This is a genomic window from Eubacterium callanderi (assembly GCF_900142645.1).
Taxonomy (GTDB): Bacteria; Bacillota; Clostridia; order Eubacteriales; family Eubacteriaceae; genus Eubacterium; species Eubacterium callanderi.
Genome location: NZ_FRBP01000003.1, coordinates 57,672 through 115,342, shown reverse-complemented (window position 1 = coordinate 115,342; position 57,671 = coordinate 57,672). Strand labels below are relative to the sequence as shown.

The following is a 57,671-nucleotide window of genomic DNA, read 5'->3' as shown; positions in this document are numbered from 1 at the left end:
TCAAAACACTCGACAAGGGACACATCAAGGGTACCGCCGCCAAAATCAAAAACAAGGAGATTTGCGTCCTCCTCGGCATTCATTAGCTGGCAGGCAAGAGCGGCAGCCGAGGGCTCATTGACCAGCCGTTCCACCTTCAGGCCAGCCAGCTCTCCAGCCCGCTTTGTGGCAGAGCGCTGAGCGTCGTTAAAGTAAGCGGGGACACTGACGACGGCTTCCGCCACCGGCTCCTTTAAAAAAGCTTCTGCGTCTTCCTTCAGCTTTTTAAGAATAAAGGCCGAGAGCTCTTCTGGTCTGAAACGCCGCTTTCCCAGGGTATAGATTTTGTCTGAGCCCATAAAACGTTTAAAAATACCGGCCGTTTCCTTTGGATGGGTGATCAGGCGTTCCTTTGCAATCTCGCCCACATAAATGGTTTCATGGTCAATGCTGACTACGCTTGGTGTCAGAAAATGGCCGAAAGTGTTTGGAATCAATATACTTTGTCCATTTTTCCACACGGTGACAAGACTGTTTGTCGTCCCTAAATCAATACCTATAATCGCCAAGATGCGCCTCCTTTTTGTCGAATAGACAGATTGAGATAATATGATTATAACATAAACAGACCGTTTTGAAGTCACATAATGCCATTTAACTCTTTCTTTTACAGATGAAAAAGGATAAAATAGTGGAGTAAAAGTTATTATGGATTAGGGAGGAAAGTATGCCCATTGTTATGACTGCGCTGTTGTCCTTTGCGGGGACAAATATTGATGATATTTTAATCCTGACCCTGCTTTTTTCAAGGGCAGAGACAGCGGCGGATAAGTGGAGAATTATCCTTGGCCAGTACCTGGCAGTTTTGACACTGACCTTTTTCAGCCTTTTCTTTGGCTACAGCATTTCCTTTGTGCCCCACGCGTATATCGGCCTGTTCGGCTTGGTTCCGATTTTGCTTGGGCTGGGCGCAGTGCGGCAGCTCAGAAATAAAGGGCGTGATCAAAGCCAGCAGACAGACAAAGCGCAAAGGGAACCCGGAAGGCTAAGACAGTTTCTCGAGAAAATATTTCCGGCAGATATTTTGTACGTTTACTTTTTAACTCTGGCAAACGGTGCAGACAATGTGAGTGTTTATATCCCCTTGTTCACGAATCTGGGGGCTGGAGAAATCATAACAATTATCGTGATTTTTGTGGTTTTGATTGGCGTATGGTGTTTTCTGGGAATGAAAATAGGCCAGTATCCCCTGATTAAGGTGTTTCTTGAAAAATATAAGGATATGCTGATCCCCCTTGTCTTTATCGGGCTGGGGCTTTATATTTTGTTGAAGAGCGGCACTTTTGGACTGCTGCTGGCGGGGTGAAAATGCGGTTAAAAGAACTGCCCCCAACCTCAGACTTGAAATTTTGAGGTTGGGGGCAGATTTTTATATCAAAAGAATATCTTAGAGAGCCGCAAGTCCTGCCTGGGCAACGCTCTCGTCTTCAGCGACACTGCCGCCGCTGACACCAATGGCGCCAATGATGCGATCTCCGTCTATAATCGGGAATCCACCACCAAATGTCACAATTCTGCCTTCACAGCAATTACCAAGACCAAAGAGTTCTCCGGCTTCCTTTGCAGCATCCCCTGCAACAGAGCTCGGCATTTTTAATGAAGCGGCTGTGTAGGCCTTGTTTTGAGCAATACTGATACTTGCCAGTAAAGAATCCTCCATGCGGTGGACTAAAACGGTGTTTCCGCCCATATCGCATACTGCAATTACCATGGGTACATCAATTTCAACAGCCTTTTTTTCGGCTGCTTCGGCCATTTTTTTGGCCATTTCCAATAGTTTACCTGTCTGAGTCATTTTAATCTCCTTTTCTAATATAATCTACCAATTTGCCAAACAGATACTAACAATTATATTATACATGGTTTGCCATACGATTACAATTAATTTCATCACAATTTTGTTCCTTCTAAAGTAAAACATCTTGCTCTTAAGAATAAGATGCGGGTACTTACGAAGTAAAGTTTTGAAGGGGTCATATTAAATTGCCGGCGGCTTTTCTATAAATCCTTTAAAGCCTCTTTCCGGAACAGTTTTGGGTCTTTGTTGAACTGATCCTTTTTGCCTTTCAGAAAGCTCTTGAATTCGGCCCAGGTGCCCTGGGTCATGTCATTTTCATGGATCACAAAGTTCTGGTATTTTGTCTGCAGTGTGATAAGGCTTTCGGTCATGTCGCATTTAATGATTTCGCCATAGGCAAAGATCACCTTTTTATCGCGAAAGAGAATTTCAAGCTTTTTGGGTGTAAAGGTAAAGGTTCTTACTGAAAAGTAACGGTCTGGCCAGAAATGAGCCAAGAGCCTGATGAGCAGCGGGTTGAATTTTCCGAGGAAGAACAAAGCGCCAAGCACACCGCTGATCAGGCGAAAAGCAAACAGGCCGAGATAGACAAAATAACCGCCTGCAAAAAGCTTGATCTGCAGATAGACCATAAAGAGGGCATAGACAGTATAGATAAGAACAAAATAGCTCACAATGCGCAGCGGCTCGGAAGGCCCCATGCTGAAACGGTTATATTTCTTATTGAGCAGTAACAGATCCTGGAGATCGTTCGATACAGATGCTTTAAAAGACTTCATTTAAAAGGCTCCTGTCAATAATTTCAAATTTAGACTTGTACACTATTTTAACACAGCCGATGATGGAATAACAGCAAAAATTAAGACATACAAAGCATCAGAATCGTTTTAACTTTATTTTGAGGGTTATTTATACTATAATATAATTAATATTTGAAATTTATTGGCATGATGGACGCCGGGGGTAAAGTAATGATTGGTAAGACAGTTTTAGTTGTCGATGAAAATCCTGCTGAAAACACTTTGCTGGACAATGTTTTAAACAAGAGCTACCAAGTTGTTGTCTCAAAAGAAAACGATGCCGCTTTGAGGTTTCTCCAACAGAATAAGTCAACGGTGGCAGTGATTATTTTTAGTTATGCTTTGTTTAATGAAATGCCGACGGCGCTTCGGACTGTTCTATGGGACATACAGGCATCGCGGGGGACAGGTGTTTTAGTGCTGACAGATGCGGACAATCCCATCATGGAGGAGCAGGCCCTCAAACTTGGCGCGACGGATATTTTGCCCAGGCCCCTTGATCCGCGTATGATCAGGCAGCGTGTCCGAAATACCTCGCTTCAAAGTAATTTAAAAACTCTGGAAGAATATGATTCTCTGACAGGGCTGTTGAACAAAGATACCTTTTACAAAAATGTCCATGAAATTTTAATGGGTTTTCCTGAAAAAGCATACAGCATTATCTGTTTTGACATTGAGCGTTTCAAGGTTATCAATGACCTGTTCGGTGCAGAGGAGGGGGATCGTCTGCTCCAGTATATTGGCGATGAGCTGAATACCTGGGCAGCGGAAAAGGCAGGCTGTGCCGGGCGCATTGTGGCAGATGTATTTGCTATCCTGCTGCCGGATATGGAGGGTGATGCAGACAGTACTGCGCAGAGGCTGACGGATAGTCTGGAGCAATACCCATTGGATATGGAGATATCCATAGCTGCAGGCCTATATCATATTGATGATGTGAACCTCCCAGTCAGCAGGATGTGTGACCGGGCGATCCTTGCGCTCAACTCTGTAAAGGGAAACTACCTGAAACGTGCGGCCGTTTATGACAATCATCTGAGAAGCTCGCTGATTGAGGAACAGGAAATTGTTAACGAGATGGCTCATGCTCTGGCAGAACGCCAGTTTCAGGTGTACATACAGCCAAAATGCGATATGCGCACCAATAAAATTGTCGGCTGTGAAGCCCTCGTCCGGTGGATTCATCCGGAAAAGGGCATTATCAGTCCTGCGGCCTTTATTCCTGTTTTTGAACGGAATGGTTTTATTTTAAAGCTCGATGCTTATGTATGGGAAGAAGTCTGCCGTTTAATGAGAAACTGGATTGATAATGGACACCAGCCCATACCAACCTCGGTAAATGTTTCGAGGGTTAATCTGTACCATCAGGGGCTGAGCGACCTGCTGGCAAATATGGTGAAGAAGTATAATCTGCCTCCATATCTGCTGGAGCTGGAGATTACCGAAAGTGCTTACACCAAAAATCTGGATCAGCTGCTGAGCCTTGTGAACAGGCTTCGCGACCTGGGCTTTACCATTTTGATGGATGATTTTGGCAGCGGTTATTCTTCACTCAACATTTTGAAGGATATCAATGTCGATGTGCTGAAGATCGACATGCGCTTTCTCTCCGACATGGAACATTTAAAGGGCCGTGCCGGCAATATTCTGGAATCGGTGGTCCGGATGACAAAATGGCTTGACCTCAGTGTGATTGCAGAAGGGGTAGAGACAAAAGAGCAGGTTGATTTTCTTTTGGATATTGGCTGTCACTATGCCCAGGGATATTACTACTATAAGCCCATGCCCACAGATGAATTTGAAGCGCTGTTATTACAGGATGCCGATAAACTTGATTTTTCGGGAATGGAACGTGAAAAGAGCAATACGATCAGCTATGATGAGCTGGTGCATTCGGACAGTATGACCCGATCGCTTTTAAATAATCTGATAGGCGGTGTGGCTTTTTATGAGTACTTCCAGGGCAATCTTGAGGTTTTAAGAGTCAATGAGGGGTATTACCAGGCGACGGGCTGTAATGCGGAGGCTTTAAAAACGAACGGACGTCACATTCTGGACCGCGTACCTGATGAGGATAAGCCCATTGTCCTCGACGCGCTGCAGAGAGCGCCAAAAACGCCTGAAAAGGGAATAGATATTCAGTTCAGGCGGAAACGGCTGAACGGTGAATACATGTGGATGTACATGCGCCTCTTTTTCCTGGCGGATCGGGGAGATCGCCAGCTCTTTTATGCGTCGATTATTGATGTGACAAAGCAGAAGCAGTCTGAGGAGGCGCTCCGCCTTTCGGAGCAGCGGTTCCGGATCGCCATGGAGGCGACCAACAATACGATTTTTGATTTTGATATTGAGAAAAGAACCATTGATTATTCAGATTATTTTGCGAAAAAATACGGGTTGAAGCCACACCTTGTCAATGTGCCGAACAGCCTGGTCGATGAAGGTGTGATCCATCCGGATTCAAAAGTGTGCTTTTTGGAGATGTACCGTAAGATATTTAAAGGCGCTCCCAAAGCAAGCTGCGAGGTGCGGGTTAAACTATATGACAGCAGTTATCTCTGGAACAGGATCACGCTGACCAATATCTATGATTCAACGCAAAAGCCAGTGAGGGCAGTTGGCCTGGTTGAGGATATTTCCAGAGAAAAGGAAATGGAAAACCAAATTCTTCAAAAAGAAAAATCCCTTTCAAATTTAAAAAAGGAAAATCAGCAGGCTGTTCTCTCTTTGTTGGGCGAGTCATCACCAAATGGACTTATCGGCGGCTATTGTGAGCCTGGCTTTCCGCTCTACTTCATCAATAAGGAAATGCTTGAGATCATGGGCTATGATTCCTATGATGATTTTATAGAGGGTACTGGCGGCTTTGTCAACAATACGATTCATCCCGATGATCACGAGTATGTTGCACAGATAGTCGGGCCAAAAGATAAGGAAGGCGACGAGTATACTGTCCGCTACCGCACGCTGCGCAAGGACGGCAGTTATTTCTGGGTTATTGACCGGGGGCGGGTGGTGCGCGCGGAGGATGGCCGGCTGGCTATCGTGAGCGCCTGTATCGACATTACCGAGCAGGTTGAGCTTCAGAATGAGTTTGAAACTGTGCTGAACAGTACGCCAGGTGATGTTGTCGTCTTAAAAATTAATGGGGAAAATATTGAAACAAAGTACATGAGCTTTGGACTCGCAAAGGTTCTGGGCTATGAGGAAAAGGAGTACCAGAGGCTGCTGACCTGTGAGGACGGTTTGAAACTGATATATGCCAAGGACAGGGCGTACTATTTTAACGCAGTTTATAAAAGCGCAGCGGAGCGGCTGCCCATCAACATTGATTTCAGATCAGTAAATAGAGGCGGTGGATTTGGCTGGATCAATTTTTCGGCTGAGTTTTACGGAACCGATGAAGGCTGTATGGTCTACCATGGTATTTTTACTGATATTTCTGAGCTCAAGAAAAAAGAAGAAAAGCTGAAGCTTTCTGAAGAACGCTTTAAAGCCGCCATTGAGCATCTGGATATAAGCATTTGGGAATATGATATAAAGACAAAGTGCCTGATAAAGGAAACTAAGTGGAACAAAGAAGGAAGCCGGCGCCTGGTGTATCCCAATATGCCTGACGAAAGCGTGACAAAGGGCTATGTGTCCCCTGAATCCCTCGGTGAGTATCTGCGGCTTTATGAGGATATCAGCGGGGGCAAGCTCAAAACCTCGGCGGAGGTACAGATTCAGGAACCAGACGGCAAGTACTGCTGGTACCGCATTACCTATACGGTGGTGCTGGACGAGGACGGACAGCCCATGAAAGCCATCGGTACCTCCGAAAATATTGAGGAGGAAAAACGAAAACAAAAACGTATTGACAAACTTTTACTCAAAGCACAGAAGGATTTTTTGACAGGGCTTTATAACAGAGAAACCATTGAAGAAATGGTAAAGCAGAGCTTAGAGATCAGCGTTTTGGACAAGGGTGTGTCGGCTATACTCATAGCGGATATTGATAATTTTAAACAGATTAATGATTTTTACGGACATACAGAGGGGGATCACGTTTTAAAGGAAATTGGACGGATAATCCCAGAGGTTTTTGGTGACAAGGCACTTACAGGGCGCCTTGGTGGTGATGAATTCCTTGTTTTTGTGACGGGCGAGGATTATGAAAGTGATATCTGCAGTCTGACGCAAAAGTTTTGCGATCGTCTTAGCGAGCTGGAGGTTCAGGATAAAAAGATTACGGTATCTGTGGGGATTGCTTTTGTAGAGGAAGCGATAAGGGACTTTAAAACGCTTTACCAAAACGCAGATGCGGCTCTGTATGTGGCGAAATGCAGAGGTAAAAACACCTATGCAGTTTATCATGCGTTGCAGTTTCAAAAGCAGCATGCTTATTTTAATATGGACACAGCTATCCTGGACGAATTAGACAGCTTTGTTTATATCATCAATGCGGAGACTTACGACATTATCTATTGTAATACAGCATTACTGCGAGCACTGGGGGTAGATGAAGTTGAAGCGAAAAGGCATAAATGCTACGAGCTCTTGGCGCAGTGCTCACAGCTCTGTCAAGGATGTGAGCAGCGGGAGCTATTTTATGATCGGTTTATTTCCAGAGACATGTCTTTTTTCAATGGAAAGGTACCGGTAACACTGAGAGAAAAGCTTTTTAAATGGGGAAGCCTTACCCTGCGGCTTGGTCTTGCACGTTTTAAAAAGGAAAGTTAATAAATATTAAAAGAACCCACTGGAGGGATGATCTGGTGGGTTCTTTTTTGATGAGGTATTGTTGGAGAATGAATGGTAAAAAAGGATTTACATCAGAGCTTTGTACAGTTCAACAATGTCTTCCAGGCTGGCATCTTTTGGATTGCCAGGTTTACAGGCATCATCAAATGCGGACTGTGCGAGGAAAGGAATATCTTCTTCCTTGACGATTTCCTTTAAATCCTGAGGAATACCGACGTCGATTGACAACTGGCGAACCGCATCCACAGCAGCTTTTCGGTATTCTTCCTGGGACATGCTCTCAGTGCCTTCAACACCCATGGCCTGCGCGATGTATCTGTATTTTTCGCCGGTTTCAGGCGCGTTATATTCCATGATGGAGGGTAAAAGGATCGCGTTGGCAACACCGTGTGGCGTGTCATAAACAGCGCCCAAGGCATGGGCCATGGAGTGGACAATGCCGAGACCAACATTGGAAAAGCCCATTCCCGCGACGTACTGGCCGAGTGCCATGTCTTCGCGTCCTTCAGGAGTGTTTTCGACAGCACCCCTTAAGGAACGTGCGATGATCTCAATGGCTTTTAAGTGGAACATATCTGAAAGCTCCCAGGCACCCAAGGTTGTATAGCCTTCGATGGCGTGTGTGAGGGCGTCCATACCTGTGGAAGCGGTCAAACCCTTTGGCATACTGGACATCATGTCCGGATCTACAAAGGCAACGACCGGGATGTCATGTACGTCGACACAGACAAATTTACGTTTCTTTTCGACATCGGTAATAACGTAGTTAATGGTGACTTCTGCTGCGGTACCGGCAGTGGTTGGAACGGCAAAAATCGGAACACAGGGATTCTTTGTCGGGGCAACACCTTCCAGACTGCGGACATCTTCAAATTCAGGATTGGTAATGATAATACCAATGGCTTTTGCGGTATCCATGGAGGAGCCGCCACCGATGGCGATCAGATAGTCTGCGCCGGAAGCCTTAAAGGCTGCAACACCAGTCTGTACGTTTTCGATGGTGGGATTCGGCTTGATTTCAGAGTAAACTTCATAATCAAGTCCTGCTTCGTCAAGAATATCCGTTACCTTTTTTGTCACATTAAATTTCACCAAATCAGGGTCAGAACAGACAAAGGCCTTTTTAAAGCCGCGCGCCTTTGCTTCGGTTGCAATTTCATTGATTGCGCCGCTGCCGTGATATGATGTTTCATTTAGAACGAATCGATTTGCCATAATAGTAATCTCCCTTAACTAATAAAATTAATATTATTTTATTCAATTTTCGTAAAATTCTCAAGATAGATTAATGTTCATTTGATGCAAATATTTATTAACGTTTTCATCAACAGAAGAAAGGTGTTTTTACAAAAGACAATAAAGGAAAATATTTTGTTCTCAAATGAAAGAAAAACAGAAAGAAAAATCAGGGTCGTTAAAAATTGATAATTTAATGACCGTAAACGTGCACAAATTCAAACCGAAAGCTTTATCCGACCCTTGTTTATGCTATAATAACAAAGCAATTTATTATATGACAGGAGTAAAAATGACCACAACTTTTCCGGAAAATACAAAAAAAGAATCCTTATTCAAGCTGACATGGCCCATTTTTGTGGAGCTTTTTCTGCAGATGCTGGTGGGGAATACGGACCAGATGATGGTAGGACAGGTGTCGCAGACCGGTGTGGGCGCCATCGGGAACGCTAACCAGATTATCAATGTCCTGTTGATTTCCTTCAGTATCATCTCCCTTGCGACCACGATTCTGGTTTCTCAGAACATGGGCGCAAAAAATTATAAAAATGTGTCGACAATCTATACATTGGCATTGATCGTCAACCTGGTTTTCTCAGTGATCATCAGCGCGATTCTGCTGTTTTTTACAGAGTCCATCTATCATATGCTGCAGGTGCCAGACGCCATTATGCCCGAAACGGTTGCCTACACGCGGATTATTGGCGCGGGCCTTTTTCTGCAGGCTGTATTTCTGACCTTTTCGGCTATTTTCAGGAGTAATCGTCTGATGAAAGAAACCATGTTTGTCTCCATTATTATGAATGTGCTCAACATTGGGGGGAACTACATTCTGATCAACGGCATTGGCCTGCCGGCACCTCTTGGTGTAACTGGAGCCGCCATCTCAAGCAACATCGCCAAGCTTGTTGGGGTGGTGATTGTTGTCTGCCTGTTCGTTAAAAAAATCAAACCGGGAATGTCCTTAAAAACATTGCGGCCTTTCCCGTCCGCCATGCTTAAAAGGCTTCTGTTTATCGGGATCCCTTCGGGTGGTGAGACACTTTCCTGGACGCTGAGCCAGACAGTGACAATGGGATTTGTGAATCTCTGCGGCGCGGTGGTCATTACAACTCGTGTGTATGCGGTGATGTTTGCCATGATCACTTATCTGTACAGCAATGCAATTTCCCAGTCCTCCCAGGTTTTAGTGGGCTATATGATTGGAGCGAGGGAGTATGACAATGCGGACAGGCGTGTAAAGGCCACACTCCGGTCATCTGTGCTGGTATCCTTCTGCGTGGCGCTTCTGCTCTTTGTGTTCAGTGATCAGATTTTTGGTTTTTTCACCTCTGACCCGGAAGTTATTGCCCTCGGTAAGCAGGTGATGTTCATTGATATTTTTCTGGAGCTTGGCCGTGCGGTAAATATGGTGATGGTCCGCTCACTTCAGGCGGCCAATGACATTCTGTTTCCCATCGCCCTTGGTATTGGCTCACAATGGTTTGTATCGGTGGTTCTGTGTTATGTTTTAGGCATTATACTGGGGTGGGGACTGATCGGGATATGGATCGCCATGGCCTGTGATGAAATCCTGAGAGCTGCCATGTTTTTAGTCCGTTGGAAACGCAGGAAATGGATGGATTTAAGCATTAAGAACGCAGTGAAGGCCTGATAAAAAGGAGGTACGCCGTTTCGGCGCACCTCCTTTTTGGTTTAACAGTCATCACTGTCTATTTTTTTGCTTTTTTGAAGATTCATGGAAAAGATGCAGCACAGTGTGCTCTGCAGTCCCCATAAAATACCAATGATCATAAAAGGAAACGCGCCAATGGGGGTGGTCAGGGCCGCAAACATGAGCAGCACCATGACAATGAGAAAGGCCATCTGCATAATTTGAAAGGTTTTATAGGCAGCCTTGTAGAGAATGAATTTTTCCGCCTCATCATTGCTGTTCATCCAGATCTTTTTAAAATTTAAATCCAGCGGGTTTCCCTGTTTTTCCGGATTCATCTTTTTGGTCAGATTCACAAAGAGAATCTGGAAGATAACGCAGAAGATAACTGGCAGTAAAAATGCCGCGAGTGCCCATAAAAGGGAAGTGGAGCTGTTATTGTGTATGCCGCTGACATTGATACCGTAAAAAGCAAAGGTGAAAATCAGCGTGATGTTGCCAAAGATTATCCCTGTATCACAGAGGTGGTCGGCTTTTTCATAAAGTGCATCCGAATCGTTTGTTTCCAGCTGTCTGTAGGTATTTCTTGCGGAAAGGTAAAACAGAGCGGTGATGAGCATTAAAACAACAGAACCGGCAGAAGATATATATAGGCCGTAGTCCAGAATGTTGTTTTGAAGCAGCTGTACGCTATCGACAATGTCAAAGCCTGGATAGTTCAGCAGGAAGCCAGCCAGCCCGCCTAAAAAGCCGCATATGATGATCAGGGTAAAAAATTTCAGGTAAATGTGTTTGCTTTCTTTTGCTTTCATGTCATTTTTCCTCCTCGAGGGTATGGGTAAAAAGGGAATCGATGGTAGTATTGAAAATATCTGCGAATTTTGCGGCAAGCCGGACAGAGGGAGAATAAAGGTTTTCCTCGATCAAAAAGATGGTTTGCCTGGATACGCCAGCCAGCTCGCCAAGCTGTGCGGGCGTAAGCTTTTGTTTGATTCTGTAATCTTTCAGGTGGTTTTTGTGCGTGTTCATTCTGAGTCCTCCTCATCTGAATAGGTAAAAATGTCCTCAACGGAGGTATTAAAAATCCGGGCAATTTTAAGCGCCAGCGTTACGGAAGGAGAATAATCTCCGCGTTCAATTAAACTGATGGTTTGCCTGGATACACCGGCCAGCTTACCAAGCTCTGACTGATTGATTTTATCTCGGGCCCGGAACTCTTTTAATCGGTTTTTGAGGGGCATGCTCAGGCCTCCTTTGTATATGATTTTTGTCATCTTGACAAATATTCTTGTCAAAAATAGTTTAACATTGACAAAAATATTTGTCAAACAAAAATTTGATAAAAAAGAAAAAATAAATCTTTAGAAAATTTTAAGACGTTTACAAGAATTTAAAAATGTGCTATGATAATGATAACAATAGAATTGCTCTGAAGCTGGAAAGACCCTTCCGGGGCCTTTCCAGCCAATGGGTAACAGGGGCAACCCTGTTGTCTGCCATCTTTGCAAAGGAGCCCGTAGAAACTGCTTTTACTATGTATAAAGCTATTTCTGCGGGCTTTGTGTTTTCCTGAATTCCAGGACACAAAGCGATTCTCATTTTGTAAACTTACCACAAAGGAGGTGTGAGGGTACTGCGTCGGCAGTATCCAGAAGCGTATGAGCAAACAACTCATGATTAAACCTGAAAAGTGCATAAGCTGCAGAACCTGCGAACTGGTCTGTTCTTTTGGACACTATCAGGAATTTAATCCATCATTGTCAAATGTAACAGTGATGGATTATGAAAAAGCAGCCGTAACCATTCCTGTGATGTGTATGCAATGTGAGGAACCAGCTTGCATGAAGGTGTGTCCGGTGGGCGCGATCTCAAGGAATGAAAACGGTGCATTTGTTATGGATGAAGCAAAATGTATCGTGTGTAAAATGTGTATGAACGCCTGCCCGCTCGGCAACATCAGCTTTAATCCGGTTAAGAGAAAAGTGTTTAAATGCGATCTGTGTGACGGCGATCCAAAATGTGCCAAGTTTTGTCCGTCTGGCGCCATTGTCTATGGCGAAGCGGTTGAAATGGAACGTAAAAAGGCCATTGCGGATCAGCTGAAAGACGTTTATGGATTGGAGGGATAACGATGAATGGATGGATGGGACAATTAATCCGCGTTGATCTGGAAGCAGGAACCATCAAAAAGGAACCGCTTAACATGCAGGCCGCCCATGATTTTATTGGCGCGCGTGGCCTGGGAACAAAATATTTCTGTGACGAGGTAGACCCGCAGGTAGACCCGCTTGGTCCGGATAATAAAATGATTTTTATGACAGGACCGTTGACCGGTACGGCTGCTTCCTGCAGCGGGCGGTATGAGGTCGTGGCAAAGGCGCCTTTGACAGGAACCATCGGCGCTTCAAACTCCGGCGGTCATTTTGGCCCCGAACTGAAATTTGCAGGCTATGACGGAATTATTTTTGAAAACCAGAGTGACCGTCCGGTTTACCTGTATATCAATGACGACACAGTGGAGCTCAGAGATGCCTCAGACCTCTGGGGGAAGGACGTTTATGAAACGACCGAAGCACTGGAGGAAGCTTGCGGAGAAGGCGCGCGTGTCGCCTGTATTGGCCCGACCGGTGAACAGGGCTGCCTGTATTCTGCCATCATGAATGACAAGCACCGCGCAGCAGGCCGTGGTGGTATGGGCGCTGTGATGGGCAGCAAAAAGCTAAAGGCTGTAGTGGTTCGCGGAAGCGGCGGGGTAACAGTGGCGCGGCCTGAAGGTTTTATGGCAGCGATGACCGATGCCCGTACCAAGCTCAAGGAACACCCCGTTACGGGTGGAGGACTGCCGACCTATGGCACTGAGGTTCTGGTCAATATGATCAACGAAGTCGGTGGCCTGCCGCTTCGCAACTGGCGTGACGGCGGTGTCTATGATAAGGCAGATGATACCTCTGGTGAAGCGCTGGTCGATTCTTATCTGGTTAAAAACAAGGGCTGCTTTGGCTGCTCCATTGGCTGCGGCCGCGTGACCAGAATCCCGGACGGGCCGTTTAAGTCCATGGGTGAAGGCCCAGAATACGAGGCCGGCTGGTCCTATGGTGCAGACTGTGGTGTCAATGATCTGGCTGCTATCTGCAAAGCCAGTTTCCTCTGTAACCAGTATGGCATGGACCCGATCACACTTGGTTCTACCATTGCCTGTGCCATGGAGCTTTACGAAAAGGGGCTTCTGAGTGAGGAAGAAATTGGCCGTCCGCTGCCCTTTGGCGACGCACAGGCCATGGTTGATCTGACAGAGCTCACAGGAAAAATGGAAGGCTTTGGTGTTGAGCTGGCTCAGGGCTCGTACCGCCTGGCAGAAAAACACGGTGCGCCAGAGTTGTCCATGTCCGTTAAAAAACAGGAAATGCCCGCTTATGATGGACGCGCTGTCCAGGGGATGGCCCTTGAATATGCGACCTCCAACCGTGGAGGCTGCCATGTCCGTGGTTACCTGACCTCACCTGAGGTTCTGGGGATTCCGTTAAAGACCGATCCGCTTGTGACTGAAGGCAAGGCGCCGCTTCTCAAGACCTTCCAGGATCTCACAGCAGCGGTAGATTCCAGCGGCATCTGCCTGTTCACAACCTTTGGCATCGGCCTGCCTGAGATTGCGGCGCAGTACCGCGAGGCTGTAGGCTCAGATGAGACGGATGAGGAATTCCTGTTAAAGGGAGAACGGATCTGGAACATTGAAAAGCAGTTTAATATTGCAGCAGGTGTTGAGAAAGATACTCTGCCGCCAAGACTACTGCGCGAAGCCCTGCCGGAAGGCCCGGCAAAGGGCAAAGTGGCTGAGCTTGACGTCATGCTGAAAGAATACTATGAAGTGCGCGGCTGGAGCACAGAAGGTGTGCCAACCGAGGAAAAAGTTCAGGAGCTTGGACTTTAAACGACAGATATCGGAGATGGGGCACAGCCCTGTCTCCTTTCATGCATCATAACGCAAAGAGGAGATTAAGATGAAAGTAAAATTTTTCGCTACCATCCGGAATTATACAGGCTGCCGTCAGGCAGATGTACCGGTCTGTAAGGATATGTACACGCTTTTGCATATCCTCTCTGAAACCTATGGCGATGCTTTCAGGAATCACGTTTTAAGTCCAGATGGAGAGGCGCCCGGAGCAGAGATTATCCTGATGGTCGACGGACGCCATATCGAGCATTTGCAGGGGCTTAAGACACCTCTGAACGAAAACAGTGCTGTGGCAATTTTTCCCGTTGTTGCGGGAGGATGAGGAAGGGGAGTGAGCCCATGCAGGAAATAACAAAAGAATCAATCGACAAAATCTTATCAGCGTATCCCAGGGATAGACGGCATTCTCTGGCAATGATGCAGGATATGCAGCATCATTTTAACTATATTCCAGAGCAGGGAATGAAAGCGTTGGCCGAATATCTGGATTGCCCGTTATCGTCATTATATTCAATGGCAACCTTTTACCGGGCATTGAGCTTAAAGCCAAAAGGAAAACATATCATTAAGCTCTGTGACGGAACCGCATGCCATATTCGTGGGTCTGTCAATCTGATCACCGGCATTAAGCGTGAGCTGGACATCAGTCCGGGTGAAACCTCGGGGGATGGGCTTTTCTCGCTGGAAACCGTGAATTGTCTCGGTTCCTGTGCGCTGGCGCCGGTAATGGTGATCGACGGTGTATATTACGGAAAGGTAACGCTTGAAAAGCTGCCCGAGATATTGAACCAGTACAGGGAGCTTTCGGAAGGGGGCGCAGAAGCATGAAGCAAAACGTTTTAGTCTGCTGCGGTACCGGCTGCCGGGCCAATGGGAGTCTGCTGGTTTTAGAGGCGCTTCAAAAAGCTGCCAGAAAGCATAAATCCGATATTGAGGTATCCCCTCTGATCAAGTCCACGGGCTGCAACGGCTTTTGTGAAAATGGCCCCATCGTTAAAATTGAGCCGGCGGATATCTCCTATTATAAGGTTAAACCAGAGGACGCGGACAGCATCATAAAGGATACAGTGCTTGGCGGAAAGATCATTGAGAAGCTTTTGTATAAAGGAAATGATGGAAAACGCGTGCGCTCGCAGCATGAAAATCCATTCTACGCGCCACAGAAAAAGTGGGTACTGCATAACATCGGGGAGATTGACCCGACCAATATCGACGATTATATCGCCAGAGGAGGCTACAGTGCTTTAAAAAAAGCCTTATCCATGGATGCGGACAGGATCATTGGGGAGGTAGAAGCCTCCGGTATCCGGGGCCGCGGCGGTGCAGGGTTCCCGACTGGAACCAAATGGCGCCAGGCGTTAAAATATGATTCGGATGTAAAATATGTGGCATGTAATGGCGATGAGGGTGATCCTGGGGCCTTTATGGACCGGTCAATACTGGAGGGCGACCCGCACTCTGTTATTGAAGGCATGATTATCTGTGCCTGCGCCATTGATGCGCAGGAAGGCTATATGTATATCCGTGATGAGTACGGCCTGGCAGTAGAAAACTGTAAAATCGCGCTGCAGCAGGCCAGAGAAAAAGGATTCCTGGGAGATTCTGTCATGGGAACAGGCAAATCCTTTGATATTCAGATCGTTCGGGGCGGCGGTGCCTTTGTCTGCGGCGAATCCACTGCGCTGATGGCGTCGGTAGAGGGCCGGGTAGGTGAGCCGAGAGCAAAATATATCCGTTCTGTTCAGAGAGGGCTGTGGAACAAGCCGACCGTATTGAATAATGTTGAAACCCTGGCGAATATTCCGAGAATTATCCAGGACGGCGGCGCGAAATTTAAGGAATTAGGAACAGAAAAGAGCAGCGGTACAAAGGTCTTTGCCCTGGTTGGCAAGGTCAAGCGTACCGGCCTGGTTGAAATACCAATGGGGAGTACCCTGAGGCATTTGATCTATGACATTGGCGGAGGGATTCCGGGAGACCGGCCCTTTAAAGCGGTGCAGACTGGCGGCCCGTCGGGCGGCTGTATCCCTGCCGAGCTTTTAGACCTGCCCATGGATTTTGATACCCTCACCAGCTATGGCGCTATGATGGGGTCAGGCGGTGTGATTGTCATGGATGACCGAAGCTGTATGGTCGAGGTTGCCCGCTATTATATTGAATTCCTGTGTGATGAATCCTGTGGTAAGTGTACGCCGTGCCGTGAAGGACTGCGTCATCTCTTAACCATACTGACCGATATCTGTGAAGGCAGAGGACAGGAAGGCGATATTGAGCTGATGGAAAAAATCTGCCATACCATGCAGGACGCATCCCTGTGCAGTTTGGGAAAAAGCGCTGCGAATCCAGTTTTGACAACCATAAAATATTTCCGGGACGAGTATGAGGCGCATATCCATGAAAAACGATGCCCTGCTGGTGTCTGTCCAAAACTGACAGCCTTCGTGATCGATGAGGAAGCCTGCAGAGGATGTATGCGTTGCTCTAAAGCCTGTCCTGCTGGAGCGGTGAGCGGCGAGGTCAAAAAGCCGCATCACATTGATCCGGTTAAATGTATTGCTTGCGGCAGCTGCCGTGAGGCCTGTAATTTTGATGCGGTGGTTGCAGTGAAAAGGGGTGAAGCATAATGGAAATCAGCATCAATGGTAAAGAGTGTACCTGCGAAAAGGGTGAATTTCTGTTAGAAGTTGCGAAACGTAATGGATTTGATATTCCAACGCTGTGCCATCACCCTGGTCTTGCGGAACAGGGGTGCTGCAGGGTCTGTATTGTAGAAGTAGTGGAAAATGGAAGAAGCAAGGTGGTTGTCTCCTGTGTTTACCCGTTAGAGCGTCCCTGTGAGGTTTACACTGACAGTGAAAGGATAAAAGAGGAACGCTCAGTAATTCTGATGCTGCTCAAAACAAGGGCGCCTGCCAGCTCTGAAATACAGGCCATGTGTGACAAGTACGGGGCCTTTGAAACATCAAGACTGAAACCTGTGGATGGTGAAAAGTGTATTTTATGCGGGCTTTGTACAAAAGCCTGTGATGCCCTTGGCACTGGCGCGATCTCAACCATTAACCGTGGAGTCACTAAAAAAGTTGCGACACCCTACGAAAATCCTTCAGTTGATTGCATAGGCTGCACAAGCTGTGCTCAGGTTTGCCCTACCGGCGCAATTGAATGGTCTGAAGATGGCGAAACAAGGACGATTTGGGGAAAAAATTTTGCATTGGCAAAATGCGAATCTTGTGGTAGTATTATAAGTACAGAAGCTGAGCTTCGTTTTGCGGGAGAAAGGGCAGGTGTGGAGACCAATTCCCTTTGTGAGAGCTGCCGTAAGAAGAGCATGGCTGATGTGCTTGCCCATACATATGGGATTGAGTAGGAGATCTTAACCAGAAAAGCCTTCGGTACCAAGGTGCCGGGGGCTTTTCTGTCGCATGCTTTTTAAAATTTTAATGAATTAATTTTTGGGGTATGTTATACTGTGCACATTATGTAATAGAGAAGGAAGCAGCATGGATTATTTTTACGAACATTACTTTGCACCACAGAACGTTGAGCCGCACAATCGCATTTTTTCACCGGAGCATCTTATCCTGTCATCATTGCTGATGATTTTTATCGTGACCGTTATGGTCATACAGACCAAAAAACATGACCGGCGCTTCAGCCAGAAGCTGATCCGGGTTCTCGCCGCCGTTATGCTGGCCCTGGAGATTTTCAGAATCAGCTGGAGAACCTGCTATTTTGGTTTTGACCTCAGGAATATCCGCTTTGACTGGTGTAACCAGGTGTGTATCGCCCTGCCGCTGATCGTATTGTTTAAGCGGGAGAAGGCTTACCCTTACATTGACGTTTTGGCTGTGATGGGCGGGCTCATGGTACTTATCTACCCATTGTGGGTTTTCTATGATTATGGCGGTATTCACACTATGGCAGTACAGAGCATGGTGTCTCATGGCCTCATGGTTTTAATTGCCCTGACCATGCCTTTTGCGGCGGATTACAGGCCGGAAGTGCGGAGGGCATGGAAGCCGATGATCGGACTTGGCATCATTGCGGTTATCGCTTTTATCATGTCACATGCTTTGAACGAAAATTATCTTCTGATGCTGGGAGCACATGGTGTCCCGGTGATCGACCAGATTCCCTATCCCTGGTACTGGCTTCTTGTGGCGCCGGCCTTGATCGGCCTGGTTACGCTGGTGACCAAGGGATTGAGCCTGCTGGACAACAGGCTTCTTGGAAAGGTACAGCCGGATACAGCGCTCAATGCATTAATGAACGAAAAGATTTAGACACAGAGCAGAAAGGTGCGGCGTTATGCCGCATCTTTTTTACGCAGGAAGAAAATAAATTTTACAGAGAAAGCATATTTTTAAAGCTGAACTTATGTTATAATGGTTCGGGTTATGGGTAAAGCGATGCTTTTAAATATGGATAAAGGAGCTTAAGATGAAAATATTGATCGCATATCACAGCAAAAACGGAACCTCTGAGAAATGCGCCCAGCTTTTATTAAAGCAGGTGGGGGCTGCAGACCTGGCCGATCTTAAGAAAAAGACACCTGATTTTGAGTCCTATGATCTTATTGTTATTGGCGGCTCCATCCGCATGGGAATGTATACGCGTCCGGTGCGAAAGGCTCTCAAGAAGTATGAAGATGTTCTGGAACGGAAAAAGGTGATCTATTTCATCAACTGCGCTTTTCCGGAAAACAGGGAAAAATATTATAAGGATAATATTTCTGAAAAGCTCAGGAAGCGTACGCTGGGCTGTTTTAACTTCGGCGGTGAAATGGATCTTGCGCGGTTAACAGGCTCGGACCGCATGATTGCGGCAACCGTAGCCCGCCAGTCACAGGGAAGCGGTCATCCTCTCGCGTCTATTGATGAGCGGACCATTGAGCAGTGTGCTGGCAGAATAGCAGCAATTAAAGAAAATATATAATGGAATGAGGGCGTTTCTGTCATCACCATGTTTTTTAAACACCGTTTTTGGGTATATCAAAACGGTGTTTTATTTAGTTTAAGGACTTTTTAAAAAGTAGGATAAAAATGATACGTGGAAAGGAGTATTCACGATGAATTTTAAGGTGGATCAGAAACAAATGCTGCGTGATCTCAAGGGGCTGCTAAGCATCGCAAGTACAAACGGAGATGCCGGCGCCATCGATGAAATGACACCGCTCGGCAAAAATATTAACGACGCCATTGATTATATGCTGGCTGTTGGAAAGCGTTTTGGTTTTGAAACCCAGAATCTGGACGGCTGCTGCGGCATTATTGATATGGGAGAAGGAGAGGAAATGGTTGGCGTTCTTGTGCACATTGATACAGTTCCTGTCGGTGAAGGCTGGCGTGTTGACCCCTTCGACGGAACGGTGATTGATGGCAAGGTTTATGGCAGAGGAACCAATGATGACAAAGGGCCAGCCATGGTGGCGCTGTATGCTATGAAGGCGTTGAAGGACAGTGGTGTGCCGGTAAATAAGCGTATTCGCCTGATCATTGGCGGTGACGAGGAAAGCGGAACCTGGCGCTGTATGGATCGTTATAAAGAAACCGAGATTATACCGGATTACGCCTTTTCACCAGATGCGTCCTATCCGGTTATTTTTGCCGAAAAGGGCATTCTCAAGGTTCAGATTCATAACAAGACTGATGTTACAGGAGAGGATATGACCTTAAAAGCCGGAAAACAGATTAATATTGTACCAGACTTCGCAGAGGCAGAAGTCCAAGGGCGAAGGTTTACAGCAAAGGGCAGGCCTGCACACGCCATGGAACCGCAAAATGGCGTCAATGCTCTTTTAAAGCTGGGGTGTGAGCTTAAAGATGCTGGAATTGTGCATCCATTTTTAGATTTGCTGGATAAAGCAAATGTGGAGGGCTTTAATATTGCTGTTTCAGACGAGGTCTCCGGTGAGCTGACCATTAACCCGGCCATTGGAAGGGTCGATGCGCAGGGCTCAAGGCTGGAGTGTGACATCCGCTATCCGGTAACCGCAGATGCTGATGATATTATCAGGCGTATCCGACAGTCTGTAGACCCTGTCGGATACGAGGTGGATACAATGCAGATGGTTCCGCCGCTCTACGTTAAGAAGGACAGCCCGCTGGTACAGACACTGCTGGGGGTGTACCGGGATATTACCGGTGACAGGACAGAGCCCATCGCCATTGGAGGCGGCACCTATGCCCGGGCCTTTGATAATGCTGTGGCCTTTGGTGTACTGTTCCCAGGTGAACCGGATATGTGTCATCAGGTGGATGAATACTGGAGCATAGAGGATATGATGATAAATCTTCAGATTATTGCGGGTGCTCTGGCGGCTCTGGGTGTATCGAAAAGAGGCCTGTAATGAAGGAGGAATCATCATTTAAGCCTTTTATTTCAGCGGACCGGATCATGCCAGAGTTTACAGCGACCTCCATTATCCTCGGTTTGATACTGGCAGTGGTCTTTGGAGCAGCCAATGCATACCTTGGCCTGCGCGTTGGACTGACCATTTCGGCGTCAATTCCGGCAGCTGTTATCTCAATGGGGGTTATCCGTCTCATTCTTAAAAAGGATTCTATTCTGGAGAATAACATTGTGCAGACCATTGGATCGGCGGGCGAATCGGTGGCTTCGGGGGCGATCTTCACGCTGCCTGCCCTGTTTATGTGGAGCCAGGAATGGGGAACCGCCAGCCCCTCGCTGCTTGAGATCGCCCTCATTGCTGTCTGCGGCGGCTTCCTTGGGATATTGTTCATGATTCCGCTGCGCAGGGCTTTGATCGTCAAAGAGCACGGTGTTTTACCATATCCGGAAGGCACTGCCTGCGCCGAGGTTTTACTTGCCGGTGAGGAGGGAGGCTCCAAAGCGTCCATCGTCTTTGCTGGTCTTGGCATCGCGGGTGTCTATAAATTTATCACAGATGGACTGAAGCTGTTTCCATCTGAAATCTCATGGGAGATTAAGGGCTACAAGGGTGCAGCCTTTGGATGTGATGTGCTGCCGGCGCTTTTGGGCGTTGGCTATATCTGTGGCCCGAAGATCGCATCCTATATGTTTTCCGGCGGCGTTTTAAGCTGGCTGGTCATTATGCCCCTTATCAGTATGTTTGCCGGTGATGCGGTGATTTTCCCGGGGACAGTGCCCATTTCAACACTGGATTCCTTTGGAATCTGGAGTAACTATGTCCGTTACATTGGCGCTGGTGCGGTGGCAGCCGGTGGGATAATCAGCCTGGTGAAATCGCTGCCCCTCATTGTCAGCACTTTTAAGCAGGCTATGAAAAGCTATTCGGGCAACAACGGTCCAGAGGTACAGATCCGGACAGATCGTGATTTGAATATGAAGCTGGTTGCAGCCATGGTTTTAGTCATTATTTTAGTTATCTGGCTGGTGCCTGTGATTCCAGTCGATATTTTTGGCGCGCTGATCATTACCGTTTTCGGCTTTTTCTTTGCAACGGTTGCCTCTCGAATCGTAGGTCTGGTGGGCAGCAGCAACAATCCGGTTTCTGGGATGACCATTGCCACACTGCTTATCGCGACGGTTATCTTTAAAGCCATTGGGATGACCGGACAGTCTGGAATGACTGGCGCTATTGCCGTGGGCTCGATTATTGCCATTATCGCAGCGATTTCCGGTGACACCTCGCAGGATTTAAAAACCGGCTATATTGTGGGGTCGACGCCTCAGAAGCAGCAGATCGGCGAGCTGCTGGGCGTGATCATTTCAGCCTTGGCCATCGGTGGGATTCTTTATCTGCTCAACGCGGCCTGGGGCTACGGTTCTGCCGAGCTTCCCGCGCCGCAGGCTGTTTTAATGAAAATGGTGGTTGAGGGTGTTATGGATGGGAATCTTCCGTGGACCCTTGTCTTTATCGGCGCGGGTATCGCAGTGGTGGTTGAAATCCTTGGTATTCCTGTACTGCCTTTTGCTGTTGGGCTGTACCTGCCGGTACACTTAAACACAGCCATTATGATCGGTGGGCTGGTGCGCCTGTTTTTTGAAAAGAAAAAAAAGGTGACCGAGGATCAGCGAAAAGAATTCTTAAACAAAGGTCTGCTTTACACCTCAGGCATGATCGCGGGGGAAGGCCTTGTGGGGATTTTGCTGGCTGTTTTTGCTGTGGTTCCCTTTGGCGCCGGCTACCTTGGCGATGTTTTAAACATTTCTGGCCGCTTCTCGCTGGGGAGCGCAGGCTCCATTGCCTTTTTTATCCTCCTGATTTTATCTGTTTTTAAGTTCTCAATCTGGAATAAGGATAAAAAAGCAGTACAATAAAAATAAATTGGAGGTGTTTGAAATAAAACGCAGACATTTACATAAAAAAGCAAATTATCTGGATTATATTCCAGTACACAATGCCGCATATACCTATACTAAAAACAAGCGTGGACTCATAACCATTCGTGTGCCAAATACCGGATGGATTAACCGGGTGGCGCAGCGGTTCTTTGGTATGCCGGAAGTCAGTACTATTCGCCTGGACACCTATGGCAGTTATGTCTGGGAGCAGATAGACGGCAAGAGGGATGTGCAGGCCCTGGCCTGTGTAATGAAAGAGCGCTTTGGGCAAAATGCAGAGCCTCTCTATGAACGGCTGATCCGTTTTCTTGAAACGCTCAGGGAAAATAAATACATTCATCTGAACAAAGATGGAGAAGAGGCACAAAAGGCAGGCTCTGCGTCGAAGCAGTGCTGCCGTGAAGCCTGAAAAGAGTTGTTTTAAACAGCTCTTTTTTTGACCGTTGAAATGGAAATTTGGTATAATAGCAATATGCTAAAGAAACAAGGTGATCCCCAATGAATAATTTAGTGACGCATACCATCGAGCCCTTTTGCCAGCCAGACGCGCGGATATTGATTTTAGGCACCATACCTTCGCCTAAATCCAGAGAGTTTGGTTTTTATTACGGACATCCCCAAAACCGTTTCTGGCGGGTGCTGTCCGATATTCTAAACCAGCCCAGGCCAGAGACCAACGAAGAAAAGAAGGATTTTCTGAAGCGAAATAACATCGCCCTCTGGGATGTGCTGGCTTCCTGTAATATCGACGGAGCCAGTGACAGCAGCATTAAAAATCCTGTTCCCAATGATTTTACAGAGGTATTGGGCAGGGGAAAGATAAAAGCTGTTTTTACAACCGGGGCAAAGGCAACGTCGCTCTATAAAAAATATTGCTATCCCACAACGGGTGTGCCTTCCATTTTGCTGCCATCCACCAGCCCGGCCAACTGCCGCTTAAAATATGAAGATCTAAAGCAGGCCTATCGTGTGATTTTAGAGCCGCTGAGGGGAGAAAACGGATGGATAAAATGATTGCCAAAACCTTTGAGGGAGTATGCAGTGATACGCTTAGATCCCTGATGCAGCCTGGAAAGGTGCGCTGCTACCGAAAGGGGGAGCATCTTTTCAGAGACCGTGAGGCAACGCCCTTTGTGTTTGTGATTTTATCGGGCAAGGCGTCCCTTTATAAAATTGGAGAGAGCGGGCAGAAAAAGGTTGCTTTTATTTTGGGGCCGGGTGAGCTCATCAATGAGGATATCCACCCCGAGACCACCTCCTCTGTGAGCTGTGAGGCTTTTGAGAACCTGGAGGTTCTGTGCATTGAAAAAACAGAGCTGAAAGAGTGGATGAAGCGGGATTTTGGACTGACAGAGATCATACTGAACGCGGGCAACCGAAAGATCCGGCGGCTGTACCGCCAGTTGAAAAACACAACCGGTGTACTGAAAATGGAGAGACGTGTAGCCGCAAAGCTGTGGAAGCTAGCCAATGACTACGGCGTGGATACCCCGCAGGGCCGTACAATTGACCTGGATATCAGCATCACTTATCTGGCCGATTTAATGGGCTCGCCCAGAGAAACAATCTCAAGAGCCTTAAAGCTTTTGAATACACAAAAGCTTATCCGGCAGGATAAAGGCCGGATTACAATTGTGGATATGGACATTCTATCCGATTATTTTAAGCAGTAAAAGGCAGGCTTTAGCCTGCCTTTTCTGTCTTTCAGACTGAAAATCCGTCTGTCAGGCAAACCTTATTGCTTTCACAGATAAAATGACTTATAATGAAATTACATCGAAGGGAGAAGAATGCATCATGCTGAGGATAGCGGTTTGTGACGATGAAAAAGAAATGCGGGAAATAATCTGTGGGTTTTTAAAAAATTACCCCAAGGTGGAAGCCATCGATTGCTTTGAATGCGGAGAAGCCTTTCTTCAGAAGCGGGGTCATTATGATCTGGTGTTTTTAGACATTGATATGAGCGGCATGGACGGGCTCGAGACTGGCCGCAGAATCCGAAAATGGGATAAGCAGGTGTATATTGTCTATGTGACGCATCTGCCCGATTACCAGAAATATGCCATGAGTGTGCATGCTTTTGGCTATCTTGAAAAGCCTGTGACTCAAAGTGATATTAAAACCATTCTCCAGGAGGTGGAGGCGTACAAGCAGGAAACCGAGCAGCCTTTATTTCTTGAGTTTAAGACAGAGGAAGGAATTGTGCGGTTCGATACAAGGGATATTTTTTATTTCGAGTACACAGAACGCAGGGTACGCATGTGCACCCAGAGGGGCACCTTTTATCTGCGCCGTAAAATGGGTGAGGTTGCAGAAATGATGAAGCCTTATGCTTTCTGCCAGCCCCACAAAAGCTTCTGTGTGAATCTTTTCCACGTCAAAGCCATCAAGGGCTATGATATCCAGATGACAAACAGCGATGTGGTACCGCTGTCGCAAAAGAAGTCTGCGGTGTTTAGGGAGCAGCTCAATGTTTATCTGGAGCATTTGATCGGATAGGAGGAGAATTCAAAATGTCAGAAACGGATGCATTTATTTTTATGTGCTTTGCGGTCGTTATTAATTTTTTTACGGTTTATATGACCTTCGATTTTATGCGCTGGCTCCTGGGCCCCTTTGACCGTTCCCAGAGTGTTCAGATAGCGCTGGCCGCCGCCTATGAAATTGTTCTGACTGCTGCCAGCTATTTTATTTATCCTTTTGTCAAGATTGCAGCCATGCCTGTTTTCAGTGTCCTGCTTGGAGCAGCCCTGTATCAGAATCGAAAAAAAGTAAAGCTCTATTATATATTTGCCTTCAGCTGCTTTTTAGGTTTGTTTGACTTTCTGTTGTGTATTGTCATGCCCATTTTATTGAGTATGTTTATCACGTTCATTCCATTTAATCCATGGCAGAACGGATTGGGAATACTTCTGAATCAGGTGATAATCTTTCTCCTTTACCGCATGTTTGTCACGCGTTTCCACAAGGAAAAAATCCTGGTAAATGGTAGTATCAAAATATTTGGCTTTATCATCTTGCCAGTATTCAGTGTGATGAACATTGTGTTGATGTACTTTCTGGCAGCCTATCTCTTGCCGCCGCTGATCACCTTTTTCCTGATTTGTGATATCTTTATGGTGCCGTTTTTAAACCTGTATTTATTCTATCTTTTTAACAAGGTGGTTCAAAATAACGAGATGAAAAAGCAGCTGGCCCTGTATGATCAGGCGTCGGGCCTCCAGTACCGTTACTATCAGGAAATGGAGCAAAAGCTGGCGGATTCCAGAAAAACAGTGCACGATATGAAAAACCACCTCCAGGCCATGGAGCGGCTGTACCAGACCGGCGAGGCGGAAAAAGGCAGACAATACGGCGATGATTTAAGACAGCTTTTAAACAGCTTCAGCCAGGATTATTATACGGACAACCGCGTTCTGAATATTGTGATCAACGACAAGGCAAAGCGCGGCAAAATGTCATCTGTCCCGGTAGACTGTGCCCTGAACCAGATCGATCTGTCGTTTATGAAAGAGATGGATATCACAACGATTTTTGCTAACCTGTTAGATAATGCCATTGAGGCGGCCTGTGAGGCCAGAGAGCCCTGGACAAAGCTGAAGGCCGATAATGTGCGGGATTTTATTGTGATTTCTGTCGAGAACAGTATGAAAAAAAGCCCGGCTTTAAACGAAAGCTGGCTGAACTCAAACAAGGAGGGGCATCAGGGCTATGGCCTTGAAAATGTAAAACGCGCCCTGGAAAAGTACAATGGACATTTGCGTATCGAGACAGGCGAGAATACCTTTAAAGTAAGCCTGTTCATTCCAGTTCAAACAGAGGTGAAAAATGATGGTTGATTCAGGGATTATTGCCAGTCTGATCGTATTGATTTTTTTATGCTTTGCCATTCCTGTCGGAGGATTTATTTATCTAAGTGTCAAGAAAAAGCGTGTCGCTAAGCCTTTCTTTATCGGTATGCTGGTGTTCTTTATTTTTCAGATGGTGATCCGTCTGCCGATTATACAGATTGTACTGCCGCAGACAGCATGGTTTTTATCCATGAGCCACAATCCCTGGCTTTACGGCCTTTTTATGGGCGGTACAGCGGCCATTGCGGAGGAATTCGGGCGTTATATTGCTGTTCGGTTTTTATTAAAAAAGAACCGGCGCTATGCAGACGGCATTGCCTATGGGCTGGGGCATGGCGGTATAGAGGCAATGCTGCTCATCGGTGTGAATAATATTGCGAATTTGATTGTTTTGCTGGATGGCCAATCGTTTTTAGCGCCAGTCATTGCTGCACAGCTGAGCTATGCGGCTGTTTTTACAGCGGTCTTTGAGCGTGTCTGTGCCATGGCTCTGCAGGTCGGCCTTTCAATGCTGGTATTTTACTCTGTGCGGTCGAAAGAATGGCGTTATCTTGTGTATGCTCTGGTCATACATACCGTTGTAGACGCCGCCATTGTCATTCTACCAGGCGCCTTTGGCTTATCGAGCGTCTGGATAGAAGTGGTGCTATTCTTTGCGGCGGCAGGGTTAATGATCTGGACAGTAAAAATACGTCCGGTGTTTATAAATGGAGAGGAGAATTTATGATGAAAAAGAAGATAATTGCTATCGGTTTGGCTGTATTAATGCTTTTGACCGTGTTGTCGGCCTGTTCAGGCGGGTCAGCCTCCAATCAGAAGCTCGACCCTGCCTTCAGTGAGGATACCTTGAAGCAGTCGGCAGAAAAGGTTATTGACGAGTGGAACAGCCAGGAGTTTGATGCCATAGCGGCTGAAGTGTCCGAGAATTTTAAAGATAAACTAAATGCCAATGTCTTGAAGGACGCCTGGAATCAAACCATGCCTAAGCTGGGGGAATTCAGAAGCATCAAACAGACAGAAACAGCGCCGAATAACAAAAGCGCTTTGGTGGTAGCTGTTGCGGAGTACGAAAATGGCAAAGCCCAGTTTACCATCGGTTTTGATCAAAACATGAAAATTGACAATTTTTTCATCAAGTAGCAAAGGAGAATTTCATGGATCTGACACCTTTCACCTTTTTAATTCCCGCAGTCTGTATTGTCTTTGGCGCGCTCTTTCTGTGGCATCCGCCTAAAGACATCAATGGCCTGTATGGCTACCGCACTTCCCGCTCCATGAAGAATGAGGACACCTGGGCCTTTGCCCACGCGGTCTGCGGCAAAATCTGGCTGATCATGGGCCTGGTCATGCTGGCGGTGCTCGGACTGGCCCTGTTGCTTTTTAGGGAACAGTACGCAGAAGCATCGCTCTATATCCAGATTTCACAGGATGTATTGCTGATTTTATCGTTTTTTCCCGTAGAAAAAGCGTTGAAAGATACCTTTGACGAGAATGGAAAGCGAAAATAGGGGTATAAATTTAAGGCATCGTGATAATTGTCACGGTGTCTTTTTTGATTTCGTTATAAAATTAACGTAAAGAACGAGTTGATCCAAAGGAGGTTGCTATGGGTTATCAGATCAAAACAGAAGATTTTGATGCGGTTTTAAAAGACCTGTCTCAGAATTACCGGATTTTTGCGCCGCGCCTGTATGCGGGAGCCGGGGCTTTTTCGGACACAGACCGCGTGGAGTACGGTGAGATTGGCAGTATTGGGGACATTGAATTTGACAAAAAGAGCGATTTTTCATTTAAGGAGGTACTGTTTCCTCAGTCAGAGGTGTTGTTTTACTTTACAGAGGATGAGGTGAAAACAGCCAGCGAGGAGCCAAAGGGAAATATTATTTTCCTGAGAAGCTGCGATCTGCACGCCGTGCGCCGGTTTGACGAAATCTATTTAAAAAATGACTTTGAGGATTTATACTACGCAAGACTGCGTAATAAGACAAAATTTATACTCATGGGCTGCCCAAAGAGCTTTGAAAACTGCTTCTGTGTGGATATGGGCACCAATACCTGCGACGCCTATGACGCCTATGTCAAAGCAGACGAAGATTTTGTGTTTGTGGACAGCGGCTGGGAAGCGCTTACTGAAAAACTGGAGGGCAAATCCAAAGTGGTTTCGGTTACTCCGGAGTTCGTTCAGGAAAATCCTGTGCATGTTGAAATCCCGGAAGGCATCGAGCTAAAGGATGTGCTGGGACTGCCTATGTGGGAAGAATACAACAACCGCTGCATTGCCTGCGGGCGCTGTAATTTTGTCTGCCCAACCTGCACCTGCTTTACCATGCAGGATATCTTCTATCAGGAAAACGGCAAGGTCGGTGAGCGCCGCCGCGTATGGGCTTCCTGTCATGTGGACGGCTATACCGATATGGCGGGCGGGCACTGCTTCAGAAACAGCAAAGCGGAACGAATGCGCTTTAAGGTCATGCATAAGGTGAATGATTATAAAAAACGGTTTGGTTATCACATGTGTGTCGGCTGCGGACGCTGTGATGATATCTGCCCGGAATATATTTCTTTTTCGGGCTGTATTAACAAGCTGAACAATGCAATAAAAGAGAAGGAGACCGATGACAATGAAGAATGAGTATATCCCGTTTTTATCGGAAATTGTAGAGGTGATTAAACACACCGAAATCGAGTATACCTTTCGGATGCGTTATACCGGCGATGTAAAGCCAGGACAGTTTTTTGAGGTATCTCTGCCTAAATTTGGTGAAGCGCCTATTTCTGTCAGCGGCATTGGTGAGGACACTGTGGATCTGACCATCCGTAAGGTTGGGAAAGTCACAGGTGAGATTTTCAAAAACTATGTGGGCTCAAAACTCTTTTTAAGAGGCCCCTACGGCAATGGTTTTGATCTTGATGAATACCGCGGCAAGGATATCATCGTGGTCGCGGGCGGTACTGGCCTTTCACCAGTACGCGGTGTGGTCGATTATTTTGCCGCACACCCTGAGGAAGCCGCCTCTGTGACGCTGATCGCGGGCTTTAAAACGCCGTCGGATGTGCTTTTTAAAGATGATATCGAACGCTGGAAAAAGACCATTAACGTCGTGTTGACCGTAGACTGTGACAGTGATGACTATGTGTGCAATGTGGGTCTGGTTACAGAGTACATTCCAGGACTTGTACTCGGTGATAAGGATAATCTGGCGGTTATCGCGGTAGGGCCGCCGATTATGATGAAATTTACAGTGGCGGAATTCCTGAAACGGGAAGTCTCTGAGGATAAAATCTGGATATCCCAGGAACGTAAAATGTGCTGCGGTTTGGGAAAATGCGGACACTGTAAGATCGACTCCACCTACGTCTGTCTGGACGGTCCGGTTTTCAATTACAGTTTTGGAAAAAATCTTGTGGATTAGGAGGCTTTCATGGATATCAACACTAAAAAACTAAAAAAGAACGCTTTTCGTGTGTCAAAGCACCGCGGTGAAACCGCATCACGTGTGCGTGTGCCAGGCGGTTACCTGAATGCTGAGCTTCTTTCGCAAATTCAGGAGATTGCACAAACCTACGGTAATGGAACCGTCCATCTGACCACCCGCCAGGGCTTTGAGATTCCAGGGATCGATCTGAAGGATATGGAAGAGGTCAATACCCTGCTCCAGCCGATCATTGAAAAGCTGGATATCAACCAGACCGACCCGGGCACAGGTTATCCAGCATCCGGTACGCGCAATGTGTCGGCCTGCATCGGGAATAATGTCTGCCCTTACGCCTGCTACAATACCACTAATTTTGCCAAAAAGATTGAAAAAGCCATTTTCCCGAACGATCTGCATTTCAAAGTTGCCCTGACAGGCTGTCCCAATGACTGTATGAAGGTGCGTATGCACGACTTTGGAATTATGGGCATGACGGAGCCGCAGTACAACAAGGATAAATGTGTGTCCTGCAATGCCTGTGTCAAGGCATGTAGCAGGAAATCCACAGGCGCGCTGCGCATGGAAAATTATAAGATTGTCCGCGACGAGAGCAAGTGTATCGGCTGCGGCGAATGCGTGCTGGCCTGCCCGGTAGGCGCGTGGCGCAGAAGCGAAAAGAAATATTACCGTCTGACCCTCATGGGCCGTACAGGCAAGAAAAATCCAAGATTGGGCGAAGATTTTATTATCTGGGCCGATGAGGAAAGCATTATCAGGATCATCCTGAACACTTATGATTACGTGAAGGAATACATTGACCTGGACGCGCCGGGCGGAAAGGAACACATCGGCTACATCATCGACCGTACCGGGTTTGAAAAGTGGAAAAAGTGGGCCTTTAAGGATGTCGTCCTTCCAGACAAGGCCGTGGTGCGAGACCGTGTATACTGGGATGGCGTAAGGTATGCCATTGATAATACAAAATAAAGAAAAGGGAGATACGTGGAAACGACGTATCTCCCTTTTTATTGCTTTGAAAGCGGCTGTTTTGGGTATAACTTTTTCTAGTTTAATGAAAGTTGTATTTTGCAATGAAAGGAGCAGACAATGCAAGCTAAAACAGCAACTAATCCAAAGCCTTTGCATTTTGGGCTGATCATGGTCATCTATCTGTGCGGTATTTTTATGGGGGCCATTGATACCAGCGTGGTGACCCCGGCAAGAACCGTTATCCAGAACGGCCTGGGGGTAGGCGACCAGACAGGCATTTGGATGATCACTATTTATACGCTGGCTTACGCCTCCAGCATCCCTATTATGGGTAAACTGGCGGACCGGCTGGGGCGTAAAACCATTTATCTGATCTGTATTATTTTATTCGGTACCGGCTCACTGCTGGCGGGCCTGTCTCAGTATATCGGTCATTTTGGATTCTTTTTAATGGCCCGGGCCATACAGGCCATCGGCGGCGGGGGTATTATGCCTATTGCCTCAGCCGAGTTTGGGACGACTTTTCCCGAGGATAAGCGGGGCATGGCCCTGGGCATGGTCGGGGGTGTCTATGGGATCGCCACTGTTGTCGGCGGTTCTCTGGGCAGCGCCATATTAGGCGCCTTTGGGCTTCAGAACTGGGGCTTTATCTTTTTTATCAATATACCGATATCCCTCTTTATTATTATCTGCGGGTTCATATTTTTGCCCAATACCAAGATTGATGATGTGAAACCAATTGACAAATGGGGTACATTATTTTTAGTCATGATGATTTTATCCCTTTTGTATGGGCTTCGCAATATTGATTTCTTTGACTTTGTCAAATCCTTTACCAGCACAGATGTGTATCCTTTCCTGATTATTTTTATTGTGCTGCTGCCCTTTTTCATTTTTGCCGAAAAGAAGGCGGCCGATCCCATTATGAATCTTGACTATTTCAGGGAAGCGCCCATTGTTATCACACTGATCATTTCCTTTATTACGGGTGTTATTATGATGGGGATGGTCTTTGTCCCGCAGTTTGCCGAAAATGCGCTGCGCATGCAGCAGGGGAGCGGCGGATATTTTGTTATGGTGCTTGGGATTTTCGCAGGAGTCGGCGCGCCGGTTTCAGGGCGGCTCATCGACCGCTATGGACCGAAGCTGATTATGGGAGCGGGATTTTTACTCTCCATCATCGGCTCGCTGTTCCTGGTGCTTATCACTACTAGCTATCCCAATCTGCTGACAGTGGCCATCTGTCTGATTCTCATCGGCCTTGGCATGGGCTTTACCATGGGGACACCGCTCAATTATATGATGCTCGACAATACGAAAAAAGCCGATTCCAACTCAGCGCTGGCGACACTTTCCCTGATCCGTTCGGTGGGGACAGCCATTGCCCCGGCAGTTATGGTCGGGTTTATCGCCCACGCAGGTGTAACCGCAGAGGCCAATATCACCGCCCAGCTGCCAAAGGAACTGGTATTGCCCTCTCTGCCCTATGTCACACAGCTGGATGAGGAAACCACAGCCCTGAAGGATTCGGATTTTGGAAAGACCTATCTCTCATCCGTACAATTTCCGGATTTCGAGGCTATGGAAAAAATCTCATTGGATGCACATGGCGGCGTCAGCGATATGAAGCTGCCCGCAAATCTGACAAAAGAGCTTTCGGATGCCGACGTCACGAACATCGACCATGCAGTGGATAACATGGTGTCCTACATGGCAGACACCATGAAGCCCATGGTCACAGAAAAGGCAGAGTCCGGTGTGCAGAGCGGTATTGACGGTCTTAACCGGATTACAGCCTCGCCAGAGGTTCCAGCTCAGGTAACACAGGGTGTCAGCACCATGGTGACACAGATGACAGCGCTGAAAAACGCACTTCCTGACGCAGTGAACCAGGGCTTCCAGAACTATCTGGGTAAAGTGAAGGCCATGGGGGCTCAGATTCAGAATATCTACCAGAAAACCATGGAAACAGGCTTTAAGCAGGTATACATGACCACGGCCATCGCTTCAGCCTTTGCCCTTGTGGTGCTGTTGTTTTACAAGGATAAGCATGAGCGTGTAAAAAAAGAAAAGAAAAAAGGATAAGATAAATTTAAAGAGCCAGCGTTTATCGTTAAAACGCTGGCTCTTTTGTGCTTTGGTGGGCAGTGCAGGCGAGCTTTTGATTCATCTTCCGCCTTAAATAGGCATAGCAGCCAATCAGCGCCGCGAGGGTGATGATCCAGGTGATGGGGTAAGAGTAGTAAATAACTGCCGGCGAGTGATACTGCGGTATCTGAAAGACTGTGGCGATCCACAGAAGCCGCAGGCCACAGGCGCCGATGAGACTGATCACCATTGGAACAACCGAGTAACCGATCCCTCTGAGCGCTCCGACCATGACATCCATCATCCCGCAGATGGCGTAGGCAGTCCCAATGACCAGGAGACGCTGCATGCCTGCCTGAATGACCTCAGGGCTGGAGGAATAAATGCCGAGAAGGCTGTTTCCAAAGAACACAGCCAGGTTGCCGAGAACAAGCCCGACCACCAGAACACAGACCTCTCCGGTGATGACGATACGGTCAAGCCGCTTGTACTGTCCGGCGCCCAGATTTTGGCTGGTAAAGGAGATGGTAGCCTGGTGCAGAGCGTTCATGGCAATGTAGATAAAGCCCTCGATATTGGCCGAGGCCGAGTTGCCAGCGACCACCACAGGCCCGAACAGATTGATGGAGGACTGGATAACCACATTGGACAGCGAGAAGATCACACCCTGAAACCCGGCAGGCAAGCCAATCTGTAAAATCTTGATGAAGCTGCCGCGGTCGATACGAAGTTTTCCCGGAATCAGGCGGATACCGCTCTGTTCACGCATGAGGCAGCGGATTACCAGTGTCGCAGCAATACACTCAGCGATGGCGGTAGCCGCAGCGACACCTGCCACATCCATTTTAAAACCAATGACAAAGATAAGATTTAAAACAACATTGACAACACCAGCGCCCATAAGGTAATATAACGGCCGTTTGGTGTCACCAACGGCCCGAAGAATGGCCGCGCCAAAGTTATAGAGCATGGTGCCGGTCATGCCGATAAAGTAAATCCGCAGATAAAGCACCGCAAGATCGAGAACCTCCGCCGGGGTCTGCATCCAGATCAAAATTTGTTTTGCCCCGAATATGCCCAGAAAGGTCAGGATCACACCGCTTCCAATGCTGAGCACAATGGCGGTGTGAACGGTTTTTGACAGCTGGCTCTGCTGATTTGCCCCGTAGTAGCGGGCGACCAGTACATTCGCCCCGATGGACATACCCAGAAATAGATTGGTCAGAAGATTGATAAGCGAGGTGTTTGCCCCCACTGCCGCCAGAGAGTTGCTACCGGCGAACTGACCAACCACTACAATATCCGCAGCATTAAAAAGCAGCTGTAACACCCCTGAGCACATTAAAGGCACTGCGAAAATCAGCATTTTTTTCAGGATGGAACCGCTGCACATATCCATTTCATATTTTTTTGTCTGTTCCTCTTTCTTTTCCATAGCTTTTACTGGCCCGGCGCTGCACAGCCGGACTCAGAACCTCCTTAACATCATACATTTTCCTCAATTATTTTTAAAGCATCACAATTTAATAGGATAACCCTTAAAAAGGCTTATGTCAAGGTTTCGGGAAAAATATAAAAGGCGTTTGGAAGCTAAAAGCAGAAAAGACAGTTCTTCTGTCTTTTCTGTCTGATAATCATTATTGTACAGGGATATCCACACCACCGATATTGACGGATACAATTTTTTCGAGGGGAATGATTTCGTCAAATACACCGCTGCGGATACAGATGGTCTTATCGCCAGTGGTGTCAATACTACCACCGCCCTCAGATAAATCATAGACGGTGCCGTCGGACAGGTTAAGAGATCTTGGCACATCGAATTTTGCCCACTCCTGTCCGTGCTGGTCTGGCGATTTTCCGTTTGGCGCTTCATCAAAACGGGCTTTATCATTGAGGGTGTATTCAAAACGATAGCCGAGGGGAGAGACCATAACGGAGTTGATGGTCCCGACCATACTATTCAGTTCAAAGGATTGTCCGGCCGGTAGTTCTGCCGAAAGGGTTTCAAAATTCATCTCAAATTTCAGGGTCCAGGTGCCTTGGGCGATTGTGCGGAAGCTGTCGCTGTTATCACCTGTGCCCGCAGAGGTTTTAAGATCGTTAAATGTGACCTTCACGGTTTTTCCAGGATTAACCGGCTCGTCATAAGACCACTTTTCAACATACTGGATAGTGTGGTCGCCTGGATCTGCGTCATAAAAATATGAGCTGCCGTGTGAACCGCTGAAAGTACCAAAATTTGTGTTTTCCATCCCGAAGAACACATCCAGCAGACCGCTGTTGCCATCTACTTGGGCAATGTCAAAGGCGGTTCCGTCATCCCTGGCAATGGAGTAGGTGATTGCGAAATTATACCCATCACACATAACAGCGTCGGCGGTAATTGTCACCCCGTTGTCTGTAGCAGATGCACCGATGGGGCGGCCAATTTTGTCGATGATTTCAGTGTCTGCAGTTGGACCAAACACACCGCGCAACGCCTCGCTGGCATCCATTATACCGTAGGCGCTGGCGCTGACAAACAGCACCAGAGCTGCCGCCAGGCCAGCTACTGCCAGCTTTGGAAGGCGATGTGTATGTTGTTTGTGTTTTTTGGTACCGCCTGATATTTCTTCTTTTATCAGTTTTTCAGCCAGGCGTTCCTTTATTTCTTTTGAAAAATGAAGCGCGTTTAAAGCTTCGGTGTATTCTTTTTCATATTCAAATGGTTTTTTCATAATACTCGCCTCCTAATATGGTGCGTAATTTTTTACGGCCCCGGCTCAGATGTGCGTTGACAGTGGCAACACTCTGGCCAAGTGCCTTTCCGATTTCGCGTGCTGTATAGTCTTCGTAATAATACAGATAGATGGCCTCACGGTATTTTAGCGGCAGTGCCATTACCGCCTCCAGCACATCACTTTCAGGCACCTGTGGCGCAGGAATTTCAGCGACGTCCTCAAGGCAGACTGTGTGGCAGCGCTGAAGCCTCCGCAGCAGATCCTTACAGGCATTGGCAGTGACCCGGATGATCCATGCGCGTTCATGCTCAGGGCTGTCAAAGGCTTTTTCGTTTGTCATAAACTTTAGTAAGACGGTCTGGCAGATATCCTCTGCGTCATGTGTCGATTTAAGATAAGTATAGCTAAGCCTGAGGATTAAATCGGAATAAGCATTTACAATCCGTTCGGCCTCGTCCGTGTCAAATGATTTCATGGGTTTTTCAACTCCTTTAAATCGGCCGGTTGGCCGTGTCAGTAACGTTACTTACCTACAATACGATTATAATGCCTAAATTCTGACAAAGCGACAAAAAATTTTATGATCAAATACTTTGTTGTAATTGACGGTGTAACCCACACCCATATTTAGCATTGACAATTTTTTTGAGCATGTGGTTAAATGTACAGAATGTCTCGATAAAGGGTGCGATAGTGGGTTCAGGCTTTGAAAAAGAAAACAGGAGAAACCAGTATCGCGTAGAAATGAGGACATAAAGTGGTATAAACAGCGATATTGGCAGGAGAGACTATGATTTTATACAATAACATACAATAGCGTATAATAACATACATTTTCATTGACAAAACAACGGAATAAAGCTATAATTTAGTAAAAGAAATAAAATTACGAAAAATAAAGGAGGGAGAAAACAGTTTGTCGTCGTATGGTACGTATTCATAGAATGCCTGTAGAGGCAGAAAGAAGGAATAATGATGTACGAAGAAAAACTTAGACGACTTGAAGATTGTGCAGACCTGAAGTCTGTGGACCGAGTCCCTATTGGGGTTGCGGAACTTTATTTTCCAGCGAAATACACAGGATTTACTTACCAGGATATGTACTATGACAATGAAAAATACACTCGAGCAGCGATAAAGTTTGCTGAAGATTTTGATTGGGATGCGGTGTGCTTTCTTCGCTCCTTTGAAACGATTCCCCTTGGACTATCTTTGGTACCAGTAGATGCTGAAATGGCAGTCAATGTTGCCATTGCATCGGTTATGGGCGGTGGCAGCACCCATGATATTTTAAGGGATCGCTACATTTCGCATCCAGGCAGGGAGTTGCCTGAAAACAATGAATCCCATTTTATTATTCAAGATACATTTATGGATGCGTGTGAGTATGAGAGCTTTGCCAAAGATCCATTTTGTTTCCTGTCCGAAAAAATTGTACCAAGAGTTTATGAAAATCTGCAAAAACCCGGGAGCAATCTTGCAAATGAGACCTTTTTAAAACTGGGATTTGAATTGAACGACATTTTGGAGAGGGTTGCAGGTTTTACAGAAACCATGAAAAAGGCAAACTGTCCACCATGGTATCTGGCGCTTGCGCCAAATCCATTGGATTTCATCGGAGCTTTTGTACGAAATTTTGACAAGGTACTTATGGATATTCACCGAAATCCAGATGAAATACTGACAATCTGTGAAAAACTGACTCCGGTTTTTATGGCTGTCGGAAAGGCTACGGGACAGTTGTCCCATGCGCTTACAGGTTCTAAAAGAGTATTTATGCCCGTGTGGTACAATAGCTTTTTATCGAAAAAAGAATACCTTAAGTTTCAGTGGCCCTATATTAAGACCATTGCGGAAGGACTCATCGCGGAAGGCTTTACACCCCTGCTTTCCCTCCAGGGAGAGTATGATCATTTACTGGATACGCTATTGGAGCTGCCGAAGGGAAAATTTATTGCATGGTTTGACAGAACAGACCCTATAGAGGCTAAGAAAGTGATTGGAGAGCATTGCTGCATTGCAGGAGGAATTTCAGCTGCCGCTTTAATCAGTAAGCAGCCTGAAGATATTGATGAGTATGTAAAGAAACTGCTTGAAGAGATGAAAAAGAGCAGCGGATTCATTTATACTCTGCCTTTCAATGGTATTGGTCCAGCGAAAATCGAAAACGTCAAGGCAATGACAGCGGCTGTCAGAAAATATGGAAAGTACTAAGCTTTTAATTAATTAGGTTGTTTGTAGACATTGTGCCTATAAGAGAAATGCGCTGCCATTGTATTATGAGGAGAATAAAATAATGAATGAATTATTAACGGTGCAGGAGGTAGCAGATTTTCTAAGAACAACTTCAACAACCATATACCGGTGGCTAAAGAATGGGAAGCTTCAGGGAGTAAAAATCGGCAAGGAATGGCGGATTTCGAGGGTAGCGTTGTGCGGTTTTGGATTTGATTTTAATGAGGATATAAAAGCCTCGCCGAAGGTTTGGGAGGCATTGTCGCAAAAGGAGCATTTACTGGGGATCGCCTCATCGCGAAAACTGGTTTTTGAATTGGAGGCCTCGTTTTTCAACTATGCCTTTTCCAGGGGGAATTTTCTCTTTAAAGGCTGTTGGTGGCAGGAACGGGACGAGGTGTTAGAGGCTTATGCCCGTTGGGGGTTTGACGCCGAGAGCCTTGTAAAGGAAGGTCTGCTTGAAATAGCCGATCTCAGCCGCGCTTATGCCAAAGAGGGGATTGCTGGCCCTCTAAATCTCTGGAACAATGCCGCGCATAAGACAGATAAAATCTTATGGGCTTCGGGCGCTCCGACCATTAACTGTTGTAATTCCCGGGGAGACCTCATATCCTTTGAAGCCCGTCTTAACCAGCTCATAAAAGACAACAGAGTCGTTGGTATCTGCCCCTATGCCGAGGAGGATCTTGGGGGAGACTGCTGCGCTGCCCTTGTATCATTGATGGCACACCACAGCGGAACGGTTTTGATCTCGGAGAGGGGCCAGGTATTGCTCAGACGGGAGAACGGTGTGACCTTGTAAAAGATAGACTTTATTGCACAGCAGATAAAATCTGCTATGTTTTTTATGGAAAGCGAAAGCACCATTGAGATGGTCGTACATTGATAAAATAAAACTAAAGATTATGATCATGAAGATAAATAATGGTTTGAACGGGGTGCAGCCTATGAAACTTTCAGCCCGGATTAATGGATTTTAAAATATAGAAAAAATGAAAACTAAATATCAAAAAACCCCTTAAGAAATCTTTTTTTGTATAATCATTGCATATGCAACATACATTTTCGTTGCAGATGGGTATACTTGATAACAAGTCAAAGAAATAAGTTATCAAGGAGGAATACAAATGTCTGATGGCATGAGTTATTTGGTAAACCTTCCTGAATTGACATGTTATTTTATAATACAAGTAACCTGTGTAAAAAGCGCAGTTTTAAAAGGGTTTTTAGAAGAATAATTCTGAAGCCCTTCTTTTTTATGCCAATATTTAGGCAGTATAAATTTGAGCGCAAAAAAATTATTTGGGCAGAAGATTGGGCAGAAAAACGAATAAGATACTTGTTAATGAAATATTGATTAAGGAAAAGATTAATATGCGAAGAGAAAAAAAGTATAGTGACGAATGTTTGCTGAATATTTTGAGATTTAAAACTGAAGAGTTAGGTCGAACGCCAAAATGCCGAGAGGTTGCAAGATATTGGACAATTATTCGACGGTTTGGTTCGTGGAATGGTGCCTTAGAATGTGCAGGTGTTCAAGTTTGTTCGATTAATCAAAGAAAGGTTAGGCAATAAGAAAGAAATAATATAATGGAGGTGAACAAATAGGAATTAGAAATACTAGAAAAACCATATAAAAAAGAAAGCCGCTGCTGGAACAGCGGCGACAACTTAATATTTGTTTTATCACACAGAAAAAAACAAATACGCTATAGTTACATGTAATTATAGCGTATGTATAAATCTGTCAATAGAGTGCAAGCCGATTTTAAGAAAATCGGCTTGCACCGGGCATTTCTGTGTGGCGAACCCGGGTTCCAGAGCAATGCTGTTGCCGGGATAAAAAGAACAGCCATCGGGGTTTGGCAAGCCCATGCAGAGAATTGCCCGTCACTCAGTCCGTACATTGGTTTTCTCTTTTTTATGTACGTATCATCCTTTTGACATGAGTTTTCTTTTTAAACAAAGAATGACGTAGGAGAATGCATCCAAATCTGAAATGATTCAAAAGTATGGGCGGGATCTCGAGTGGGTTGCTGATGTGGAGTATAGTGGAGAGATGCTATTACAATGAAGCAAGGCGGATGTTAGAATAGAAACATTTAACCAGATATAAGTAAAAAATATACGATAATTTCTGATGTAATATCAGAATTAGTTAAAAAACAATTTAAAAATAAAGTTATAATTTATATTTTGCTTTATCTGGGGGGGATGTTTTTGATTAAAAAGAAAAAAACATCGTTGGGACATCTAATCAAAGAAATTTGAGTGAAACGAAAATTTTATCCAAAAGAAAGCTTTTGAATATATATACAGTATATACAGGGATTGTTACAATCCTTAAAGAAGAAGGGAAAGGTTGGACAAGTCTTTACAGTAGGGAGAAATAGGCTATAATGAAAGTAGAGCAAAAAGGGCGCCGAAAAGGCGGAGAGGAGGAAAAATGGAAGAATATACGCTAAGGCCATACCAAAAGGAATGCATCGAAGCGCTGCCTGAAGCGGGAGCTGTTTTAGTCCGAATGGCAACAGGGTTGGGCAAGACGGTCATGTTCTCGCAGATTCCACGCCAAGGGCGCATGTTGATTCTTTCCCATCGAAAAGAGCTCGTACAGCAACCCCAAAAATATTTTAATTGCTCCTTTGGGATAGAGCAGGGTTCCAGGCATAGCCATGGGGAGGAAGTTATTTCCGCTTCCGTTCAATCCTTAGTTCGGCGCTTGGAACATTTTGCCCCTGATGCTTTTGATTTGATTGTAACGGATGAAGCCCATCATGCCGCGGCACTAAGTTATAAGAAGATCTTTGATTACTTTAAACCACGTCTGCACGTGGGGGTTACCGCGACACCTAATCGGGGAGACCATCAGCGGCTGGATGACATTTATGAACGGATTGTGTTTGATCGCGACTTGAAATGGGGGATAGAGAACCATTATTTGAGCGACATTAACTGTTACCGATCCAAAATGACCTGTGATTTACGTCATTTGCGTACCAGTATGGGAGATTTTCAGATAAACGATTTAGAAGCCGCTATGACTAAAGAAAAAATCATCCAGGAAATTGCGGACGTGTATCACAACATGGCGAAAGGAAAAACGCTGATCTTCGCAGTTTCCGTTAAACATGCTGAAGCCATTGCCGAAGCGATACCAGGCGCGGTTTCTGTAACTGGCAATACCGAAAATCGGCAGAAAATTATTGATCAGTTTCAAACCGATCCAGAATGTAACTGCATGGTAAACTGCATGATCTTCACAGAAGGAACGGATATTCCTAATATCGAGACGATCATTGTTGCCAGGCCAACACAGAGTGAAACTTTATATACTCAAATGGTAGGGAGAGGAACCCGTTTGTATCCTGGTAAAGAAGCCCTGACGCTTATTGATATGATCGGCGTTTCGGGAGAGCTTAACTTATGCTCAGCACCTTCACTTTTAGGGATAAACCTTGAGGAAATTCCAGAAAAGCAAAGGATGCTGATGGAGGGGGATCTGCTGGATTTGCCAGAAAAGGCCTTGGCACTTGCCGACACACCCCTACAGTGGCGGCACAATGCTGAATTGGTTGATCTATGGGCACAACAGCAGCAAATTAATCTTCGAAACATTAATTTTTTCCGAATGCCCGATGGCAGCCTATTGCTGACATTGCCAGAAGAAAGGTACTTGATCCCTCCTCCTGACGAATGTGGCCAGGTCGAATGTGGACATCAAAGAGTGCCTTTCCAGGAAGCAATTGATTCCTTATACACTTTTCTCATCAATGAGTATGCTAAAGATGAAGCCATCTGGAATTTGAAAAGAGTGAATACCTGGGGAAAAGCTCCGGCCAGTGAGAAACAAGTCCAATGGATTCAAAAGAGTTACCCAGCTTTTGATACGAAAGGATTGACAAAAGCCCAGGCATCCAGTATTTTAAATCGAATTTTTAGTCAGAAATCCCAAATCAAAACCTGGGATAAACCAAACTACCAACCTCAGGCGTTTGATGCCCCCAAAGAAGTAGCACAAGAAGCCAGCATACCGGAGCCTAAAGCCCAAAAACGTAAGAAAAAAGGTTACTATGTGGTCTTTGAGGGACGAAAAACGGGCGTTTTTCGGGATTGGAAGACTTGTAAGGACCAGGTGAACGGTTATCCCGGTGCCGTTCATAAAAAATATGCGTCAAAAGGAGATGCAGACCAGGCATTAAAAAGTTATCGCCAAAAGAAAAAAGCTGTACGCCAAATGAAGTTTGACGATTTTTAGTGGAAAATATAAGATTAAATCGATGAAATTTTTAACAATAAATCGAGTGTTGAGCATAAAGAAAATTTTGTTTTTTAATTGAATTCAAGATATGAAAAAATGCGATGTATTGTAATAATGCTGATAAAGCATAAAAAAATATATGCTGTCGCAGTTGGACGAGAAATATGGCGGTTTTAAGTATGGAAGCCTATGAAAATTTACAATTTAAAAGTGATGTATATTTTAAATTGCAGGAGGCGGAACAGGAAGCGGAGATGACCGATCAGCGCTACTCTTCAAAAGAGGTGCTGAAGGCCATGAAAGGGGCTATTGGGGGAGAATAGACTGTATAAATGAGTATTTGCCTGTTGCTCAGAAGGATATGCTTGAAATTGTACGATATATCAGTAAAACGCTAAACAATTCGGATGCTGCGGATCGATTGGCAACGGAATTAATTGTAGCGGCAGAAAGTGTGTTGCCTTTTCCATATGCAAGTCCAGTTTATACGTCGGTACGCCCATTAAAGCATGAGTATAGAAAACAATTCGTTCAGAATTATATTATGTTTTATTGGGTGGATGAAAAGAAAAAGAGGGTTACAATTGCCCGGGTGGTATATGCCAAAAGCGACTATAAGCAGCTTTTGGAGTGATGGAAGATCAGGCGCTATAATTTTAAAAATAAAACATGAAACCCGACGACTCGATTTTGAGTTGCCGGGTTTTTCTCTGACCATTCGCTATAGTCAGTGATCAGAAATAAAGGGGCACAAAGTTCATGAGAGACATTTGCAATTGCTTTTTTCTGAGGACATCAATTTTATTGATAAGTGCGTTCCTTTTCCACGGCTTCCAATCTACGAGGGAATGGCGGGACGGCATGAAGTCAAGAGAACGAACTTCTTTCCGGATGCGGTTCACCTGTTTTTTGGCAGTCTCCGGAACAAGAAGGGAGAAAGCGATGTAAGCGTAGATTTCCCTCAAGTCATCCATTGCTTCCGGGGAATAGGAAACGGAATAGGCATCGCTCATATTCCAAACTCTCGTTCAAATTCGGCATCGACCTCATCTACCGTATAGATCCTGCCAGATTTTAAGGATTCCACGCCTTTTGTCAGTTCAGCATCCAGTTCGGCGCGGCTCATGGCGCCGATGGATGTCGGTTTTGTGCGTGGAAGATGCAGGTCAAGAGGCAGCCCTTTTTCCAGGACGATCTGGCTGTAGAGCATCTGAATCGCACTGGACGGGGAAATGCCAAGCTGAGAGAGGATGCTCTCGGCGTTTTCTTTTAGGTTTGTATCAATGCGGGCATAAACTGCGGATGTATTTGCCATTCGTATCACTCTCCTTTTTTCTTTAGTATATTCAATATTGTTGGCAAATACAAGCAAATGCAAGCAAAATCTAAAAATTGTATAGAGAGATGAGTGCGAGAAGATGAAAAAAATCAGATCATTACCAATAGTCAAAAGTGTGGATTAAGCGTTTCCGAATACATGCGGATGCTGGCCAGAGGGTACGAACCGAAGCCATTGCCTCCATCTAATACAATGAAATGATGGAACTTTTATACGATATACACTATACCTTAGGCGATTATGACGCCCCAGAAGCCATCGCTGTCTTAGAAGAAACCCTGCTTGAAATGCACGCTGTCTTAGCCCCGGAAAGGAGAAAAGACAATGGCCATCACCAAAATCTGGCCCGTCAAGGACAGCTTGAAGCGCGTCATTGAGCATGCCAAAAACGTTGATAAAACCGAAAATCTCGAATTCCTAAACTCTGATTTATACCAGGTGCTGCACTACGCAGTCGATGAAAACAAGACCAAATTTGAGCGACAATACTACGTAACTGGCATCAATTGCGCTGTGGAAACCGCTGACCAGAAGATGCAAATTACTAAAGAAAGGTTTGGAAAAACAGGTGGAACCCTTGCCCATCACGCCTGTCAGAACTTCAAACCCAACGAGCTTCCCCCTAAAGCGTGTCACGCAATCGGTGTCAAGCTTGCACAAAAAATATAGGGCGACAAGTATGAAGTGATCGTGAGCACCCACCTTAATACCCACTGGCTGCACAACCATTTCGTCATCAATTCCGTCTCTTTTATTGATAGAAAGAAGTACAATGAACGCAAAGCAGAAGACCAGCGGCTGCGGAATACCTCCGACGCTCTCTGCCGAGAGTACCATCTATCCGTGATTGAAAACCCCGCGAAACACAAACCGAGTCAAGGTCTTTACCAAGCAGAAAAGCGAGGAGAGCTGATACGCCACGCGCTTTATCGTTCTGATATCAACGAAGCCATTGAACGTTCAATGAAGATGAAGGAATTCTACGACTACCTGAGACGAAAAGGCTATCGGATTAAAGGAAAAATTGATTCCTGTGCGCTGAAGCTGCCATATCATCCACGCTTCACATGCTTTAAAACACTCGGAGAAGCCTACTCTGTGCTGCAAATTCAGGATCAGATTTACAGACAAAGAGGGCCGGAAGTTCGGGAAAAAAGCAGAGAACCCATTTTATTCTTTGTACCCACACCAAAGAAATTACAGATTGAAGACATATTGGGGGTTGGTGAGGAGTTTCGAAAACTCCGCAACCTTTATCTGTTTTTCTGCTACCAATTAGGGATCTACCCAAAAACAAAAGACAGGTTTCAATGTGTCCCTTGATCAAAGAAGAAGTACGTCGCATGGAAGAAATATCCCAGCAGACCATCTTTCTATGTGAAAATCAGATTGATACCTATGAACAGCTCAAGGAAAAACAGGCAGAAATGGATGATTTAATCAGCCAAAGAAAGAAACTTACAAACAAGATGCGGCGGGCTGCATTTGATGAAAAAGAGACTTTAAGTCAGCAGAAAAAAGGTTTGTCGGATCAGATTTCAGTACTTCGGAAAGATTTGAAATGGTCACTCGGTGTGGAAAAACGTTCACTAGACATGGTTGATCGGATTATTATATTATTCAAAAAATTAGATAGAATAGCAAAAAAGCGAGTTCAGATGAGCTCGCTTTTTTATTGAAATTAAGTAAAAAAAGCTCGCAGACCTTTGATAGTCTGCGAACTTTTTGCCAGAGTTTTTTTAAGATAATTGTTTGTCTTTCTTCTGCGTTGTGTTTTGTCCCTTTTGCTCATTAAAAATCCATCTTGTTTTTTTCCGATTTGCTTATTTTTCTTTACTTTCCTTTTGTGTTTTTATTTTTTTTTTATTATTTTTTTTTTTTAGCATTGTTTTTTTAAAAATGCTTTGGTCTTGTTATGGTCGATTTTTTTTTTGATTTTAAGTACTTTTGTTTATTTTTTTTCTTTTGGGTTTTTATTTTTATTTTTGATTTTTTTTAATAGTTTGGTCATTTTTCATTTAAATCCTTTTGTTTTCGGCTTTTTTTGGATTCGTTCGCAGACTATCAAAGGTCTGCGAATAAAAATGAGGTAAATTATGAGTGCCGGATACGCCATTACGACGTACAAAATACAGCTGAATTACAAGCATTTAGACTGGTTTAAACAGACCCAGTCTTTGTTTGATGCCGTTTTAGCTTTCTATTATCACTTACTTGAAGAGCAGTCTGAGCTTCTGGGACTGTCAAATCAGAATTTGCTGCGTCATCTGGAACTTCAGACCATAAAACAGCGTAATGGTAACCTACCTGAGATTCCCTTACCCTATGAAAAAGTACCGTTGTATTTTAGACGTGCGGCCATTAATTCTGCGATCAGCATGTTCCGAAGTTATCAAGGGAAATTAAAAGCTTGGGAAGAGGGAAAGATCAAGGGGAGTAAACCAAGCGCACCTAAACAACTGCATATGTCCATGCTCTATTATAAAGGCATGTACAAGGAGTTTAATGAAAAAAGCATCATTCTTAAATTATTCACAGGAAATTCCTGGGCTTGGGTGAAACATCCCTACACAGTCAGGCCATTTCCAGAAGATGCTGAATTGATGAGTCCAAGAATTGTAATGAATAAAAAAAAAGTTATGATGCACGTACCGGTAAAAGTGTCTGTGGAAGATATTCGAACAGCCAAAGAGCGAGTGGAACAAAACGAAAAATTTGTGTCCGTAGCTTTTACCATGTCTGACGCATTAGCAGTCTGTACAACTTTTGAAGCTAACGGTAGAGCCATGCATCCTTATTTTATTAAGGGCGGTAAAGTTTTGGCACACCGTAGGAAGCAGCTTTTAGGTTATATAAAACGTGGAGGTCAGCATCAGAATAGCAATAATGAAAAAGCCTATGCAAAATATTATGAAAAAATTACACGTCTAACAGATCACTTTGCACATGATGTTAGCCGGAAAATTGTGGATTATGCGCTCAAAGAAGGCGCCAAGCTTATTGTAATGCCTAGTTATGGAGATACCTTTGAAAAAGGCTCCTTGTATTATCTTAAAACCAACAGCATGGAATTTATCGGGCGAAGAATCATCCGTTATACAACCTATAAAGCATGGCAAGCTGGAATCATTGTTCAGCATAACAGTGTAGGCAATGCTAAAAAAGTTTGCTATCAATGCGGCGCACCGATATATAGATTTAATACAGAATATCAAACGCCGAGCTTAAATTTTATAGGTGGGAAAAACTTTCAATGCCCCAATAAACACTGTGGCAGCACGGCACTGAACACGGCCCGAAATATCGGAAAAAGTTTTTACCAGACATTTTATAAAGAAGTAGCTCAAACATAAATTTAGATGAATGATAATATATAACAGAATTTAAGTATACACTCAAATCCTATGGAGAAATTCATAGGTGTGCTTTTCGTCTATAGGGCCAAAAGTACGGGTATAGCACCACCTATCTTTACTTTTCTAACATAAATACCGCTTGTCTAACGATGTGTAATGTCTAGAGAGTAAGGATAAAAGGATCACAGTCTGGTCAAGAGTGCTACGAGTTTTAAATAAAAATATAGATTTAACTAAGATTAAAAAATAGGGAGTTAAAACTATGAATTACATTGATCTAGATCATAAAACAATATTGATCACAGGCGCTGCGGGTTTTATCGGCTCAAATTTAGTGATAGAGCTGCTTCGTACAGTTCCGTCTGTATCCATTATCGGCATTGACAATATGAATGATTACTATGATGTGAGTATAAAAGCGTGGCGATTGGAACAGATTGAGGCATTAGGCGGCAGCTGGACTTTTGTAAGAGGAAATATTGCGGATAAGGAACTAATTGTTAATCTGTTTGAAAAATACAAACCAGAAATTGTGGTAAACCTTGCCGCCCAAGCGGGCGTACGCTACAGCATTACAAATCCAGATGTATATATCGAGAGTAACCTGATTGGATTTTATAACATTCTTGAGGCATGCCGTCACTATCCAGTGGAACATCTGGTTTATGCTTCATCTTCATCCGTTTATGGTGTAAATAAAAAAGTCCCTTATAGTACTGAAGATAAGGTAGATAATCCGGTTTCTCTGTATGCTGCAACAAAGAAATCCAATGAGTTGATGGCACATGCATATTCAAAGCTCTATAACATTCCGTCTACAGGACTTCGGTTTTTTACCGTTTACGGCCCCGCCGGCAGACCGGATATGGCTTATTTCAGCTTCACAAATAAACTGAGAGCAGGAGAAACCATCAAGATCTTCAACTATGGAAATTGCCTGAGGGATTTTACATATATAGATGATATCGTCGAAGGTGTAAAAAGAGTGATTCAGGGTGCGCCAGACAAAAAGACAGGTGAAGATGGCCTGCCAATTCCGCCGTATGCTGTCTATAATATCGGAAATTCAAAACCCGAAAATCTTTTAGATTTTGTACAAATTTTGTCCGAAGAATTGGTGAAAGCAGAAGTATTACCAGATGATTATAACTTTGAAAATCATAAAGAGCTCGTGGCAATGCAGCCCGGTGATGTGACAGTTACATACGCGGATACGAGTGAATTAGAGAGCACTTTTGAATTCAAACCGAATACCGATTTGCGTACTGGTCTGAGAAGATTCGCAGAATGGTACAAAGTCTTTTATAAAGTATGACGAACAAACAAAGAAATAAAAGGAACAGATAGAATATGAAAAAGAAAATTGCGGTTGCTGGAACAGGGTATGTAGGGCTCTCAATTGCCACACTGCTGGCACAACATAATGAAGTTACGGCCGTAGATATTATTCCCGAAAAGGTAGATCAGATTAATGCGGGCATAAGCCCAATTCATGATGAATATATTGAAAAATTTTTAAAAGAAGAAAAGCTTAATCTGACAGCAACACTGGATGGAGAAAACGCCTATAAAAATGCTGAAATTGTGGTGATTGCGGCTCCGACGAATTATGACAGCAAAAAGAACTTTTTTGATACTTCTGCTGTCGAAGCAGTGATTGAAATGGTTTTGAGCGTGAACCCTGAGGCAATGATGGTCATTAAGTCCACTATTCCTGTTGGTTATACAGAAAGCATCCGAGATAAATACAGAACTAAAAATATCATCTTTAGCCCAGAGTTCCTCAGGGAATCAAAGGCACTATACGATAATCTTTACCCATCACGCATTATTGTAGGCTGCGATCATGAGAGTAAAGAAAAAGCCGAGTCCTTTGCCCAACTGTTAGCAGAAGGTGCGATAAAAGATAATATTGATGTATTATTCATGGGATTTACGGAAGCGGAAGCAGTCAAACTCTTTGCCAATACCTATCTGGCTTTACGGGTCTCCTATTTCAATGAGCTTGATACCTACGCAGAAATGAAGGGATTAGATACCAAAAAGATTATTGAAGGTATTTGCCTGGACCCGCGAATTGGCACACATTATAACAATCCATCTTTCGGATACGGTGGCTATTGTCTGCCGAAAGACACAAAGCAGCTTCTCGCAAACTATCAGGATGTACCGCAGAACATGATCTCTGCAATTGTAGAAAGCAATCGAACCCGGAAAGATTTTATAGCAGACCGGGTTTTAGAGATCGCCGGAGCCTATGAAGCGAATGACAATTGGAACAGAGGTAAAGAGAAAGAAGTCATTGTGGGCATTTATCGCCTGACCATGAAAAGTAACTCAGACAATTTTCGCCAGAGTTCTATTCAGGGAATCATGAAGCGTATTAAGGCAAAAGGCGCCACTGTAATAATTTATGAACCGGTTCTTAAAGATGGAGAAACTTTCTTTGGTTCCATTGTAATCAATGATTTAGAGGATTTTAAAACCAAAAGTTCCTGCATCCTTGCGAACCGTTATGATCCTTGTCTGGATGATGTGATTGGAAAAGTTTATACAAGAGATCAATTCAGAAGAGATTAGCAGGCACAATCAAGAAAAATCTTGAATTTATACGGGGTACGAGAGTCTGGGTTATGCCCCGATTATAAATTTTTTTATGGATTGTACATTTGGTTCGAGAATAAAAGTGGCTAAGATAACTTCTTGAGTACGCTAAATTGACACACAATATAGAGTGGAAAACTGGATGGAGGAAATTAACAAATTGACCTGGCTCGGTGTAAATGCTATCACGGAGGGCTAATGGTCATTTTTTATTCTTCATGAGCATATAAATATTTGCATAAAAGTTAGAATAGTTTTTAAATAAAAATTATTAATAATTATATAAAAGGGACAACAAGTAAAAACTGTTATCTGCAAAAGTTTGGTGGCTTAGTCGTTTCCTCTCTCATACATGGAGATGAACTTAGGTAAGTCACGGTGGCTTACGAAATCAACTGAATGAAGTACAGTGGGGGAAAGCATAAATGAGTTAGAAAAGATCGCAAAGGAAAAGGATGAAGTGAAGTATGCGGTTGGACTGTCAGCGTGCATAGCTTCTTTTGCTTGCACATTAGCTCTGTATTTTGTACAGAGCAAGTTATTAGCTGTAGAGCGTTTTTTTAGTTTTGATGATTATTTTTTAACCGGAAGAATAATCAGAGATAAAAAGCTCTAGTGTCTGTTATAAAGAAAAGTGCCTCCAAAACGAAGTGATGGGTAGTATGACAGAGTAAGAAATACTTATGGTGATATTGACAGTTCTGATTTATGCCAATTCTACCGGAATATTGCTGGTTACTATGCTTGATAATAAAAATAGTTAGATGACAATCTGACTGATGCGTAAAGATTAATAGGAAGGAGCACTGGAATTTTTAATGTGCACTTAAAGAAAGAAGCTTTCTATGATTTTGAGAAATTAAGTAAAAGGAGAAGTAAAAGGAATGAGTTTGATCTTGATGTATATAACAAATAGCCCTGAAGTTGCACAAATTGCACAAAAGAGTGGTGTAGACCGAATCTGGATAGATTTGGAAACATTCGGAAAAGAAGAACGCCAAAAGGGCATGAACACAGTAAAGTCGCAGCATACTGTAGATGACATCAAAAAAATAAAGCCCATCCTGACTAAATCGGAAATGCTTGTGAGAGTTAATCCTTGGAACGATAATTCTGTCCAAGAGATTGATCAGGTTGTTAGTGCAGGAGCAGATATTATCATGCTCCCGATGTGGAAATCTGCTGCTGAAGTGACAAACTTCATTAATTCTGTTGGGGGTCGGTGTAAAACAACATTACTACTCGAAACAAAGGAAGCCGTGGAGTGTTTAGATGAGGTATTGAAAAATGATGGTGTGGATGAAATACATATTGGGCTAAATGATCTCCATTTGTCATATGGTCTGACATTTATGTTTGAATTATTGGCGAACGGCACGGTAGAGAAGTTAACTAAGAAAATAGCTGGTGCTGGCTTACCGTATGGATTTGGGGGAATAGCAAGACTAGGAGAAGGTTTATTACCTTCTAAAAAAGTTATCATGGAACACTATCGATTGGGTTCCACAAGAGCAATTTTGAGCAGAAGTTTCTGCGACAATGCAATTATTACTGATATTAAAGAGGTTGAACATGTATTCACGGAGAATATGAAGGAACTACGTGACTACGAAGGAGTAGTGGCAGAAAATATTGAGAGCTATGAAAAAAATAGAATAGTGGTTCAGCAGGAAGTAGCTAAAATTGTTGAAATAATTCGGAGGAAAAGAAATGCAGATTAATTCTAAAGTGATTAGTAGATTGAGAAGTCAGTATGGTGAGGCTTTTTACTTATTGGATTCAGAGCAATTTAAAAATAATTTTACAGAGCTGAAAAATATATTTTCTGCTATTTATCCGAATTTCAATATTGCTTATTCATATAAAACGAATTACACTCCGAAGTTCTGTAAAATTGTTAATGAGCTTGGGGGATACGCAGAGGTTGTTTCTGAAATGGAGATGGAGCTCGCTTTAAAGTGTGGAGTTGAGCCGAAGCGTATTATTTGGAATGGGCCTATTAAAGATTCAGAGAAGATGAGAGAATTCCTTGTTGCCGGGGGAACTGTAAATAGCGATTCAATCGATGAAACTAAAGAGATTAGAGATTTTGCTAATTCAGTGGAAACTATACTGAATGTAGGCATTCGTTGTAACTATGATGTACATGATGGTGTTGTATCAAGGTTTGGTTTTGATATCACTGGTGATGATTTTAAGCGAGCACTTGAAATTGTAACTACATCAAAAAATCTTCATTTCATCAACTTTCACTGTCATTTTGCTAAGAGACAAATTGAGTATTGGCCAGCAAGAGCAAAGGGAATGATTAATGTCTTAGATCAATTTGGAGTGATTCCTGAGAGAATTGACATTGGTGGTGGTTTGTTTGGTAAGATGCCAGAATCATTAAAAGCACAATTCACAGCAGATATTCCAGACTATCAAGCATATGCCGAAGTGGCTGCAGCAGTATTCGCAGAATACTTTAATGATAAAGAGATTAAGCCTGAACTTGTAATCGAACCTGGTTCTGCATTAGTAGGTGATTGTATGAAATTTGTTGGGAGTGTTAAGACAATAAAGAATGTCAGAGGTAAGTATATTGCTACAGTTCTTGGTAGTCAGAAAAATATCAGTATGGCAGGTATAAATCCTCCAATGGAGGTAATCCATATGAATGAAGGAAAACAATATGAAAACCTAGATATGGTTGGGTTTACTTGTATTGAAGGGGATGTTTTGAATAAGGACTACTGCGGAGAACTTGCCGCTGGCGATGTAATAATAATCAATAATTGTGGATCTTATTCATTAGTAATGAAACCACCATTTATTCTTCCGAATTTTCCAGTTGTAGATATTTGCAATATGAATATAGAGACTGGAGAAGGTGTTGAGCTAATTAAGCGTGGAGAAACATTTGATGATATTTTCCACACATTTAATTTTTAAAGTTGGAGGATGACTATGGAAAAGATAAGTCTAGGAATAAAAAGAGCATTTGATATTGTGTCTTCCGGTATATTAATTGTTCTTCTTACACCATTTTGGATTGGGATCTCAATTGCTATAAAAAAAGATTCAGAAGGTCCTATATTATTTAAACAAGAAAGAAGAACCAAGGAAGGAAGGGTATTTCAAATGTATAAGTTCCGTTCAATGGTCGTAAATGCCGAAAAAATGGGAGCTGGATTATTCAATTATGAAAATGATCCAAGAGTAACCAAAGTGGGAAGAATGCTTCGGGACAGTAGTCTTGATGAGCTGCCACAACTTTTCAATATTTTTAAAGGCGATATGTCAGTAGTTGGTCCGAGACCTTGTGTTACATATGAACTGGGCGATTTTGAAACACTAAATAAAAAATATAGAAAGCGCTTTGAGGTTAAGGCAGGACTAACTGGCTGGGCGCAGATTAAAGGCAGAAACGACATTTCATGGGATAAAAAGGTTACATATGATAATGAATATGTTGATTTATTTAGAAAATATGGTTTTCTAATTGATATCAAAGTAGGTCTTATGTCTCTCTTTAAAGCATTCAAGAAAGAAAAGATTTATGAAAACAAAGTCGATGAATCATTAAATGATGAGGAAGCTGCAAAAGCAGAAGAAGCAGAAATTATTAGACTGGCTCATTTGGCTGATTAATACGATTCATATCGAAGGAGAATAGAGAATGAAATACGATGTAGCAAATAGAAGAATTTGGTTTAAGGGTAAAATACTGAATGTGAATGATGCTAAAGTTAACATTCTAGCACCAACATCTCAATTTGGATTAAATGTTTTTGAGGGTATTCCTTGCTATTGGAATGATGAGGAAAAACAGCTTTATGCCTTTAGACTAGAAGATCACTATAATCGTCTTATTCGGTCTGCAAAGCTTATTCAGCTTGATTGTAAGTATACAAAGGAAGATTTCAAAAAGGCATTAATAGATGTTATCAAAGCAAATGAATACGATGAAAATCTCTCTGTACGTCAGACACTGTTTGTTGATGGTTTCGGGTCTTGGGGTTCTGAAGGACCAGTAGAAATGTTTGTTGCTCCGATTTCGAGAGGAAGAACAAGTACTGAATACAATAAAAAAGGTCTGAATGTTTGTGTTACTTCATGGAGAAGAATTAGCGATGAAAACCTTTCTCCGCGAATTAAGTGTGGAGCTAACTATATTAACAGCCGTGTAGGACAGAGAGAAGCGCTTCGAAATGGTTATGACACCTGCCTTTTCCTGAACGAGGCTGGAAAAGTTGCAGAAGGTCCTGGCTCTTGCTTCTTTATAATTAAAGATGGCGCAGTTATTACACCGATGCTCACGGATAGTGTTCTTGAGAGTATTACCAGAGATACTGTTATTCTGCTTGCAAAGGATAAAGGCTATAAGGTTGTGGAGAGAACAATCGACAGAACTGAACTTTATACATGTGATGAAGCATTTCTTTGCGGGTCTGCAATGGAAATAACACCTGTATTAAGCATCGATAAATATATTATCGGAACCGAAGATACAGGTGTAATTACGAAGGATTTGCATTTGGCATATCTTGATGCGGTTAGGGGGAAATCAGAAGAATTTAAAGATTGGGTAACACCGATTTACTAAGAGGGAGTTATGATGGAGAACTATAGTGTCTTAATGACAGTCTATAAAAAAGATAATCCAAGTTTTGTGAAACAAGGCATAGATAGTATGTTGGAACAAACTGTTGTAACAAATGATTTTGTACTAGTGTGTGATGGATCTCTGACAGATGAACTCGACGCGCTTATAGATAAATATGAAACTGATAACAAGGAGTTCTTTCATGTTGTAAGGCTAGAAAAGAACATCGGGCTTGGAGCTGCTTTAAGACAAGGTCTTCCACTTTGTATAAATAGACTGGTTGCACGAATGGATAATGACGATATTGCGTATCCGGATAGATGCGAGAAGGAACTCAAGTATTATGAAATACATCCAGAAACATCTATTTTAGGCACGTATGTGACTGAGTTTGATGGTGATATTAGCAATATAATTAGAGAAAAAGAAGTTCCGACAGATATGCCGAGCATTATGTCATTCTCAAAACGTCGAAATCCATTTAATCATTCCACGGTAATGCTAGATAAGGAGAAAATAATGTCTGTTGGAAATTACAGTGAGATGAGAACGAACCAAGATGTTGAGTTGTGGGTTAGATCATTGAATAATGGATTACAAGGAGCTAATCTTCCAGAACCACTTGTATATTTCAGATTTGGCAATGATACTTATCAGAGACGTAAGGACATTAAAAACATTAGACTGATGGTGAAGGTCTGGGAAGATTTTTATAAAAATAAGTATTGTAGGCTTAAAGATTATTTGTTTGTAGCTGTAACGCAGTATACAATAGCGTTAGCTCCTACTAAGCTAATTCAATGGGTGTATAATAATTTTAGATAATAAAACTGAGGAATGAATATGAAGACATCAAGGATTAGTAGTATTCTATATAAAGTAATATATAAAATTAAACGTTTGTTATGGTTATTCTTTCATCCATATTTGTGGAAAATGGATGCTCAAATAAATGGAATTCCGGTTATTCAAATTCCTGATAAATTGGTAATAGGAAAGCACGTATCGATTAACGAAAGAGTTTTTATTCAAGCTAAGGGGGGCGTTTCTATAGGCAACAATGTAACTTTAAGTTATGGAACTACAATACTAACTGAGGGATTAGATACTATGCATTATCAAGTCGAATGCAAAAATCAGCATAGAAAACATGTTTATAATTCAGTAAGAATCGGTGATGGGACATGGATAGCTGCAAATGTAATAATTCTTCCAGGTGCAAGTGTCGCAAAAGGATGTATTGTTGCAGCTGGATCAGTAGTAAAGGGAAATCTGGATAAGGATAATGCATTGTATGGAGGCGTACCAGCAACTTTCATACGTGATTTAGTTTAATATAATATTCCATGCACTCAATTTTATTTATGTGTTTCAATTGAACGTATTTATTTATAGCGTTTATCATATATTGAGGATGTACTTAAAACTAGAATCAGGGAAGTTATATTTTATATCATATAAAAGAAAGTGAGAAGTGAATTATATGGAATGTGTAATTGTATTAATGACACACAGTTCCTATGTTGACATTTGCGATAATTTTGTATCGCTATTACATAAAAATTGGCCAGATTGTCCTTTCAAAGTTGTTGGAGCAGTTATTGGTGAAAATAGATGTATCCAAGGAATTGATACAATATATGTGGATACTAATGAAAAGTTGACAGACTGTATTAAAGCCGTTATGAAGGAACACGAGGCAGATTATTATATGTGTTTTTTAGGGGATGCGTTTATTTCTTCAAGAGTATGCAATGATCAAGTGTTTGCTTTGTTGAATGAGATAAAAGAAAAAGAGGCAAACTATTGTAAAATTATTCCAATGAAAAAAGATTCTAATAATCATTATCCTAACAATATTAGGAATATTAGGAAGAAAGATGTTTATGCGCATACGTTTGTGGCTTTTATTGCGACTCGAATATTTGTAGAAACTGAACTAATAGGTACAACAGATTTTGAATTTGAAAAAAAATATTTAGAAATTGCAGCATCTTCTATGGATAATGGGGTGTTTCCTGACCACTTTGTAGTTGTGAAAAATATTTTTCATATTATACCGGCAATTGTTAAGGGAAAATGGGACAGACTTGCATTGAAATCCTTAGAACATAATAACCCAGAAATATTTTTTTCAAACCGTGATAAGCTTGGATTAAGGGATCAATGTAAATTAATAGTAATAAGTATGATTGAAGGGATGGTTCCAAGTAAATCGAGAAAAAAATTAAAAAAATTTCTTTCGAGTATTGGAATTAAATTTGTAACTGATAAGTAGGGAGTAAGATGAAGAATTGTTGCGTGATAATATCTTCTTATAATGGAGAAAAGTATATTTCTCATCAATTGGATACAATTATAAATCAGTCAGATGTTACTGTCGATATATTTGTACGCGATGATGGATCAAATGATAGAACAGTTTCTATAGTAGAGCAGTATTGCCAAAAGTGTAATAATGTGCATCTTATAAAAGGAATTAATGTTGGAGTAATTGAGAGCTTTAGAGTTTGTTCAGCATATGTTTTAGAAAATAAAAAGAGATATGACTATTATTGTTTTGCAGATCAAGATGATGAATGGTTGCCCCAAAAATTGCTTTCTGCCATAAAAAAAATAGAAGAATCAAATAAAGATGAGTTACTTCCAATTTTATATTATTCTAATTTGAAAGTGTCCGATAACAATTTGAACTATTTATATGATAGATTTGATAAAAATTATGTCCTTAATACAAAAAAACAAATATTATCAGAAATATGTGTCTTAGGTTGTACTTGCGTATTTAATGAAAAATTATTGAAGGAATATGTTAGAACAAATTTGAATCATAGAATTCCTCACGATGCTTGGATTGCGGTGCTTGCTACTTTTCTTGGAAACATAATTTATGATGAAAATGCTTATATTCTTTATCGGCAACATGGTAACAATCAAAGTGGAAGTATAAAAAAAGGTGTTTCTATGTATTGGAATAAATTAAATAGATTTAAGCACTTATTTGACATGGATGGTGACTATGAGGCAATAGCGCGCGAGATGATTAACAATTATGAAAATCGCCTAAACGAAAGCGATAAAGAAATGTTGAAAACAATTGCTGACTATAGAATAAATCTGAAGTATAGATTTAAATTGCTTTTCACTGGCTATATTAGCTCAGGGCATATCTGGAAGGAAGCATCAAGAAGAATTCGTATTATATGTAATAGATTATAAAAAAGGAGGAAATAAAATGGGATATGTTTGCTCTATCTTATGCCTTGGAATATGTCTGTTTTCGTACGTAAGACATAGAAAAATATATCATCCAGTGGTGAGTTTTTCTTTTCTCTACTTTTTGATTACATTTCTTAGTAGTATTCGTTTGTTCAATTTCTATGCAGCTCCCGATAGCGCATATTTAATTATCATTTGCGGTGTATTATTTTATGCTTTGGGATCAGTTTTTATGGAAAAGAAAACATTTGTTTTTCGAAAAAAATGCGTTGGAAATTTTTATGAATTTAATAAGAGAGCATATTATTTTATGTTAGCTCTTTGTTTGCTAATTATTATCCCGCGTTTCGTGACAATTGGTTTGTATTTATTGCAGGGAAATTCAATTGGAGATGTTTATGTTACGCTTGCAGGATCAGCTGGAGATGCATCTGAGGAGTTAGCTCAATCAAGTATACAAGAGGTGCTAATGCAGTTTATTGGATATCCG

At 43.6% G+C, this 57,671-nt stretch carries 57 protein-coding genes, 1 pseudogene and 1 riboswitch (2 of these 59 cut by a window edge); of the genes and pseudogenes, 46 read left to right on the top strand and 12 right to left on the bottom strand.

The window, feature by feature from the left end; all coding sequences use genetic code 11:
- Positions 1-548, bottom strand: the start of a protein-coding gene (locus BUC22_RS04420) for a molecular chaperone HscC (RefSeq protein WP_073382412.1). The gene continues 1,294 nt to the left of window position 1, outside the view; 548 of the gene's 1,842 nt are visible here — the first part of the coding sequence; the start codon lies at positions 546-548; its stop codon lies off the left edge, out of view.
- A 158-nt stretch (positions 549-706) separates the two neighbouring features.
- Between BUC22_RS04420 and BUC22_RS04415 the strand changes: the two genes are divergently transcribed.
- Positions 707-1,345 carry a cadmium resistance transporter gene (locus BUC22_RS04415; protein ID WP_013380045.1) on the top strand — a complete coding sequence of 213 codons (639 nt, stop codon included), beginning with the start codon at positions 707-709 and terminating at the stop codon, positions 1,343-1,345.
- A gap of 81 nt (positions 1,346-1,426) precedes the next feature.
- On the opposite strand, the gene BUC22_RS04410 is transcribed toward BUC22_RS04415, so the two are convergent.
- Positions 1,427-1,834 carry a GlcG/HbpS family heme-binding protein gene (locus BUC22_RS04410; protein ID WP_013380046.1) on the bottom strand — a complete coding sequence of 136 codons (408 nt, stop codon included), beginning with the start codon at positions 1,832-1,834 and terminating at the stop codon, positions 1,427-1,429.
- Positions 1,835-2,037: 203 nt separating this feature from the next.
- Entirely contained in the window at positions 2,038-2,616 is a 579-nt protein-coding gene (locus BUC22_RS04405) for a hypothetical protein (RefSeq protein WP_013380047.1), read from the bottom strand.
- A 192-nt stretch (positions 2,617-2,808) separates the two neighbouring features.
- Between BUC22_RS04405 and BUC22_RS04400 the strand changes: the two genes are divergently transcribed.
- Entirely contained in the window at positions 2,809-7,359 is a 4,551-nt protein-coding gene (locus BUC22_RS04400; RefSeq protein ID WP_070081168.1) for an EAL domain-containing protein, read from the top strand.
- Between the two features lie 87 nt (positions 7,360-7,446).
- On the opposite strand, the gene fucO is transcribed toward BUC22_RS04400, so the two are convergent.
- On the bottom strand, positions 7,447-8,595 hold the full coding sequence (gene fucO / locus BUC22_RS04395) for a lactaldehyde reductase (RefSeq protein WP_013380050.1): 1,149 nt from the start codon (positions 8,593-8,595) through the stop codon (positions 7,447-7,449).
- A gap of 313 nt (positions 8,596-8,908) precedes the next feature.
- On the opposite strand from fucO, the gene BUC22_RS04390 reads away from it, so the two are divergent.
- On the top strand, positions 8,909-10,270 hold the full coding sequence (locus tag BUC22_RS04390; protein WP_041690170.1) for an MATE family efflux transporter: 1,362 nt from the start codon (positions 8,909-8,911) through the stop codon (positions 10,268-10,270).
- Positions 10,271-10,311: 41 nt separating this feature from the next.
- Here the strand turns inward: BUC22_RS04390 and BUC22_RS04385 are convergent, their stop codons facing one another.
- The 3 genes from BUC22_RS04385 to BUC22_RS04375 are packed head-to-tail and all read right to left on the bottom strand — an operon-like array spanning position 10,312 to position 11,511.
- On the bottom strand, positions 10,312-11,082 hold the full coding sequence (locus tag BUC22_RS04385) for a DUF3169 family protein (RefSeq protein ID WP_013380053.1): 771 nt from the start codon (positions 11,080-11,082) through the stop codon (positions 10,312-10,314).
- 1 nt (position 11,083) lies between these two features.
- On the bottom strand, positions 11,084-11,299 hold the full coding sequence (locus tag BUC22_RS04380) for a helix-turn-helix transcriptional regulator (protein WP_013380054.1): 216 nt from the start codon (positions 11,297-11,299) through the stop codon (positions 11,084-11,086).
- Positions 11,296-11,511 (bottom strand): helix-turn-helix transcriptional regulator, encoded by a 216-nt coding sequence (locus BUC22_RS04375; RefSeq protein WP_013380055.1) that lies wholly within the window; start codon positions 11,509-11,511, stop codon positions 11,296-11,298. The genes BUC22_RS04380 and BUC22_RS04375 overlap by 4 nt, the downstream gene beginning before the upstream one ends.
- A gap of 174 nt (positions 11,512-11,685) precedes the next feature.
- Positions 11,686-11,799, top strand: a riboswitch (molybdenum cofactor riboswitch).
- Positions 11,800-11,943: 144 nt separating this feature from the next.
- On the opposite strand from BUC22_RS04375, the gene BUC22_RS04370 reads away from it, so the two are divergent.
- The 22 genes from BUC22_RS04370 to BUC22_RS04265 all read left to right on the top strand — a co-directional run bounded on the left by BUC22_RS04370 (position 11,944) and on the right by BUC22_RS04265 (position 32,853).
- Positions 11,944-12,399, top strand: coding sequence for a 4Fe-4S dicluster domain-containing protein (locus BUC22_RS04370; protein ID WP_013380058.1), 456 nt, complete (start codon positions 11,944-11,946; stop codon positions 12,397-12,399).
- Positions 12,400-12,401: 2 nt separating this feature from the next.
- On the top strand, positions 12,402-14,198 hold the full coding sequence (locus BUC22_RS04365) for an aldehyde ferredoxin oxidoreductase family protein (RefSeq protein WP_073382410.1): 1,797 nt from the start codon (positions 12,402-12,404) through the stop codon (positions 14,196-14,198).
- A gap of 70 nt (positions 14,199-14,268) precedes the next feature.
- Complete coding sequence (locus BUC22_RS04360; protein ID WP_013380060.1) at positions 14,269-14,544, top strand: MoaD family protein; 276 nt, start codon at positions 14,269-14,271, stop codon at positions 14,542-14,544.
- A 17-nt stretch (positions 14,545-14,561) separates the two neighbouring features.
- The gene (gene nuoE / locus BUC22_RS04355) at positions 14,562-15,050 is read left to right on the top strand and encodes an NADH-quinone oxidoreductase subunit NuoE (RefSeq protein WP_013380061.1); all 489 of its coding nucleotides are present in this window, start codon (positions 14,562-14,564) and stop codon (positions 15,048-15,050) included.
- Positions 15,047-16,846: an NADH-quinone oxidoreductase subunit NuoF gene (locus tag BUC22_RS04350; protein ID WP_013380062.1), complete on the top strand. Its 1,800-nt coding sequence runs from the start codon at positions 15,047-15,049 to the stop codon at positions 16,844-16,846. Before nuoE ends, BUC22_RS04350 begins: the two co-directional genes overlap by 4 nt.
- Entirely contained in the window at positions 16,846-17,589 is a 744-nt protein-coding gene (locus BUC22_RS04345; protein WP_013380063.1) for a 4Fe-4S dicluster domain-containing protein, read from the top strand. The genes BUC22_RS04350 and BUC22_RS04345 overlap by 1 nt, the downstream gene beginning before the upstream one ends.
- Before the next feature lie 133 nt (positions 17,590-17,722).
- The gene (locus BUC22_RS04340) at positions 17,723-18,505 is read left to right on the top strand and encodes a YwaF family protein (protein WP_013380064.1); all 783 of its coding nucleotides are present in this window, start codon (positions 17,723-17,725) and stop codon (positions 18,503-18,505) included.
- 157 nt (positions 18,506-18,662) lie between these two features.
- On the top strand, positions 18,663-19,157 hold the full coding sequence (locus tag BUC22_RS04335) for a flavodoxin domain-containing protein (RefSeq protein WP_013380065.1): 495 nt from the start codon (positions 18,663-18,665) through the stop codon (positions 19,155-19,157).
- Positions 19,158-19,290: 133 nt separating this feature from the next.
- Complete coding sequence (locus BUC22_RS04330; protein WP_013380066.1) at positions 19,291-20,571, top strand: Sapep family Mn(2+)-dependent dipeptidase; 1,281 nt, start codon at positions 19,291-19,293, stop codon at positions 20,569-20,571.
- Positions 20,571-22,487: an OPT family oligopeptide transporter gene (locus tag BUC22_RS04325; protein WP_013380067.1), complete on the top strand. Its 1,917-nt coding sequence runs from the start codon at positions 20,571-20,573 to the stop codon at positions 22,485-22,487. Before BUC22_RS04330 ends, BUC22_RS04325 begins: the two co-directional genes overlap by 1 nt.
- Before the next feature lie 13 nt (positions 22,488-22,500).
- Positions 22,501-22,920, top strand: coding sequence for a PqqD family protein (locus BUC22_RS04320; RefSeq protein ID WP_143074394.1), 420 nt, complete (start codon positions 22,501-22,503; stop codon positions 22,918-22,920).
- 89 nt (positions 22,921-23,009) lie between these two features.
- A complete protein-coding gene (locus BUC22_RS04315; RefSeq protein WP_013380069.1) occupies positions 23,010-23,525 on the top strand; it encodes a DNA-deoxyinosine glycosylase in 516 nt (171 codons plus the stop codon).
- Entirely contained in the window at positions 23,513-24,184 is a 672-nt protein-coding gene (locus BUC22_RS04310) for a Crp/Fnr family transcriptional regulator (RefSeq protein ID WP_013380070.1), read from the top strand. Before BUC22_RS04315 ends, BUC22_RS04310 begins: the two co-directional genes overlap by 13 nt.
- Positions 24,185-24,308: 124 nt before the next feature.
- Positions 24,309-25,010, top strand: coding sequence for a LytR/AlgR family response regulator transcription factor (locus tag BUC22_RS04305; protein ID WP_013380071.1), 702 nt, complete (start codon positions 24,309-24,311; stop codon positions 25,008-25,010).
- A 14-nt stretch (positions 25,011-25,024) separates the two neighbouring features.
- On the top strand, positions 25,025-26,350 hold the full coding sequence (locus tag BUC22_RS04300; protein ID WP_013380072.1) for a sensor histidine kinase: 1,326 nt from the start codon (positions 25,025-25,027) through the stop codon (positions 26,348-26,350).
- Positions 26,340-27,089, top strand: a complete 750-nt coding sequence (locus tag BUC22_RS04295) for a YhfC family intramembrane metalloprotease (protein ID WP_013380073.1) — start codon at positions 26,340-26,342, stop codon at positions 27,087-27,089. The genes BUC22_RS04300 and BUC22_RS04295 overlap by 11 nt, the downstream gene beginning before the upstream one ends.
- Positions 27,089-27,502, top strand: a complete 414-nt coding sequence (locus BUC22_RS04290; RefSeq protein WP_038353791.1) for a DUF3887 domain-containing protein — start codon at positions 27,089-27,091, stop codon at positions 27,500-27,502. Before BUC22_RS04295 ends, BUC22_RS04290 begins: the two co-directional genes overlap by 1 nt.
- Before the next feature lie 14 nt (positions 27,503-27,516).
- The gene (locus BUC22_RS04285) at positions 27,517-27,870 is read left to right on the top strand and encodes an SdpI family protein (protein WP_013380075.1); all 354 of its coding nucleotides are present in this window, start codon (positions 27,517-27,519) and stop codon (positions 27,868-27,870) included.
- Between the two features lie 98 nt (positions 27,871-27,968).
- Positions 27,969-28,994, top strand: a complete 1,026-nt coding sequence (asrA, locus tag BUC22_RS04280; RefSeq protein ID WP_013380076.1) for an anaerobic sulfite reductase subunit AsrA — start codon at positions 27,969-27,971, stop codon at positions 28,992-28,994.
- Positions 28,984-29,775 carry an anaerobic sulfite reductase subunit AsrB gene (gene asrB / locus BUC22_RS04275; protein WP_013380077.1) on the top strand — a complete coding sequence of 264 codons (792 nt, stop codon included), beginning with the start codon at positions 28,984-28,986 and terminating at the stop codon, positions 29,773-29,775. The genes asrA and asrB overlap by 11 nt, the downstream gene beginning before the upstream one ends.
- A gap of 9 nt (positions 29,776-29,784) precedes the next feature.
- The gene (gene asrC, locus BUC22_RS04270; protein ID WP_013380078.1) at positions 29,785-30,765 is read left to right on the top strand and encodes a sulfite reductase subunit C; all 981 of its coding nucleotides are present in this window, start codon (positions 29,785-29,787) and stop codon (positions 30,763-30,765) included.
- Positions 30,766-30,885: 120 nt separating this feature from the next.
- Positions 30,886-32,853 (top strand): MFS transporter, encoded by a 1,968-nt coding sequence (locus BUC22_RS04265; RefSeq protein WP_013380079.1) that lies wholly within the window; start codon positions 30,886-30,888, stop codon positions 32,851-32,853.
- Between the two features lie 28 nt (positions 32,854-32,881).
- Here the strand turns inward: BUC22_RS04265 and BUC22_RS04260 are convergent, their stop codons facing one another.
- The 3 genes from BUC22_RS04260 to BUC22_RS04250 all read right to left on the bottom strand — a co-directional run bounded on the left by BUC22_RS04260 (position 32,882) and on the right by BUC22_RS04250 (position 36,054).
- Positions 32,882-34,291: an MATE family efflux transporter gene (locus BUC22_RS04260; RefSeq protein ID WP_013380080.1), complete on the bottom strand. Its 1,410-nt coding sequence runs from the start codon at positions 34,289-34,291 to the stop codon at positions 32,882-32,884.
- A gap of 202 nt (positions 34,292-34,493) precedes the next feature.
- On the bottom strand, positions 34,494-35,576 hold the full coding sequence (locus BUC22_RS04255; RefSeq protein ID WP_013380082.1) for a DUF4179 domain-containing protein: 1,083 nt from the start codon (positions 35,574-35,576) through the stop codon (positions 34,494-34,496).
- A complete protein-coding gene (locus BUC22_RS04250) occupies positions 35,560-36,054 on the bottom strand; it encodes an RNA polymerase sigma factor (protein ID WP_013380083.1) in 495 nt (164 codons plus the stop codon). The genes BUC22_RS04255 and BUC22_RS04250 overlap by 17 nt, the downstream gene beginning before the upstream one ends.
- Positions 36,055-36,551: 497 nt before the next feature.
- Here BUC22_RS04250 and BUC22_RS04245 point away from each other — a divergent pair, with 497 nt between their 5' ends.
- From BUC22_RS04245 to BUC22_RS04225, 6 genes are all read left to right on the top strand, one after another.
- Positions 36,552-37,793, top strand: a complete 1,242-nt coding sequence (locus BUC22_RS04245) for a uroporphyrinogen decarboxylase family protein (protein WP_083591103.1) — start codon at positions 36,552-36,554, stop codon at positions 37,791-37,793.
- An 82-nt stretch (positions 37,794-37,875) separates the two neighbouring features.
- The gene (locus BUC22_RS04240) at positions 37,876-38,616 is read left to right on the top strand and encodes a helix-turn-helix domain-containing protein (RefSeq protein WP_013380086.1); all 741 of its coding nucleotides are present in this window, start codon (positions 37,876-37,878) and stop codon (positions 38,614-38,616) included.
- 572 nt (positions 38,617-39,188) lie between these two features.
- A complete protein-coding gene (locus tag BUC22_RS22585; protein WP_227162772.1) occupies positions 39,189-39,389 on the top strand; it encodes a homing endonuclease associated repeat-containing protein in 201 nt (66 codons plus the stop codon).
- Between the two features lie 871 nt (positions 39,390-40,260).
- Positions 40,261-42,072 (top strand): ribonuclease H1 domain-containing protein, encoded by a 1,812-nt coding sequence (locus BUC22_RS04235; protein WP_013380092.1) that lies wholly within the window; start codon positions 40,261-40,263, stop codon positions 42,070-42,072.
- Between the two features lie 182 nt (positions 42,073-42,254).
- Entirely contained in the window at positions 42,255-42,398 is a 144-nt protein-coding gene (locus tag BUC22_RS04230) for a hypothetical protein (RefSeq protein ID WP_176731162.1), read from the top strand.
- A gap of 17 nt (positions 42,399-42,415) precedes the next feature.
- Positions 42,416-42,709 carry a type II toxin-antitoxin system RelE/ParE family toxin gene (locus BUC22_RS04225; protein WP_013380094.1) on the top strand — a complete coding sequence of 98 codons (294 nt, stop codon included), beginning with the start codon at positions 42,416-42,418 and terminating at the stop codon, positions 42,707-42,709.
- Between the two features lie 100 nt (positions 42,710-42,809).
- Here BUC22_RS04225 and BUC22_RS04220 read toward each other — a convergent pair whose 3' ends face one another.
- Together BUC22_RS04220 and BUC22_RS04215 are read right to left on the bottom strand one after the other, a co-directional pair.
- On the bottom strand, positions 42,810-43,088 hold the full coding sequence (locus BUC22_RS04220; protein WP_073382402.1) for a type II toxin-antitoxin system RelE/ParE family toxin: 279 nt from the start codon (positions 43,086-43,088) through the stop codon (positions 42,810-42,812).
- Positions 43,085-43,390 carry a type II toxin-antitoxin system RelB/DinJ family antitoxin gene (locus tag BUC22_RS04215; RefSeq protein WP_013380096.1) on the bottom strand — a complete coding sequence of 102 codons (306 nt, stop codon included), beginning with the start codon at positions 43,388-43,390 and terminating at the stop codon, positions 43,085-43,087. The genes BUC22_RS04220 and BUC22_RS04215 overlap by 4 nt, the downstream gene beginning before the upstream one ends.
- A gap of 93 nt (positions 43,391-43,483) precedes the next feature.
- On the opposite strand from BUC22_RS04215, the gene BUC22_RS22580 reads away from it, so the two are divergent.
- From BUC22_RS22580 to BUC22_RS04145, 15 genes and pseudogenes are all read left to right on the top strand, one after another.
- The gene (locus BUC22_RS22580) at positions 43,484-43,615 is read left to right on the top strand and encodes a plasmid mobilization protein (RefSeq protein WP_371720634.1); all 132 of its coding nucleotides are present in this window, start codon (positions 43,484-43,486) and stop codon (positions 43,613-43,615) included.
- Between the two features lie 123 nt (positions 43,616-43,738).
- Positions 43,739-44,737: pseudogene (locus tag BUC22_RS22255) on the top strand (relaxase/mobilization nuclease domain-containing protein).
- A 20-nt stretch (positions 44,738-44,757) separates the two neighbouring features.
- Positions 44,758-45,093, top strand: coding sequence for a hypothetical protein (locus BUC22_RS21245; RefSeq protein ID WP_050814050.1), 336 nt, complete (start codon positions 44,758-44,760; stop codon positions 45,091-45,093).
- Positions 45,094-45,510: 417 nt separating this feature from the next.
- Positions 45,511-46,767, top strand: coding sequence for a hypothetical protein (locus BUC22_RS04205; RefSeq protein WP_013380099.1), 1,257 nt, complete (start codon positions 45,511-45,513; stop codon positions 46,765-46,767).
- Positions 46,768-47,032: 265 nt separating this feature from the next.
- A complete protein-coding gene (locus BUC22_RS04200; protein ID WP_013380100.1) occupies positions 47,033-48,085 on the top strand; it encodes an NAD-dependent epimerase/dehydratase family protein in 1,053 nt (350 codons plus the stop codon).
- A 35-nt stretch (positions 48,086-48,120) separates the two neighbouring features.
- Positions 48,121-49,350: a nucleotide sugar dehydrogenase gene (locus tag BUC22_RS04195; RefSeq protein WP_013380101.1), complete on the top strand. Its 1,230-nt coding sequence runs from the start codon at positions 48,121-48,123 to the stop codon at positions 49,348-49,350.
- Between the two features lie 908 nt (positions 49,351-50,258).
- A complete protein-coding gene (locus BUC22_RS04185; RefSeq protein WP_013380103.1) occupies positions 50,259-51,095 on the top strand; it encodes an aldolase/citrate lyase family protein in 837 nt (278 codons plus the stop codon).
- Positions 51,085-52,308, top strand: a complete 1,224-nt coding sequence (locus tag BUC22_RS04180) for a type III PLP-dependent enzyme domain-containing protein (RefSeq protein WP_013380104.1) — start codon at positions 51,085-51,087, stop codon at positions 52,306-52,308. The genes BUC22_RS04185 and BUC22_RS04180 overlap by 11 nt, the downstream gene beginning before the upstream one ends.
- A 15-nt stretch (positions 52,309-52,323) precedes the next feature.
- Positions 52,324-53,007, top strand: coding sequence for a sugar transferase (locus tag BUC22_RS04175; protein WP_013380105.1), 684 nt, complete (start codon positions 52,324-52,326; stop codon positions 53,005-53,007).
- Positions 53,008-53,035: 28 nt separating this feature from the next.
- Positions 53,036-53,962 carry a branched-chain amino acid transaminase gene (locus BUC22_RS04170; protein ID WP_013380106.1) on the top strand — a complete coding sequence of 309 codons (927 nt, stop codon included), beginning with the start codon at positions 53,036-53,038 and terminating at the stop codon, positions 53,960-53,962.
- 9 nt (positions 53,963-53,971) lie between these two features.
- Positions 53,972-54,787 carry a glycosyltransferase gene (locus tag BUC22_RS04165; protein WP_013380107.1) on the top strand — a complete coding sequence of 272 codons (816 nt, stop codon included), beginning with the start codon at positions 53,972-53,974 and terminating at the stop codon, positions 54,785-54,787.
- A gap of 18 nt (positions 54,788-54,805) precedes the next feature.
- On the top strand, positions 54,806-55,297 hold the full coding sequence (locus BUC22_RS04160; RefSeq protein ID WP_013380108.1) for an acyltransferase: 492 nt from the start codon (positions 54,806-54,808) through the stop codon (positions 55,295-55,297).
- Positions 55,298-55,445: 148 nt separating this feature from the next.
- Positions 55,446-56,240: a hypothetical protein gene (locus BUC22_RS04155; RefSeq protein WP_013380109.1), complete on the top strand. Its 795-nt coding sequence runs from the start codon at positions 55,446-55,448 to the stop codon at positions 56,238-56,240.
- 8 nt (positions 56,241-56,248) lie between these two features.
- Positions 56,249-57,181, top strand: coding sequence for a glycosyltransferase (locus BUC22_RS04150; protein WP_070081166.1), 933 nt, complete (start codon positions 56,249-56,251; stop codon positions 57,179-57,181).
- A 16-nt stretch (positions 57,182-57,197) separates the two neighbouring features.
- Positions 57,198-57,671, top strand: the 5' end (the start) of a protein-coding gene (locus BUC22_RS04145; RefSeq protein ID WP_070081165.1) for an O-antigen polymerase. The gene runs 837 nt beyond the window's last position; only the first 474 of its 1,311 coding nucleotides appear in the window; its start codon is at positions 57,198-57,200; its stop codon lies beyond the right edge, outside the window.

Bases quoted from the DNA above. Each gene is read 5' to 3' on its own strand.
- BUC22_RS04415 (WP_013380045.1), top strand. From the start codon at position 707: ATGCCCATTGTTATGACTGCGCTGTTGTCCTTTGCGGGGACAAATATT.
- BUC22_RS04410 (WP_013380046.1), bottom strand. From the start codon at position 1,834: ATGACTCAGACAGGTAAACTATTGGAAATGGCCAAAAAAATGGCCGAA.
- BUC22_RS04405 (WP_013380047.1), bottom strand. From the start codon at position 2,616: ATGAAGTCTTTTAAAGCATCTGTATCGAACGATCTCCAGGATCTGTTA.
- BUC22_RS04400 (WP_070081168.1), top strand. From the start codon at position 2,809: ATGATTGGTAAGACAGTTTTAGTTGTCGATGAAAATCCTGCTGAAAAC.
- fucO (WP_013380050.1), bottom strand. From the start codon at position 8,595: ATGGCAAATCGATTCGTTCTAAATGAAACATCATATCACGGCAGCGGC.
- BUC22_RS04390 (WP_041690170.1), top strand. From the start codon at position 8,909: ATGACCACAACTTTTCCGGAAAATACAAAAAAAGAATCCTTATTCAAG.
- BUC22_RS04385 (WP_013380053.1), bottom strand. From the start codon at position 11,082: ATGAAAGCAAAAGAAAGCAAACACATTTACCTGAAATTTTTTACCCTG.
- BUC22_RS04380 (WP_013380054.1), bottom strand. From the start codon at position 11,299: ATGAACACGCACAAAAACCACCTGAAAGATTACAGAATCAAACAAAAG.
- BUC22_RS04375 (WP_013380055.1), bottom strand. From the start codon at position 11,511: ATGCCCCTCAAAAACCGATTAAAAGAGTTCCGGGCCCGAGATAAAATC.
- BUC22_RS04370 (WP_013380058.1), top strand. From the start codon at position 11,944: ATGATTAAACCTGAAAAGTGCATAAGCTGCAGAACCTGCGAACTGGTC.
- BUC22_RS04365 (WP_073382410.1), top strand. From the start codon at position 12,402: ATGAATGGATGGATGGGACAATTAATCCGCGTTGATCTGGAAGCAGGA.
- BUC22_RS04360 (WP_013380060.1), top strand. From the start codon at position 14,269: ATGAAAGTAAAATTTTTCGCTACCATCCGGAATTATACAGGCTGCCGT.
- nuoE (WP_013380061.1), top strand. From the start codon at position 14,562: ATGCAGGAAATAACAAAAGAATCAATCGACAAAATCTTATCAGCGTAT.
- BUC22_RS04350 (WP_013380062.1), top strand. From the start codon at position 15,047: ATGAAGCAAAACGTTTTAGTCTGCTGCGGTACCGGCTGCCGGGCCAAT.
- BUC22_RS04345 (WP_013380063.1), top strand. From the start codon at position 16,846: ATGGAAATCAGCATCAATGGTAAAGAGTGTACCTGCGAAAAGGGTGAA.
- BUC22_RS04340 (WP_013380064.1), top strand. From the start codon at position 17,723: ATGGATTATTTTTACGAACATTACTTTGCACCACAGAACGTTGAGCCG.
- BUC22_RS04335 (WP_013380065.1), top strand. From the start codon at position 18,663: ATGAAAATATTGATCGCATATCACAGCAAAAACGGAACCTCTGAGAAA.
- BUC22_RS04330 (WP_013380066.1), top strand. From the start codon at position 19,291: ATGAATTTTAAGGTGGATCAGAAACAAATGCTGCGTGATCTCAAGGGG.
- BUC22_RS04325 (WP_013380067.1), top strand. From the start codon at position 20,571: ATGAAGGAGGAATCATCATTTAAGCCTTTTATTTCAGCGGACCGGATC.
- BUC22_RS04315 (WP_013380069.1), top strand. From the start codon at position 23,010: ATGAATAATTTAGTGACGCATACCATCGAGCCCTTTTGCCAGCCAGAC.
- BUC22_RS04310 (WP_013380070.1), top strand. From the start codon at position 23,513: ATGGATAAAATGATTGCCAAAACCTTTGAGGGAGTATGCAGTGATACG.
- BUC22_RS04305 (WP_013380071.1), top strand. From the start codon at position 24,309: ATGCTGAGGATAGCGGTTTGTGACGATGAAAAAGAAATGCGGGAAATA.
- BUC22_RS04300 (WP_013380072.1), top strand. From the start codon at position 25,025: ATGTCAGAAACGGATGCATTTATTTTTATGTGCTTTGCGGTCGTTATT.
- BUC22_RS04295 (WP_013380073.1), top strand. From the start codon at position 26,340: ATGATGGTTGATTCAGGGATTATTGCCAGTCTGATCGTATTGATTTTT.
- BUC22_RS04290 (WP_038353791.1), top strand. From the start codon at position 27,089: ATGAAAAAGAAGATAATTGCTATCGGTTTGGCTGTATTAATGCTTTTG.
- BUC22_RS04285 (WP_013380075.1), top strand. From the start codon at position 27,517: ATGGATCTGACACCTTTCACCTTTTTAATTCCCGCAGTCTGTATTGTC.
- asrA (WP_013380076.1), top strand. From the start codon at position 27,969: ATGGGTTATCAGATCAAAACAGAAGATTTTGATGCGGTTTTAAAAGAC.
- asrB (WP_013380077.1), top strand. From the start codon at position 28,984: ATGAAGAATGAGTATATCCCGTTTTTATCGGAAATTGTAGAGGTGATT.
- asrC (WP_013380078.1), top strand. From the start codon at position 29,785: ATGGATATCAACACTAAAAAACTAAAAAAGAACGCTTTTCGTGTGTCA.
- BUC22_RS04265 (WP_013380079.1), top strand. From the start codon at position 30,886: ATGCAAGCTAAAACAGCAACTAATCCAAAGCCTTTGCATTTTGGGCTG.
- BUC22_RS04260 (WP_013380080.1), bottom strand. From the start codon at position 34,291: ATGGAAAAGAAAGAGGAACAGACAAAAAAATATGAAATGGATATGTGC.
- BUC22_RS04255 (WP_013380082.1), bottom strand. From the start codon at position 35,576: ATGAAAAAACCATTTGAATATGAAAAAGAATACACCGAAGCTTTAAAC.
- BUC22_RS04250 (WP_013380083.1), bottom strand. From the start codon at position 36,054: ATGAAATCATTTGACACGGACGAGGCCGAACGGATTGTAAATGCTTAT.
- BUC22_RS04245 (WP_083591103.1), top strand. From the start codon at position 36,552: ATGATGTACGAAGAAAAACTTAGACGACTTGAAGATTGTGCAGACCTG.
- BUC22_RS04240 (WP_013380086.1), top strand. From the start codon at position 37,876: ATGAATGAATTATTAACGGTGCAGGAGGTAGCAGATTTTCTAAGAACA.
- BUC22_RS22585 (WP_227162772.1), top strand. From the start codon at position 39,189: ATGCGAAGAGAAAAAAAGTATAGTGACGAATGTTTGCTGAATATTTTG.
- BUC22_RS04235 (WP_013380092.1), top strand. From the start codon at position 40,261: ATGGAAGAATATACGCTAAGGCCATACCAAAAGGAATGCATCGAAGCG.
- BUC22_RS04230 (WP_176731162.1), top strand. From the start codon at position 42,255: ATGGAAGCCTATGAAAATTTACAATTTAAAAGTGATGTATATTTTAAA.
- BUC22_RS04220 (WP_073382402.1), bottom strand. From the start codon at position 43,088: ATGAGCGATGCCTATTCCGTTTCCTATTCCCCGGAAGCAATGGATGAC.
- BUC22_RS04215 (WP_013380096.1), bottom strand. From the start codon at position 43,390: ATGGCAAATACATCCGCAGTTTATGCCCGCATTGATACAAACCTAAAA.
- BUC22_RS21245 (WP_050814050.1), top strand. From the start codon at position 44,758: ATGGAAGAAATATCCCAGCAGACCATCTTTCTATGTGAAAATCAGATT.
- BUC22_RS04205 (WP_013380099.1), top strand. From the start codon at position 45,511: ATGAGTGCCGGATACGCCATTACGACGTACAAAATACAGCTGAATTAC.
- BUC22_RS04200 (WP_013380100.1), top strand. From the start codon at position 47,033: ATGAATTACATTGATCTAGATCATAAAACAATATTGATCACAGGCGCT.
- BUC22_RS04195 (WP_013380101.1), top strand. From the start codon at position 48,121: ATGAAAAAGAAAATTGCGGTTGCTGGAACAGGGTATGTAGGGCTCTCA.
- BUC22_RS04185 (WP_013380103.1), top strand. From the start codon at position 50,259: ATGAGTTTGATCTTGATGTATATAACAAATAGCCCTGAAGTTGCACAA.
- BUC22_RS04180 (WP_013380104.1), top strand. From the start codon at position 51,085: ATGCAGATTAATTCTAAAGTGATTAGTAGATTGAGAAGTCAGTATGGT.
- BUC22_RS04175 (WP_013380105.1), top strand. From the start codon at position 52,324: ATGGAAAAGATAAGTCTAGGAATAAAAAGAGCATTTGATATTGTGTCT.
- BUC22_RS04170 (WP_013380106.1), top strand. From the start codon at position 53,036: ATGAAATACGATGTAGCAAATAGAAGAATTTGGTTTAAGGGTAAAATA.
- BUC22_RS04165 (WP_013380107.1), top strand. From the start codon at position 53,972: ATGATGGAGAACTATAGTGTCTTAATGACAGTCTATAAAAAAGATAAT.
- BUC22_RS04160 (WP_013380108.1), top strand. From the start codon at position 54,806: ATGAAGACATCAAGGATTAGTAGTATTCTATATAAAGTAATATATAAA.
- BUC22_RS04155 (WP_013380109.1), top strand. From the start codon at position 55,446: ATGGAATGTGTAATTGTATTAATGACACACAGTTCCTATGTTGACATT.
- BUC22_RS04150 (WP_070081166.1), top strand. From the start codon at position 56,249: ATGAAGAATTGTTGCGTGATAATATCTTCTTATAATGGAGAAAAGTAT.